The sequence below is a fragment of the Peribacillus sp. Hz7 genome (assembly GCF_042136355.1).
Lineage (GTDB): Bacteria > Bacillota > Bacilli > Bacillales > DSM-1321 > Peribacillus > Peribacillus asahii_A.
Genome location: NZ_JBHHJV010000002.1, coordinates 288,358 through 346,028, shown reverse-complemented (window position 1 = coordinate 346,028; position 57,671 = coordinate 288,358). Strand labels below are relative to the sequence as shown.

The window sequence follows — 57,671 nt, the reverse complement described above, 5'->3', positions numbered from 1 at the left end:
AGAAGCGAGCTTTTCAGAATTGAAAAAAGCGTTGCAAGAAGTAGAGGAGCGAGCTATTGTTGCGAATTATGGCTTGAATCCGCTGCTTGGCAAATATCATGAAACGGTTTGTGGAGAATGCCATCAAAAGGTAAATGCCGGAGAAACATCTTGCCCAGCATGTCACAGTAAACAGATTATCAAGGGAGTTTCAACGAGAATTAAAGAGCTATCTAGTAAAATCGAACATCACCGACCACGCCCGCCTTATATTCATCAAGTACCACTCGATTTTATCCCAGGCCTGGGACCGAAATCATTGGAGCGGTTGCTTCAGGCGTTTGGGACAGAAATGAATATTTTACACCGAGTAGCGATAGAGGAATTAGCCGAGGTTGTTCCCGACAAGCTAGCTCATTATATTGATTTAGCTAGAAATGGGAATTTGTCTTTTGAAGTAGGTGGAGGCGGCAAATACGGGAAAGTTAAAATGTAACGCATAAATCCAAACAACTCACATAGATTCTAGTAAGTGGAGTTGGGAGGATGAAAAATGAAAAAACGATCTGCCGTACAAAATGCCGTAATCCATCATATTACTGAACATTCCTCACTATACGTATTTATTACTGTCCTCTTTTTAATGGGGGTTATTTTTGGAGCCGTGCTTGTGAATAGTTTAAGCTTTACACAAAAAGAAGATTTGTTCTATTATTTATCGCAATTTTTTGGACAAGTTTCAGATGGGCAAATCGCAGCTACACATGAAATGTTTCAACAAAGTGTGCTTCATAACTTGAGATATATTAGTTTCATTTGGATTTTAGGTATTTCGATTATTGGTTTACCAGTCATTTTAATTTTATTATTTTTAAAAGGCATGGTCGTGGGCTTTACAGTTGGTTTTCTAGTCAATCAAATGGGATGGAGTGGATTTTTATTATCCTTTGTTTCCATTTTGCCGCAAAATATTTTTCTTGTACCTGTTTTTATTATTATTAGTGTGTTAGCTGTGTCGTTATCGATGAAAATGATTAGTCGTATTTTTTTAAAACAAATTCGCACACCGTTAAAGCCGGTGATTATGCGTTACATATTTTCTCTTGTTTTTTCACTAGTATTTATAGTAGTGGCAGGAGGAATTGAAGCATATATATCACCCTCTATTATGAAAAGTGTCGTAAGCTTACTTGCTGAGTAATGTAGAAATTGACGTATTTCTACTATAAAAGCTTATCCGTACTATCGTTTAAAAAGTTATTTGGAAAATTTCTTTTTATTTCAGAGGAAATGTATTTTGACAGTTTTCCCTCATTTGATATAATGGAACAGATATAGCGGCGCGGGAGGGAATTACGTATGGAAGAAAGAATAGATAGAATCAAAAAACAGTTGCACTCGTCCAGCTACAAATTGACACCTCAACGAGAAGCGACCGTCCGCGTTTTACTTGAACATGAAGAGGATCATTTAAGTGCTGAAGATGTTTACCTCCTTGTCAAAGAAAAGTCGCCGGAAATTGGCTTAGCAACCGTTTACCGTACATTGGAGTTATTAACGGAATTAAAAATCGTAGATAAAATCAATTTCGGAGATGGAGTATCCCGTTATGATTTAAGACAAGAAGGCGCTGCACATTTTCATCATCATCTTGTTTGTGTTGAATGTGGTGCAGTGGATGAAATTCAAGAAGATTTGCTTGAAGACGTCGAAGCGATTGTAGAGCGTAACTGGAATTTCAAAATAAAAGATCATAGACTAACCTTTCATGGTATTTGTCATCGCTGCCATGATAAAGAAAATGACGATAAAGATGAATAATAGAAAACCTTTTCCTGTACCCGGAAAAGGTTTTCTATTTTTTTACATCTAACAATGGTAACCTGCTTCAAGGCTCTATGAGAAAGGAGTACTGTAGGGAATGAAAATGAAGTTTCAATCTATCTTTCATCTATATGTATAAAACTTGTCTTACTGGGCATAGATTGGACATATAGAGATTGGTTGAGAGGAGAGAGTGAATGAAAGCTTCATTAGCCCTTATACTGCATACTTGTAAAGTTTTAATTCTTTTTGTGGGCTTCACTGTTCTTTTTTATATTGGAATGGTATGGTTAAATCAAGAATATCAAAGTTATCATCGTTACGATGAACCAGAAGGAGCAGCCATTAAAGTAACAAAAGCTGTTGACTCTGATAGCAATACATGGCTTGACCGTTTATTGTTGTTTTATTTAGATGGGGAGTAATGCAAATGGAAGATCAAATACGAGATTTTATTCATTTTTTAACAATTGAAAAAGGACTAGCTAAAAATACGATTGTCTCTTATGAACGTGATTTGAAATCGTATTGGCATTATCTTAAAAATATAGAACAAATTAATGAGTGGAATGATTCTAGGCGAGTCAATATTATGCATTTTTTAGCTCAGTTAAAGGATCAGGGAAAATCGTCGAAAACAGTAGCGCGTCATATTGCTTCCATTCGCTCGTTTCATCAGTTTCTACTTCGTGAAAAAGTAACGAATCAAGATCCAACCGTACATATTGAAACACCGCAGCCTGAGAGAAGTTTGCCAAAGGTACTGAGTATGGAAGAAGTAGAGGCCTTGTTAGAGGCACCGAAAGTGATGGATCATTTCGGACTTCGCGATAAAGCGATGCTTGAGCTTTTATATGCAACTGGGATGAGGGTGAGTGAAATCATTCAACTAGATATAAGTGATGTCCATGCGGCGATGGGGTTTGTTCGCTGTGTCGGGAAAGGGAACAAGGAACGAATTATCCCGATTGGCCAGACGGCATTAACCGCGATTGAAGCCTATTTGCAAAAAGGGAGAGGAAAACTAGCTTCTCATAATCGCACCAATTCGCTCTTTTTAAATCATCATGGCAATCGACTGACGCGCCAAGGTTTTTGGAAAATCCTTAAAAAGTTGACGAAGGAAGCGAATATTGAAAAAGAGATTACACCGCATACACTACGCCATTCGTTTGCAACGCATTTATTAATGAATGGAGCAGATTTGCGTGCTGTTCAAGAAATGCTTGGGCATGCTGATATTTCTACCACTCAAATTTATACGCATATTACGAATGTCCGTATTAAAGATGTGTATTCAAAGTTTCATCCACGTGCTTAGTAGGTACATAGATTAATAGAGAAAGGTCTCTTAGCTGCGGTTGAGAGGCCTAGTTTGTTTTTATCCTGTATTTAACGGACTTTGCTATGAAGCTTCACTATATGATGTGGTCGTAAATTGCTTATTGGTCCTTATGAATGATACTATGATGGGTACAGGTTAGCAGTTAGGATATATCCGATTGATTTACTTTTGTAGGAGGAATCGTAATGGGAAAATTTAAACGTATATTTGTCATTGTAATGGACTCTGTTGGGATTGGTGAGGCACCCGATGCCGAGAAGTTTGGGGATAAGGGGGCCGATACGTTAGGCCATATTGCAGAGCGGATGAATGGCTTACATATGCCAAATTTGGCTAAGTTAGGATTAAGTAATATTCGGGAGATAAAAGGTGTGGAAAAAGCGGAACATCCGCTTGCTTACTATACGAAAATGCAGGAAGCATCAACAGGAAAGGATACGATGACAGGGCATTGGGAAATTATGGGTCTCAATATTACACAGCCTTTTCAGGTGTTTCCAAATGGTTTTCCCGACTCTTTAATCAAAGCTTTGGAAGAGAAAACAGGGCGCAAAATAATTGCGAATAAGCCAGCGAGCGGCACTGCTATTCTTGAAGAGCTTGGGGAAGAACATATGAAGACAGGAGCTCTTATTGTTTATACATCTGCTGATTCTGTACTCCAAATTGCTGCACATGAAGAGATTGTTCCACTTGACGAACTGTATAATATTTGTAGAATAGCCCGGGAAATGACGTTAGCGGATGAATACAAAGTCGGCCGTGTCATTGCTCGTCCGTTTATAGGAGAGCCAGGTCACTTCAAAAGAACGTCCAACCGTCATGATTATGCGCTAAAACCTTTTGATCGAACAGTGATGGATGAATTGAAAGATGCAGGCTTAGATGTACTAGCTATCGGGAAAATTTCCGATATCTTCGACGGAGAAGGAGTAACGGAATCTTTGCGAACTGTGTCCAATATGGATGGTATGGATAAACTTGTGTATACCGTTGAAAAAGATTTTACGGGTTTAAGCTTCTTGAATCTTGTTGATTTTGATGCCTTGTTTGGACATCGCCGCGATCCATTAGGCTATGGGAAAGCATTAGAGGAATTTGATGCACGATTGCCAGAAGTATTAGATAAACTAACGGAGAATGATTTATTAATGATTACGGCTGACCACGGAAATGATCCTATTCATCATGGAACAGACCATACACGTGAATATGTGCCTTTATTGATTTATTCAAAACGTTTTCAATCCGGCGGTCGACAACTGCCTATTCGTCCAACATTTGCAGATATCGGTGCGACGGTAGCAGATAATTTTAAGGTGAAGATGCCTTCGTATGGAAAAAGTATGTTAGCTGAATTAAATGAAGGAGGGGCTTGATGATGTACGAGCAATTAGAAAAGGCAGCTGCTTTTATTAAAAGCAAGATAACAGACGTTCCTTCAGTTGGTTTAATTCTTGGTTCAGGCTTAGGTGTTTTAGCAACTGAAATTGAACAGCCTATCGTATTACCTTATCAAGAAATTCCTAATTTTCCTGTGTCTACTGTGGAAGGACATGCAGGGCAATTGGTAATTGGAAAGCTGAGTGGTAAAACAGTAGTGGCTATGCAGGGGCGTTTCCACTTTTATGAAGGATATTCTATGAGTCAAGTGACATTTCCGGTCCGGGTTATGAAATTATTAGGTGTGGAAACAATAATTGTGACCAATGCTGCGGGAAGTGTAAATGAAAGCTTTACTCCTGGAGATTTAATGCTCATTACTGATCACATTAATTGTATGGGAACCAATCCTTTAATCGGTTCCAATGATGCACGTTTTGGCCCGCGTTTTCCAGATATGTCAGAAGCATATAATAAAGAACTGCGAAGTTTAGCTAAACAAATTGCTGCAACGCAAGGGTTAGATCTTAAAGAAGGTGTGTATGTCGGTAATACTGGTCCCGCTTATGAAACACCAGCAGAAGTAAGAATGGCAAGGATAATCGGCGGGGATGCAGTTGGAATGTCGACTGTTCCTGAAGTGATAGTGGCAAGACATTGCGGCTTAAAAGTACTTGGTATTTCTTGCATGACTAATATGGCTGCCGGTATTTTGGATCAGCCACTATCTCATGAAGAGGTTATTGAAACGACAGAAAAGGTGAAAAGTCGTTTTTTACGCTTTGTTAAAGAAATTGTAAAAGAGTTGTAAGCCATTTACGAAAGTGAGGAACTTCAGATGAGAATGGTAGATTTGATTGAAAAAAAGCGGGATGGACACGAGTTAACAACGGAAGAAATGACGTTTATTATTCAAGGTTTTACCGATGGTTCGCTGCCTGATTATCAAATGAGCGCCTGGGCGATGGCTGTATATTTTCAAGGACTAACGGAAAGAGAATGTGCGGATTTAACGATGGCAATGGTTCAATCAGGTGATCAAATTGACTTATCTAAGATTGAAGGGGTTAAGGTTGATAAACACTCTACAGGCGGGGTGGGCGATACGACAACGCTTGTATTAGGACCATTGGTTGCTTCTGTCGGAGTGCCTGTAGCGAAAATGTCAGGACGTGGTTTAGGTCATACAGGTGGAACTGTAGATAAGTTAGAAGCAGTTGCTGGTTTTCATGTTGAAATAGAAAATGAACAATTTATTGAACTTGTAAACAAAAATAAATTGGCTGTCATCGGTCAAAGTGGAAATTTAACACCAGCTGATAAAAAGCTTTATGCGCTTCGTGATGTCACTGCAACGGTTAATAGTATGGGGTTGATTGCGAGCTCGATTATGAGTAAGAAAATTGCAGCGGGTGCCGATGCCATTGTTCTCGATGTGAAAACAGGTGCAGGGGCTTTTATGAAAACCCTCGAAGACTCGGAGGCATTGGCTCATGCGATGGTTCAGATTGGGAATAATGTCGGTCGCCAGACAATGGCTGTTATTTCTGATATGAGCCAGCCGCTTGGTTTTGCGATTGGGAATGCACTTGAGGTGAAAGAAGCCATCGATACACTGAAAGGTGAAGGCCCTGAGGATTTAACAGAGCTTTCTTTAACACTTGGAAGTTATATGGTTTATTTAGCGAAAAAAGCAAGCTCTTTAGATGAAGCAAGAGCGCGATTGACACAAGCTATTCAAGACGGTTCTGCACTTGAAACGTTTAGAAAATTTTTAATTGCTCAAGGTGGCGATGGTTCTGTCGTTGATCGTCCTGAAAAGCTTCCACAAGCATCCTTTGTTTATGAACTTCAAGCAAAAGAGTCCGGTTATGTTTCTGAAATTGTAGCGGATGAGATAGGTACAGCGGCTATGCTGCTAGGTGCAGGAAGGGCGACAAAAGAGTCCGAAATTGACTTAGCGGTTGGTTTAGTGCTTCGTAAGAAAATTGGTGATTATGTTGAGCAAGGCGAATCACTCGTTACCATTTACAGCAATGTTGAAGATGTAAACGCTGTTAAGGAAAAGTTATATAATCACATCTCTATTTCTAAAGAACAAGTATCGCAACCGACACTTATTTATAAAGAGATTTTATATTGACCACTCCCATGGCTAAAGCCGCTGGGGTTCTTTCTCACAAATATCCCGCTTATCATCTTCCATAAGAAGAGGCAGAGGCGAGACTTGGGTGAGCAACACTTGAAAGAAAAACGGTCTTTCAAGAGGGCAAGGTCGGTGCCAACTACGCCGTTCAACCGGCGATACTTGTCTAGGATGATGATACCGCACTCTTTCTATGAAGAGTGTTGGTCGGCAGAACGTTGAACATTTTACGTGACAGACGTTTTTCCTGTCACAACCACCTATGTTCAGTTTTCAAAGAACATCCTATGCACCAAATAATACCATTTCAAATACACGGTGTACAGAACATATTTTCGATAATTTATCTGCACACCGCATTTGAGCGCACATTCACCCCATCCCTAAAGAGGGTGCGAGCGCACCGTAATGGGATTTCTTTTCGCAGAAATCTGTAAATATAGTGACAAAAGGACATCTCAATAGTTGAGGTGTCCTTTTTATTCATTTCTTCATAACTTTGGCTTGGCTGAATCCAATAATACCCAAATCGTTCAATCAACAATATTGTTTAATATAGCGTAACTTTTAAAATAGCTTCTGTATAAATTTGGATTTAGTGGTAAAAATAAATGCTATACAGAATGGAGGGTATGGAGATGAAGCGGATTCTTTCTCTATGTTTAACGATGTTATTAACAACAGGCTTGACAATTCCTTATGCACAAGCCGTAGAAAAAAAAGAAGTAGAGCTAGCCGAAAATGCAAAATCAGCCATATTGATTGAACGAGATACGGGAACGGTTTTATACGATAAAAATTCGAATGAAAAGCTTTCCCCTGCTAGCATGACAAAAATTATGACGTTGTTATTAATTATGGAAGCGATTGAAAAAGGAGAGCTTTCTTTAAAAGAAAAAGTCCGAACGAGTGAATATGCGGCTTCCATGGGTGGTTCACAAATTTTCCTTGAGCCAGGAGAAGAAATGACAACCGAAGAAATGCTCAAAGGGATTACGATTGGTTCAGCTAATGATGCATCGGTAGCGATGGCAGAGAGATTAGCAGGATCAGAAGAAGCGTTTGTGAAGAAGATGAATGAAAAGGCCGCACAGCTAGGCTTGAAAAACACAAAATTTCAAAATGCAACAGGTCTTCCAGTAGCTGATCACTATAGCTCAGCCCACGATATGTCTGTTATGGCAAAAGAATTATTGAAATATTCATTAATTACGAAGTTTACGAGTACGTATGAAGATTATCTTCGTGAAGATACAGATAAGAAGTTTTGGCTGGTCAACACCAATCGACTAGTAAAGTTTTATCCAGGTGTAGATGGATTAAAAACAGGATATACAGCAGAAGCAAAGTATTGTTTAACAGCTACTGCTAAAAAAGGAGATATGCGTGTAATTGCCGTTGTATTTGGGGCCTCTACTCCAAAAGAACGTAATGCTCAAGTGACTAAAATGTTAGATTATGCTTTTGCACAATATACAACTCATCCGATTTACAAAAAGGATGAAAAACTAGCTGAGGCTAAAGTGAGCAAAGGAGAGTCGAAGCTGGTTACAGGCGTAACAAGTGAACCTATTTCGATTTTGACGAAAAAAGGAAGTACAGCTAAAGACTTTACAAAGAAAATTACGATGAATCAAGACTTAAAGGCACCGATTAAAAAAGGAGATCAAATTGGTACACTTCAATTGAAGAAAGACGGAAAAGTATATGTAGAATCACCAATTATTGCTAAAGAATCAGTGGAGGAAGCTAGCTGGTGGCAGTTATATAAGCGTGCATTCGGCATGTTTTCACAAACAAAATAGCATAAAATGTCATATCCACACATAAATGTACTAGTTTAGGCGAATGAACACTACTTTTGCCTATAAGAAGGAAAATAGTAAAGAAAACGAGAATTTGACTCATATAGAAACGAGAGAAGGGAGCTGTTTCGTGTGAGTCTTGCTATTCAACTGGAAGCAAAGAATGGCGTATTATTAATTCGCCTCAATGGAGAATTAGATCATCATACAGCGGAGGAGTTACGTACACAAGTAGAAAATGCAATTCAAAAACATCAGATAAAGCATATTGTATTGAATTTGGAAGAGCTTCATTTTATGGATAGCTCAGGACTTGGTGTGATATTAGGACGCTATAAGCAAATTCAGAAGAATAAAGGGGAAATGGTTATTTGTGCAATTTCTCCAGCTGTAAAGCGGTTATTTGAAATGTCCGGGTTGTTTAAAATTGTGAAAGTAGAACGATCAGAAAAGAACGCTTTGCAAAGACTGGGGGTAGCGTAAATGATGAAAAATAAAATGGAAATTCAATTTTCGGCATTAAGTCAAAATGAATCCTTTGCCAGAATTACCGTTGCAGCATTTATTGCCCAGCTGGATCCAACAATGGATGAGTTAACAGAGATTAAAACGGTTGTATCGGAAGCCGTTACGAATTCGATTATTCATGGGTATGAAAATGACCCAAATGGTGTGATTTATATTGCAGTCATCTTAGATGGAGACACTATTGAACTGACAATTCGTGATGAGGGTATCGGTATTGATGATGTAGAGGAAGCGAAGCAACCGCTTTTTACGACAAAACCCGAGCTTGAACGTTCCGGCATGGGCTTTACGATTATGGAAAACTTTATGGATGAAATTCATGTGATTTCTCATCAAGGCGAAGGCACCATTATACGATTAAAAAAGCACTTAGCGAGAAATAAAGCGTTGTGCAATTAAGGAGACTTGCCTATGGATGTGGAGGTTAAGAACGGGAAAACAAAAAAAGACCAGGTCCATTTAAAAGACGAAGAATTGCGGAGACTAATCCGAAGCAGCCAGAGCGGGGACCAAGAAGCGCGCGATTTAATCGTTCAAAGTAATTTAAGGCTAGTATGGTCCGTTGTTCAACGTTTCTTAAATAGAGGGTACGAGCCGGATGATTTATATCAAATTGGTTGTATCGGTCTATTAAAGTCTGTTGACAAATTCGATTTATCGTTTGAAGTCAAGTTTTCAACATATGCTGTACCAATGATTATTGGTGAAATTCAACGTTTCATTCGAGATGATGGTACAGTTAAAGTAAGTCGCTCTTTAAAGGAAATGGCTAATAAAATTCGCCGTGCTAAAGAAGAGCTTTCAAAGACGTATGGACGTGTTCCGACTGTGAACGAGATAGCTGAACATTTGGAGCTTTCTCCAGAAGACATTATTTTAGCGCAAGAAGCTAATCGTAATCCGTCCTCTATCCATGAAACCGTATATGAAAATGACGGTGACCCCATTACGCTGCTGGATCAAATTGCGGACCAAAGCGATACAAAATGGTTTGATCAGATTGCTTTAAAAGAAGCGATTCATGAATTGGATGAACGAGAGCGGTTAATTGTATTTCTAAGATACTATAAAGATCAAACACAGTCTGAAGTAGCCTCGAGACTTGGGATTTCTCAAGTTCAAGTATCTAGGCTGGAAAAGAAAATTTTACAACAAATGAAAGACCACATGAATCATTGATTCATGTGGTCTTTCATTTGTTGTGTTTATTCAATACTATTTAACACAATTAAGAAGTGGAATTTGTTTGTTAATTATTGGTTATCTTTTTCTTTCTGTATTTTCATTTAGTTTCCAATCCATACTACATATAGGAGAAAATTAACGGTCTGGATGTGAAAGCAATGGATTTGATTTATCTTAGAATGCGAAATCGAGTACACGTACAGAAAAATCAACAAGTGAGGTTGAAAGATGTTGCGAAATTTATTGGAGATGATAAGCAGGTAAAAAAAATTGAAGAAGAGGTTCTACTTACTGTAACACACGAAGATAAAAATATTATTATTATCGATTTGGTTCAGGTTATTGAAGCTATTCAAGCGATTGATCAGTCTATAGAAATTCAAACATTTGGTCCATCTCAGACAATTATTGAAGTAATCTATGAAAAACAAAAAGTTTCTTTTTTAGCTTTTACCGCTGTTTGGTTGTTGTTATTCCTTGGGGCTGGCATGACGATTATGAACTTTCATGTAGATGTCAGTATGGGGGAAGTGCATCAAAAGCTCTTCACGCTAATTACTGGAAGAGAGGATAGAAAGCCGTTGCTTATTCAAATTCCGTACAGTTTCGGTCTTGGAATTGGGATGATTCTCTTTTTTAATCACTTCTTTAAAAAGCGCTTTAATGAAGAGCCGAGTCCGCTCGAAGTGGAGATGTTTAACTATCAACAAGATTTAGATCAATACGTCATCATGAATGAAAATAAGGAAAGTAATCGTCATCTTGATAACCGGTAAAGTTGTACTCGGTCTCTTTATTGGTCTTGCGAGCGGTTTTGCGGTTGGAGCGGGCTTTGTAGCATTTGTAACCGTGTTAGGAGTTATTCCGAGACTAACTCAGCTTACAAAAACGATGCAGTTTATTCATTATTATGAAGCGGCTATTATTGCAGGCGTTGTGATTGGAGGTTGGCTTGGGTTACAAGAAATTAAGCTTTTTTGGACGAAGTGGCTGTTGGTGCCGATTGGTCTTGCAGATGGCATTTTTAACGGTATGCTGGCGGCTGCATTAACAGAAGTGTTAAATGTGTTTCCGGTTCTTGCTAAACGAATGGGCATTCAAGAAAAAGTCATTTATTTAATGATGGCGCTTGTGTTGGGGAAAATCATTGGCTCCTTATTTCAGTGGATTTATTATGTAGATTTATAAAGGAACTTGGTAGCGAAAGGAAGACCTGGATGGGACAGAAGAGAAAAGTGATTTTGATAACGGACGGCGATATTTATGCAAAAAGGGCTGTAGAATTTGTTGCTCATGAAATTGGAGGTCGCTGTATTTCGATGTCACAAGGAAATCCAACTGCTTGTTCTGGAGCAGAACTTGTTCGCCTTATTCACCAAGCAAAGAATGATCCTGTATTAGTGATGTTTGATGACAGCGGCTATGTAGGAGAAGGCGCTGGTGAACGAGCCATGCGTTATGTGGCTAATGATCCCACGATTGAAGTGCTTGGCATTATTGCTGTTGCTTCAAAAACGAGAAGGGAAGAATGGACGAAGGTAGATGTATGTATTGACCGTGATGGCAACTTAACACCGAATGGAGTCGATAAGTATGGAGTAGAGGAATTTGAATTAGGGAAAATTACAGGGGACACTGTTTATATAATAGATGAATTGAAAGCACCTATTGTCGTTGGGATTGGGGATATTGGGAAAATGTCACATCGAGATGATTATAAAAAGGGTGCACCGATTACGAGAATGGCCGTGGAAATCATATTAGAAAGGAGCGGTAACTATGAGTTCAGAAAGCAAAAAGAACATGACACCGATCTCTAGTAAAGTATCAGAAGTAGAAGCCTATATGAAAGAAAGAGTAGGGCTGGGTAAAAGTTATGATATAGGCGTAAGAAAGATAAAGATTTTAAAGAAAGATGTTCATATGTATTATGTAACGGGTCTCGTCGATTCGGCTTTGATTGTTGAGATTCTAGAAGAACTGGTTGATTGTAATGATACAGAACGTGCAACATCGAAAGTAGCAGAAATCGTAGAAAACAGAATTACTCACCAACAGGTTACACCGATTGAGACGATGGATGAACTTGTTGATCAAGTTCTCTCAGGTTTAATTGTCATCGTGGTTGACGGGACACCAATAGGATATGTGGTAGATGTCAGAACTTATCCGGGACGTCAGCCGGATGAGCCAGATACAGAAAAAGTAGTTCGTGGATCGCGTGATGGCTTTATTGAAAATATTGTGATTAATACCGCACTAACAAGAAGAAGAATTCGAGATGAAAGACTGCGTTTTGAAATGTTAAAAGTAGGCGAACGTTCTAAAACAGATGTCGCACTTGCTTATATAGATGGCCTTGCAGATGCTGATTTAATAGATGTCATTCGTAAGGAATTGAATAGAATTAAACTGGATGGTTTGCCAATGGCTGATAAAACCGTAGAGGAATTTATCGTGAGGCAGGGCTACAATCCTTATCCGCTTATTCGCTATACAGAACGAGCAGATATAGCAGCTGCCCATCTTCTAGAAGGTCATGTTATAGTCTATGTTGATACTTCACCGAGTGTTATCTTAGTACCGACAACGATTTTTCATCATATGCAACATGTTGAAGAATTTAGGCAGTCCCCAGCGGTAGGGACATTCGTTCGATGGATGCGTTTCATAGGAATTGCAGCCTCATTATTTTTACTGCCGGTTTGGTTTTTATTCATTCTTGACCCAGGACTATTACCAGAGAAACTGGAATTTATCGGACCGAATGATAAAACGAAAATTCCGATTGTTGTACAAATCTTTATAGCTGAAGTAGGGATTGAATTTTTACGATTGGCCGCCATACATACTCCGACCTCGCTTGCAACCGCAATGGGCTTAATTGCGGCTGTATTAATCGGGCAAATTGCGATAGACGTTGGATTATTTGTTCCTGAAGTGATTCTATATGCCGCTGTAGCAACGATAGGTACATTTGTGACACCAAGTTATGAACTAGGGATCGCCAATAAAATAGCCCGATTGGCCATACTTGCTCTAGTCGCCATATTTGAGGTGCCGGGTTTAATGATAGGTTTCACTTTGTACTTTATTTTGTTAGCGGGTATAAAGGCATTTAATACACCATATTTATGGCCATTGTTACCTTTTAATCCAAAAGCTTTTTCTCATATTTTACTTAGAAGACCAGTTCCGGGCTCCATCCTAAGACCGAGCGTTGTTCATCCGCGTGATAAGTATCGCCAGCCACCTGAATCTAATGGTTGATGTTGTCGAAAAGTTATGGTAATTTAATTTTATTCGAAAAGCGCGAAAGCTGAAATAACATGAGGCTGACTATAGGATGCGAGCTAAACTCCGATTTGACCATCTTATAAGTCTGCCTCATTTATATACGATATCGCTTTTTAAAGGGAGAAAGGTGGAACAAAGATGCATTTGTACGGAACTGGGCGCGTCAATGACTTAGGACATCTTGAAATTGGCGGGCTCGATACGATTGAACTTACGAAACAATATGGAACACCGTTATACGTGTATGATATAGCGCTAGTTCGCGAACGAGCAAGAGGGTTTAAAAAGACGTTTGAGGAATTAGGAATTGCAGCACAAGTTGCCTATGCAAGTAAAGCGTTCTCCTCAATTGCTATGATTCAAGTGGCAGAGCAAGAAGGGTTATCGTTAGATGTTGTATCTGGAGGAGAGCTATATACAGCGATTAAAGCGAATTTTCCAACAAATCGCATTCATTTCCATGGGAATAACAAGAGTGAAGAAGAGCTGCATATGGCGTTAGATTATCAAATTGGTTGTATCGTCGTAGATAATCTTTCAGAACTAGAGTTGCTAGAAGAAATTTGTGCAAAGCGCGAACAAAAGATGAGTATCTTACTTCGTGTAACTCCAGGGATTGAAGCACATACGCATGATTACATTTTAACAGGTCAGGAAGACTCTAAGTTTGGTTTTGATTTAATGAATGGACAGGCGGAAATGGCGTTACGACAAGCATTAAAAAGCGATTGGATTGAAGTGTTAGGCTTACATTGTCATATCGGTTCGCAAATTTTTCAAACAACAGGCTTTTTATTAGCTGCCCAAAAAATTATTGGGCAATTAAGAAATTGGCAAGCCGCTTTTGACTATCAGCCAACGGTGTTAAACTTAGGCGGTGGTTTTGGTATTCGTTATACTGCGGAAGATGAGCCACTACCAGCTTCACAATATGTAGAAGAAATTGTGCGTGAAGTGCAAGCGCAAATTGCAGATTCAGACTTAACAATGCCGGAAATCTGGATTGAGCCAGGCCGCTCATTAGTCGGTGATGCTGGTGTAACCTTATATCAAGTCGGTTCAGAAAAAGAAGTGCCAGAAGTGAGAAAGTATTTAGCCGTCGATGGAGGAATGAGCGATAATATTCGACCAGCTCTATACGAAGCAAAATACGATGCAGTTTTAGCCAATCGTCCACTTGACCCTGTGGAGGAAACGGTAGCCATTGCGGGGAAATGCTGTGAAAGCGGCGATATGCTAATTTGGGATTTACCTTTACCGAAATCAGGCCGCGGTGATGTGTTAGCTGTTTTCTGTACAGGAGCTTATGGCTATAGTATGGCGAATAACTATAATCGGATTCCAAGACCAGCTGTTGTGTTTGTAGAGAATGGGGAAGCCCGTTTAGTTATTAAACGTGAAACATATGAAGATCTTGTTCGTCTTGATTTGGCTCTTCATGAAGTGGTCGATTGTAAATAATATAGTCTATCAAAAAAAGGAACGTACTCGAACACCTACATTTCAATAATAATTTAGTACATCACTAATAGTGGTGTGCTTTTTTTATGTATAAATTTAATATTAAATCTAAATCTGGAAAATAACCATTGTCCGGCTTGATTTATGTATTTTACAATATATGAACCTTTCCTTAACAAGCCCTTAATACTATTAAAATATGATAAAAATTGTAGACAATATGGGGAGGGGAAAAAATGTTTAATAAAAATTTCAAAAAGAAACTATTACCTTTTGCAGTCGTTTCATCATTAGCTCTTACAAGTTTTACGGGATCTGTCTCAACTGCTGAAGCAAAAGGGGAAAATCAAAATAATGCTAAAGTGAAAAACGTCATTTTCCTTATTGGGGATGGAATGGGTGTATCTTATACATCGGCACATCGTTACCTTAAAGATGATCCTGCTACAAAATTTGCAGAAAAAACGACTTTTGATCAGTATTTAGTAGGTCAGCAAATGACATACCCAGAAGATCCAGCTCAAAATGTAACAGATTCAGCTTCGGCAGCAACTGCTATGTCGGCTGGTATTAAAACGTACAACAATGCAATTGCGGTTGATAATGACAAAACGGAAGTGAAAACGGTTTTAGAAGCAGCAAAAGAAAAAGGAAAAGCAACGGGACTTGTTGCAACATCAGAAATTACTCATGCTACGCCTGCTTCATTTGGTTCACATGATATTAGCCGTAAAAATATGAATGCAATTGCTGATGATTATTATGACGAGCTAATCAACGGAAAACATAAAGTAGATGTTCTTTTAGGTGGAGGAACAGACCTTTTTATACGTCAAGATCGAAATCTTGTAAATGAGTTTAAAAAAGACGGATATAGCTATGTGACAAATCGTGACGATTTATTAAAGAATAAGGATGAACAAGTTCTTGGTTTATTCGCTCCAACCGGTCTGCCTAAAATGATTGACCGTGAAAAAGATACACCATCATTAGAGGACATGACACAATCAGCAATTGATCGTTTAAAGCAAGATAAAGACGGTTTCTTCTTAATGGTTGAGGGCAGCCAAATTGACTGGGCTGGACATGACAACGATATCGTTGGCGCAATGAGTGAGATGGAAGATTTCGAAAAAGCATTTAAAGCAGCTATCGAATTTGCTAAAAAGGATAAGCATACACTAGTTGTTGCAACTGCCGACCACTCTACAGGCGGATATTCAATTGGTGCTGACGGAATCTATAACTGGTTTGGCGAACCAATCAAAGCAGCAAAACGCACCCCTGATTTCATGGCTCAACAAATTGTAGATGGGGCAAGCGTTGAGGAGACATTAAAACAATATATTGATCTTGATTTAACGGACAAAGAAATTCAATCTGTTAAAACTGCAGCTGAAACTAAAAACTATACAAACATCGACAATGCCATTGAAAACATTTTTAATGAGCGTTCGCACACTGGGTGGACAACAGGTGGACATACCGGTGAGGACGTACCAGTCTATGCTTTCGGACCATCAAGTGAAAGATTTGCAGGACAAGTCGATAATACGGATCATGCCAAAATTATCTTTGACTTGCTTAAATCTAAAGTTGTTATTAATGATAAATAATAACAACCGTACAAATGTCTTAATCAGCCTTGGGTTATAAAACTCTTCAAATTGTTACTTTTAATTTTGGAGGGGCTAGACTCTGCACTAAAAAAGTTCCCATTGTTACATTTTGAACAATGGGAACTTTTAGTAAAAAACGGATGGGAGTTCTATTATGAAAAAAGCAATTTTTCTATTTATATCATTATCTCTTCTACTAATAGGTTGTTCAAATAACAATACTGAACAATCTGTCGCTGCAGAAAATCAATCCGATACAACAAATTCCTCCAATACAATTCCTAGCTACTATAATGATTATATTCTTAATCCTCAAGTATCGGATGACAGATCCATACAAGATGTAGGGGAATCCTCTCGAGATAAAAGAGGTGAATTAACATTACAGGCAATAAAAAATGACAGCCAAACATACAAAATAGATTCAATTGAATTGACAATAAGAGAAGCGAAAATTCTTCATTTTAAACCAGATTACAGTTTGATTGATTTCTTTCATTCTTACACACACGATGAAGAGTTTGATTTTGTGAAAATGTTCGTAGAAATAAAGAATACATCAGATAAACCTCTTAAATTTGCACCGGCAGCAATCATTAGTACAAGTGCAGGTGAAAAAAAGACATGGGAAGATGATATTTACCTTGAAGAGTTAAATGGAGAAATTGAAGCAAATGAAACAAAAAAGGGTAATGTAGGCTTTATCATTAAAAAGTCTAAAATTGACTTCATTGAGATTACGACGAGTGATGTTTTTAATGAAAAAGAAGAAAAACTAAGTGACGCTGAAAAGATCAAGCTTGAATTCTAAAATATTAAGAGGAAACTGGAGTGATGCTTACATATAGGCATCGCTCTTTTTATTCAACAAATTGAACAAAAGTAGTATAAAAAAGGATAGATAAGGCAAGTGCTTTCCTTATCTATCCTTATGTGCAATATTTTATACAATTTCACTGTTATTTAAGTAAGTGATTGTTAAAATATATAGACTTTTACTAAAAATTTTTCGCTTTTTCGATAAAGTGAAACTTCTATCAGTGGGGGGCTTCATCCCACACCTATCTTCTTTGTATTCTCCTAAGCTTTAGGCAGGAGTCTTCCTGCCCGTTAAGTGTAGGAGATAAACTTATTGGAATAGCGCTTTAATTGCTTCGATTAAGTTGGCAAAGCCTTCTTTAATTTTGTCAATAAAAGATTGGCCTTCTTCCGATTCAAGGAAGGCATCTAGTTTTTCTTTTGCTTTTGTTAATTGATCGCCTACAGCGTTCCAATCAATATTTAATTCTTTTAATTTATTAAATAAATCTTGTAAATTTTGAATTTGTTCTTCTGTTAAGGTGATATTAAGGTCCTGAGCAGCGGAATCAATAATTGTCCGAAGCTCCTCTGGTGTTTCCGGTTTATTGGCTGCCATTTCTTCTTTGATTTTTGTCATTAAAGCAGCGGCTTGTTCTGTACCAATCTCATCGCCAAGTTTTGCTGTTGTAACCATTTCCTCATTTGCGGCCTGTTTGACATCTTCAGGAATCACTTTATCAGAAGAAACTTCATATGCTTTAATAATTCCTGTTAAAGCAGCGGTTCCAGATACCGGAATCGGGGCTGTAACATAAATTGTAGCGTCTTTTACCCCAGCTGTCGCTAAAGCATTAATATACATTTCCTCGGTTACCCAGTTAATATTCTTCGATTCGACCTTTAATCCTGTCCCGGCTTGTTCGAATGTTACAGCAGAAGATGAGATAGCCTTTGTACCGATTAAGGCTTTTGAAATATAGCTTCCTAAATATTCATGTTCTTCGGCATTGCTAACTGTAATCGTTTGTACATCTTGTGGAGCTTTCATTTCTGCTAATAATGTATTTTTTTGTTCAGGTGTTAGATTTTCACCAAGCGTTACAATCATTTCTCCAACGGCTACATCAGCGAACGCTTTATATGGAACAAGCATACAAAGCATAATCGTTAAAATGAACCATTTTTTCATTAGTTTTCGATTCATTGTTTTTCCTCCTTCGTCTATATAGACGAATGTAATTATACAAAAGCAACATTCTGTGTATCATTTAAATTCACTCCTCAAATGTAGTAAAAGACAAGGAGAATTGCAAGTGAAATTTATCGATAATAGTATTGATCAAATGATTTTTAGAGGATGAACCCCTCGTTTTATATGTAATTAGCTAAAGATGAGTAAGGAAAGAATTACTATTTAGATAAACCTGTTTGAGCAGTAGATAAAGGACATTTTGGGGATATTGAAACGGATTGAGTTTTTATGTATGATAGTAATGTCATAGATGAGCTCTTGAATGTGAAACGGAATCGCTGAAATCATTAAGTGAATAACAAAACGTTATTTAGTAACGAGGGATAATATGTTAATTAAGTATAAAAAGATGTATGAGAAGTTTGCTATGGGTTTATTGTCTTTTATGCCGGATGAAAGAGATATTAAACAGCTTCAGCAAACAATGAAGAATTATGAAACGAACGAAAACTTTCAATTATTTCTTTGGAAAGATGAAGACATTATCGGTTTAGTAGGAGCTGAAATTTTTACGAATTCAATTGAGATTCATCATATATCTGTTAACCCTGCATTTCGTCAACAAGGTGTCGGAAAATCAATGATTCAAGCTTTAAAAGAGGTTTATTCTGATAAAGAATTAAAAGCAAATGAGTATACGGGTGCTTTTCTAGGGAAGTGTGAAAACAGAGGGTGACGATTTCGTCAGCCTCTGTTTTCACGTATACGAATGATTCGCTGTCGTTCCCGCTCTTGGATAACTTCTGAACGATCACGCATAAGATGCTTATGGATAATGTGAGGATTATGAGGGTCACTGTCATTACACCAAGTGAACCCTGCTTTGCGGCATTCTTTGATACATTGTTGAATGAGTTGTTTATCGCGTAATGGGAGATGGATGCTTTCATACGGCTGGTGATTCATCATTCGCTTGCGAGTATATTCAAGCAAGCGTAAAAGCTCGTCTACCTCTAAGCCGAGTTGCTGTAATTCTATCGTATGAGAAGCTAAATTGTTAATGGCTTTTGAGATTGTTCGAATTGCACCAGGCATATTGCCTCTTCGTTGATGATACAAGGCGACAGCGATCTGGATTAGCCCGACCCAATGCGAGTCTTTTTCTCTTGGAGCTACTTTTTTCCAGTATTCTTCAAGGATTTCATGACACTCGAAGTAATCTCGATCACCATGGAAGTGAACTAAGAACAATATATATTCATTAGGATAGTTCAATATAATCCTCCTTTGTAGGTATAATATTTCATTTTATCATAAGCGATTTCTTAGATTATGGTAAACAATATTATTGATTGACAGAGTCATATAATGTGGCGATTTTTTATCAGCGTGTGTTCTTATTGAGTTTATCCCACTCTTAACGGGCAGTAAGACCCCCACCTCAAGATTCAAAGTGAACAAGGAAGATAGGTGGGGGACAACTGCCCGTAAAGGTCCGATTGGTAACCATCAGTGGGGGATCAAGAAAAACCCCCACTGATGGAAGTTTCACTTTATGTACCATCATTCAAAATAGTAAAGGCTGATTGCATAACAATCAGCCAAGTTTACGACGGTTGATTAAAACCAAGATGCACCAACGATTATTAATAAAATGAACAATACTACGATTAACGCGAAACCGCCACCGTGAAATCCTACATTACCCATATAAGTACCTCCTTTGAATGCTTACTTGTTATTACATTTCTAGGTTATGTAAATTTGAAGAATATGATTGGGCAAGGGCCTAGTATTATAAAAACTACGAAAGAAAGATTTCAGTTTCATAGTTAGGATGGGACTTGGACAAACTTCTGGAATCCTCTATACTGAGACTAATAACAATAGCACAATAATGGGCTAAATTGATTTAAATGCGGGGTTTGAAAATGAGTTATAATATAAAAATTGATGCTTTTGAAGGTCCGATGGATTTACTCCTTCATTTAATCAATCGCCTTGAAATAGATATTTATGATATTCCAATGGCTGAAATTACGGATCAATATCTTGGTTACATTCATACGATGCAGCATCTTGAACTGGATATTGCTAGTGAGTACTTAGTAATGGCGGCTACGCTTCTTGCGATTAAAAGCAAAATGCTGCTGCCAAAGCACGAAGAAGAGCCTATTTTTGATGATGAGGATGAAGGATTTGAAGCTGATCCACGTGATGAACTTGTTGAAAAGCTGTTAGAGTATAAGAAGTATAAACAGGCTGCTCTTGAATTTAAAACATTGGAAGAAGAGCGAAGTTTAATGTTTACACGGCCGCCAAGCGACCTGTCGCAGTATGCAAAGGATGCATTAAGTGGACCGCAAGATTTAAATATTAGTCTTTATGACATGCTTGGGGCGCTGCAAAAGCTACTTCGAAGACAAAAGCTACAAAAGCCTATATACACAAAAGTAACCAAACAAGAGCTTTCTATTGACAAAAGAATGGCTGAAATTTTATCTGACTTAAGAACGATAAAGGGCAGCAAGCGTTTTTATGATTTGTTTTCAGAGCCTGTGAAAGAACATATTGTCATTACGTTTCTTGCCTTGCTTGAATTGATGAAACAAAATGACATTGTCGTCAAACAAGATGACAACTTTTCGGATATAGTAATTACAGCTAAGGAAGGTGTAGAGTAAGTTGGAGAGTAGTAAATGGAAGGGAATTGTAGAAGCTTTGCTTTTTGCCTCAGGAGACGTTGGATTGTCGATTGCACAACTGGCTTCTGTCCTCGAAATCACGGAGTATCAAGCAACGGATCTTATTGAAAGTTTAAAAGAGGATTATGAAAAAACAGAACGAGGCATTCAGCTTGTCGAAATGGCCGGTGTGTTTCAGTTCGTTACCAAACAAGAGCATTCTGAGTATTTAAAAAAGCTCGTGGAATCTACTAGTTCACATAGCTTATCACAAGCAGCGTTAGAAACATTAGCCATTATTGCTTATAAGCAGCCCATTACAAGAACGGAGATTGAAGATATTCGCGGAGTGAAGACGGAGAGACCCATTCAGACACTTGTTTCGAAAGTACTGATTAAAGAGGTTGGGCGAGTAGAAGGAACAGGCAGAGCCTATTTATATGGAACAACGAAGGAATTTTTAGATTATTTTGGTTTAAATTCTTTAGAAGAATTACCGCCAATCGCTGACCCGATAGATGAAGGCTATGAAAATGAAGAAGCGGATTTATTTTTTGAAAAATTTCAGCAAACAATTGAATAACCTTTTTATATGTAATTGTGATAATATGGAAAAAACGAATAAATACTGAAGCGATTTGAGGAGGGTTCTCGAATGGGGAATACTATTGTAAAATCTCAGCTTAAAGATGTACAAATTTTTTTAGAAACAACGGTAGCCAAGCTCGAAGATTTTTTAAATGAAATAACGTATTCTAAGCTTCAAGAAGAACGAAGCGGTGGAGAAAGTTATTATAAAGGAATTCTTTCAACTCTTCGTAGATTGCTTGTTGGTTGTGAAGAAGGTTTAGAAGTGTGTCAAATTATTCTTCATAACGAAATCTTTAATAAAGCAGCAGCCGAAAAAACACTATATAAAATTTATCATCAATGTATTGAAGAGTATTTTTCCCCTAAATCTGACTGTTGGTATGAAGATAGTCGTGCTGCTTACACAGGAAGAAATTCGATTAAGTTTCATGAAGCTGTACCTGATTCCATTCCAGCGATTTTAAAAGAGTTAGAGAGTGGATTTCAGGCGATGCGTGAGGAATTAGAGTTTTATGAAACGGATTATCGAACGAAAATGATGCAATCCAAATAAGGCAAAAAAACAGCGAGGAGCGTAGCCCTCGCTGTTTTTTTGTACGAAGTTGTATAGGTGCAGCTTAAGCCTCTAGCTAAAAGAGAAGTTAGAGGCATTCAAAAATCTTTGCATAAGTTACTGTTTTTTTCATATCTACAAATGAGAGAGAATTTGATTAGAAAAGGAGCGATTGAGATGTCACAAATTCAGGACTATGCGAAAGAGGTACAAGCTTGGGTTACGGAAATGACAGGTTTTTTAGAAAAAAATCGTCTGACAGAACAACATGTTTTGGAGCAGCTTAACAGATTGTCTCAGTTATCACATCAATTACAAAAGGATGATGCCACAAAGGAAGAGATGACAAAGGTGGAGAAGGAAGTAACCCTCGCTTTTCGGGAAATCAATGATTTAATGAACAGAAATACTAGAAGCCGTATCGATCAATCTGTTCCGATAGGGAAACATACACTGCCGCCGCTTCCTTATCCTTATAATGCTTTAGAGCCTGCTATCTCCGAGGAAATTATGCGCCTGCATCACGACAAGCATCATCAATCCTATGTAGACGGACTAAATAAAGCGGAACTGATGATGAAGCGTGCAAGAGAGACAAATGATTATTCACTATTAAAGCATTGGGAAAGGGAAGCTGCTTTTCATGGGTCAGGACATTATTTACATACGTTATTTTGGGAGGGGATGAGTCCGAAGGGAGGCGGCCAGCCAAAGGGAGCGTTACTGAAACAAATAGAGAAGGATTTTAGTAACTTCGCAAGCTTTAAGAAGCAATTTAGCGAGGCTGCTAAGCAAGTGGAAGGTGTGGGGTGGGCATTATTAGTGTGGGTGCCGCGTACTCGGAGACTTGAGGTTCTTCAGTCGGAACGGCATATGAATTTAACGCAATGGGATACCATTCCGATTCTTGTCCTAGATGTATGGGAGCATGCGTACTATTTACAATATAAAAATAACCGGGCAGCTTATGTGGATCAATGGTGGAATATCGTAAATTGGCCGCAAACAGAAAATCGCTTTATGGAGGCAAAGAAATTAGTTTGGAAACCGTATTAACGGTTTAATTCCATAACATAGCTTAAAGAAAAGGCTATGGTGAAAGATGTATGGAATCGAGTTTTTATACAGCAGGCTCAAAAATTGTATGAGCAACAATAATATTCACTAAAGCCTGACGAAAAAGAAGAAAAGAGGTGCGTTTTCTAATCATAACCCTTGTCCTTCTGCATAGACTTGTACAAAGACATGAGAAGGAACGAGGGGAATTCATGCAGGCTAAAGTGAGAGGTTTAGCGATCATTTGTATCGTAATCCTATTATTGATAGCTTACTTTCCAACAAAAGCAACGACTCAAGGGATAGATGTTAGTGCTCGCAGTGCGATTTTGATGGATGAAACGAGCGGTCGAGTCATCTATGAAGTGAATGCACATAAAAAAAGCCGGATTGCGAGTATTACAAAAATTATGACGGCAATTCTTGCGATTGAATCAGGAGAGTTAGATGAAATTGTAACGGTAAGTGGGAATGCAGCGGGTACAGAAGGGTCGTCTTTATATTTAAAAGAAGGAGAAAAGATTAAACTGGAAGACCTTGTATATGGGTTAATGCTTCGATCGGGTAATGATGCAGCTATAGCAATCGCAGAGAAAGTTGGAGGGAGCTTTGATGGATTTGTTTGGATGATGAATCAAAAGGCAGAGGAGATTGGGATGAAGAACACCAATTTTTCCAATCCGCATGGACTAGATACGACAGAAAATCATTATTCCACAGCCTATGATATGGCGTTGCTTACCCGTTATGCCATGCAAAATGAAATATATGCAAAAATCGCGGGAACAAAAGAGCATCGTGCTCCAAACTCTACAGAAGGCTGGGACTATGTCTGGAAAAATAAAAATCGATTGCTTACACAATTATATGAATATACTACGGGGGGGAAAACAGGGTACACAAAGCTTGCGAAAAGAACGCTTGTAACGACAGCAACAAAAAAAGAACATGACTTGATTGCTGTTACAATCAATGCCCCAGATGATTGGAATGACCATATCCATATGTATGAGTCTGCTTTTAAAGCGTATAAACCGACTACGGTGTTAGAGGAAGGGGTTTTATCTGATCTTAATGTAAAGTTCTATAACAAACATGTATATATTCAAAATGAATTCACGTACCCATTAACAAAAAAGGAGCAAGAACAAGTTGAAGTCAAAATTAAATTATTAAAGCCGAAAAAAGAATGGGATGAGCGAGAGAGGATTCCTGAAATTGTGGGGAAAGCTCATATTTACTTAAATGGCGAAAAAATCGGTACACGTACGATTTTTTATGGACAATCACAGGAGACATTTAAGCAGGAATCATTCGGGTCATCCTGGTTGAATTTGTTTCAAACCGTGTTAGGAATGAAGCGTTATGGTTAATTATATTTGGGTTGGTATGACGGTGATTGGTGTTTTATTTGCTATCGTTAATGGGACGATGGATGAGGTAAATAAAGCGTTATTTGTTAGTGCAAAGGAAGCAGTTACCCTAAGTATAGGACTTATGAGCATTCTTGTTTTTTGGCTCGGTTTAATGAAAATTGCCGAGAGTGCAGGATTGCTTGAAAAATTATCTTTCTTATTTCGTCCGCTGATGAGATGGCTGTTTCCTGATATACCGATAAATCATCCAGCAATGGGCTATATCTTATCGAATATGATGGCGAATACATTTGGTTTAGGCAATGCAGCGACACCGCTTGGAATTAAAGCCATGGAACAAATGAAAGAGTTAAATGGCGGCAAAGCTAAAGTAAGTCGTTCGATGGTTACTTTTTTAGCGATTAATACGTCAAGTATTACGCTTATTCCGACGACCGTCATTGCGATTCGAATGAATTATGACTCAAGTAATCCAACTGATATTGTGTTCCCAACTATTTTGGCGACGGCGATATCCGCGGTAGGTGCGATTATGATTGACCGATATTTTTATTATAGGAGAAAGCGGAACGGGAGGGAGTAGCATGGCTTGGATCACAACGATTTCAGTTTGGCTCATTCCACTTCTGATTTGTACAATTTTACTGTACGGAACGTTTAAGAAGGTTCCGACGTATGAAACATTTGTTGAAGGCGGAAAAGAAGGTATTACAATGGCTTTTTCCATTATCCCCTTTTTAGTAGGGATGCTTGTTGCTATCTCCGTCTTCCGCGCTTCCGGGGCATTAGATTATATGATAGGCTTTGTGAAGCCTGTACTTGCTTTATTGCATGTTCCGGCAGAAATTGTACCGCTTGCTATTATTCGACCGATTTCCGGAACAGCTGCCCTTGGGATGACGAGTGACTTGATTTCCGTATATGGACCTGATTCTTTTATTGGACGACTTGCAGCGACGATTCAAGGAAGTACAGATACAACGTTTTATGTGCTAACCGTTTATTTTGGTGCTGTTGGGATTAAGAAAATGGGGGATGCTTTAAAAGTTGGGCTGCTAGCGGACTTGATAGGAATTATAGCTGCTATTCTAGTTGTTAGTTTTGTATTTGGAATGCAGTAAGTGACAAACAGAGCGACTCTTACGCTCTGTTTTATTTTGTTTTTATAACATTTTACATAAAATACATAATTTTGGAATAAAAAGTAGAGCTATGCTACACTCAGAGTAATCACGATTATAAAAAACCTTTTGTTTTTGCATCACACTATGTAATAATTGTATGATTGTGTTGAAATATACAATGAAAACAGAATTATTATGAGGTGAGAATAGATGGAAAGACTGCAAAAGGTGATTGCTCATGCTGGATTAGCTTCACGTCGTAAAGCAGAAGAGTTAATTAAAGAAGGAAGAGTAAAGGTGAATGGAACGGTTGTGAAAGAGCTTGGGGTTAAAGTAGGGCCGAATGATCGAATAGAGGTAAATGAAGTACCCCTGCAAAAGGAAGTACCTGTTTATTTCTTATTTTACAAGCCGCGCGGTGTTATTTCGGCAGTAGCAGATGATAAAAATCGCAAAGTAGTGACGGATTACTTCCCGCATGTTGAGGAAAGAATTTATCCAGTTGGTCGTCTTGATTATGATACATCTGGTTTATTGCTAGTAACGAACGATGGAGAATTTGCAAATGTACTCATGCATCCAAAGCACGAGGTAGACAAAGTATATGTAGCAAAAGTAAAGGGCATTCCACTTCGAGAACAGTTAAGAAAATTAGAAAAAGGAATTATGCTTGAAGACGGAAAAACAGCTCCGGCAAAAACAAAAGTGCTTTCGGCTGATAAGCGAAAACAGACGGCGATTATAGAAATTACGATTCATGAAGGTCGAAATCGTCAAGTTCGTCGAATGTTTGATGCTATTGGTCACCCTGTGCTGAAACTAAAGCGAGAGCGCTATGGCTTTTTGACACTACATGGCTTATCTGCGGGCGATGCGAGAGAATTAACGCCGCATGAAGTGAAACAAATGAGAGCTCTTGCTTTAAATGAAGGAAAGAAAAGATAATGAAGAGCTTTAGTTAAATAGGACATGTTTGTCATCTACCCTTTAAACATAAAAAACGTTATTGTCGTATTGGTCGATGATGTAATGTTAAGAAAGAATTTTGCGTGGCTTTAGGGGGATTTGTATGGATAAAAAGAAGCGACGCCTAATGATGAGAACAGTCATTCTTGTACTTTTAGGTGCAGCTTTAGTGTATGCGCTTTATACGAATTTTACAAAAGATACAGCTAATCAAATACAAATGGGCTCAGAAGCCCCTAACTTTGTGTTAACGGATATGGATGGCAACGAACATAAATTATCTGATTATAGAGGTCAAGGCGTGTTGTTGAATTTTTGGGGTACGTGGTGTAAGCCATGCGAATATGAGATGCCTTATATGGAAAATCAATATCACGCTTATAAAGATCAAGGGGTGCAAATACTGGCCGTTAATGTTGGCGAATCAAACTATGCTGTAAATAATTTTGTCTCAAGACATAATCTCTCTTTTCCGGTTATGATTGATAAAGGGCAAGAAGTTCAAGTAGCTTATCGTGTCGATCCACTTCCTGTCACATTTTTAATAGATAAAGAAGGGAAAGTGATTGATAGGATTACCGGAAGTTTAACAGAAGCAAAAATTCAACAGCATATGGAGAGAATTAAACCATAATAATGGGGAGTTTTTGGTATGGATGAATTGAAATGTGAATGCGGTCATGCGAACCCGGTTGGCACAATTTTATGTGAGGCATGCGGTAAATCATTGGGGAATCGTCAAAATGAAAATAAGCTTTTGGATATGCGGTATGAAGGCAGTGCAAGGCGATCACAAACGTATAATAAATCAATCATTGATAAGATTTGGAACTTTTTTTCCTCCGTAAAGGTTGGTGTATCACTTATTGTCATTGCGCTCGTCGCATCGTCAATTGGTACTATTTTTCCGCAAGAAACCTACATACCAAGTACCATCCCAGCTTCAGAATACTATGAACAAGAATACGGCTTTTTCGGGAAATTGTATTATCTTTTAGGTTTTCATAATTTATATAGCTCTTGGTGGTATTTGGTGATTATTGGGATGCTGGGGATGTCAATCCTAATCGCTAGTATTGACCGCTTTTTTCCCCTTTATCGTTCATTAAAAAATCAAAAAGTAGTTCGTCATGATAGTTTTATGCAACGACAGCGTATATTCGGGATAACGAATGTATCGGATCAAGAAGTGAATCTTGAACAAATTACAGAACGTTTAAAGAAGCAGCGTTATCGGATTCGTGAGGAAAATGGGAATATATTAGCTGAAAAAGGTCGCTTTTCCCGGTGGGGTCCTTATGTAAATCATATTGGATTAATTATCTTCTTAATAGGTGGCCTGCTTCGATCAGTTCCAGGCATGTACGTGGATAAAGTAGTATGGCTGCGCGAGGGGGAAATGAAAGAAATTCCGGGAACAGACGGAGAATATTACTTGAAAAACAACGCTTTTATTTTTGAAGTATACGATAAAGAGAATAAAGAAGACGAAGCATTTGTGAAAGCAATTGAGAAAACAGGAACGGCGATTGCTAAAAACTATCAATCGAATGTGACTTTGTATAAGCAGGAAGGAGAAGTACTTCCTGGTGAAAAGCCGCAGCTCCAAAAAGTAAACGACTTTGAAATTAAGGTGAATGAGCCGTTAAAACATGATCATTATGCCTTATATCAAGTAGATTACAAGCTTAGCGAGTTTAGTAAAATGTCTTTTCACTTAATGAATAAGAAGACCGAAGAGAAGTTTGGTACATTAACGATTGATTTAAATGATCCGCAACCTTCTTATCAGCTCAAAAAGGGGTACGCTGTGGAATTAATGAGTTATTTCCCAGATTTTGAGTTTAAGGAAAATGGCGAACCAACAACGAAAACAAGACTACCGAATAATCCTGCTTTTATTTTTAAAATGATTACACCGGATAAGCCTGAAGGTGAAGTGAGCTTTGTCGCTATTAGAGAAAATATCGAGCCGGCAGGAGAAAACGTATACAAAATGGCATTTGCCGGCGTTGAAACGAGAAATGCAACAGCACTTACAGTTCGTAAAGATTTAACATTAGGTATTTTGTTTGCGGGTGGAATCATCTTTATGATTGGTGTCGTTCAAGGGGCTTATTGGAATCATCGCCGAATTTGGGTGAAACGAAAAGGGGAAGAAATTTGGATAGCCGGTCATACAAATAAAAACTGGCACGGTTTGAAGCGGGATATTGCACTAGTCGTGCAGACAACACCTCTTTTTGAACCGACAGATCAACTGAATGAGGAGAAATCCTCTAATAAGGGGGAGGAAATAAGTGGCTGAGTTAAGTGGAAATCTTCTATATGCCTCGTTCTTTTTATATTTAATTGCTACTTTTCTGTTCGGAGGATCTATTCAAGATAAAAAAGGGGCAGAAGAGAAGAAACAAAATAAATGGGCGAAACTAGGCATTATGATCACGATTATAGGATTTGTTGCTCAAATTGGCTACTTTATTATGAGATGGGTGGCAGCTGGGCACGCTCCAGTTAGTAACTTATTCGAATTTACGACCTTTTTTGGAATGATGTTGGTAGGAGCGTTTATATGGATTTATTTCATTTATAAAACGCCTGCACTCGGTTTGTTTGCTTTACCAGTTGCTATTGTTATTATTGCTTATGCAAGTATGTTTCCAAGAGAGATTTCGCCATTGATTCCAGCACTTCAAAGCGACTGGCTGCATATTCATGTCACAACAGCCGCATTAGGACAAGCTGTACTAGCCATTAGTTTTGTAGCGGCTATTATCTATTTAGTAAAGGCTGTCGACCAAACACGCTCTAATAAGCGTACGTTTTGGTTAGAAGTTGTGATGTTTGCTTTAATGTGTACCATTGGCTTTGTTATTGTGAGCTCTACCTTTGCGATGACGGGTTATAAGGAAAGTATAACTTGGGTCGATAAAAAAGGAGCTGAAGCGGAGTTAGAGTATCATATTCCATCGCTAATCGGGCCGAATGAATGGACACTAGCTGATGAAAATCAGATGAAACCACTTATTGAAGTACCTGCCATTATTAATGCTAAAAAGCTTAACACGGTTGTTTGGTCTGTTGGAGCAGGTTTTATTTTATATGGTCTATTCCGATTAATTGTACGAAAACGGGTGGCGGCTTTTATTCAGCCCATTGTGAAAAATGTAAATTTAGATTTAATTGATGAAATTAGTTATCGCTCCGTTCTTATTGGATTTCCAATCTTTACGCTTGGCGCCTTAATCTTTGCGATGATTTGGGCGCAAATAGCCTGGACACGTTTTTGGGGATGGGATCCAAAAGAAGTATGGGCACTCATTACTTGGCTATTTTATGCAGCGTTCTTGCATTTGCGTTTATCACGAGGGTGGCAAGGAGAGAGATCTGCTTGGTTAGCTTTGATTGGCTTTGGAATTATTATGTTTAATTTAATCGCTGTTAATCTTGTACTTGCAGGCTTACATTCTTATGCTTAAATGAAGAAAGATAGATTATTAAAAATAGAGGGCTTTCGATAGAAAAGGAAATTTCTATGAAAGCCTTTTTTATTTTCTTGGCTCTGTTATACGATGCTGTTGATTTTGTTTCATTTATGTAAGACAAAACTAACAAGATTATTTAACAAAGCTATTTTCTTAGCAGTTGTGGCAAAATGGTGAAATATTTACCGGAATCTTATGATTTACCTGTTTTTAGGTGGTTTCTTTTGAAAAAAAATTAGAAATAATAGTATTGATTTTGTAGAATAAAGAGTAAGGAGGTTGGTTAATAAATGGATAATTCTGTTAAAATTCTTGTGGTGGATGATGAAGAAAGAATCCGCCGCTTATTGAAAATGTATTTAGAAAGAGAAGAATACATAATTGATGAAGCTGAGAATGGCGATACTGCCTTAACAAAAGCACTAGAAAATGACTATAATTTAATCTTATTAGATATAATGATGCCTGGGAAAGATGGAATAGAGGTTTGTCGTGAATTAAGGGAGAAGAAGGCAACGCCTATTATTATGTTGACCGCTAAAGGAGAAGAGGTTAACCGAGTACAAGGCTTTGAGGTGGGGACGGATGATTATATCGTGAAGCCATTTAGCCCTCGTGAGGTTGTTCTTCGTGTGAAAGCGCTGTTACGTCGTTCAGCAAGTACGAATTATATTCAGGCAGAAACGACAGCAAAGGACGTGATTGTTTTTTCTCATTTAACAATCGACAATGATGCACATCGTGTGTTAGCTGATGAAAAAGAAGTTTCGTTAACACCGAAGGAATATGAATTGCTGTATTTTCTAGCGAAATCCCCTGATAAAGTGTTTGATCGCGAACAATTGCTAAAAGAAGTTTGGCATTATGAATTTTTTGGAGATCTTCGAACTGTGGATACACATGTAAAACGGTTGCGTGAAAAATTAAACCGTATTTCCGAAAATGCCGCCAAAATGATTGTTACCGTTTGGGGTGTCGGCTACAAGTTTGAAGTTATTAATGATTAATGTTATGGCGTAGTGTAGTCGGGAAACTATGGGGAACGATTTTATTATTAGTATGTTTTGTTTTATTGGTGTTAACGGTTTTATTGGTAGAATTTTTTGAGAACTTCCAAATTGAAACCGTAGAGAATGATTTAACAAAGGTAGCAAAACAAATTGTCTCTGTTACGAATGATCATTCTAATACTATTGATGTATTACAAATTTCCTCAGAATTAATAGGTGATGAAACAAAAATGCTTGTTTTACATGATGAGGAAATTGTTTTTTCATCATTAAGTGATGTGAATAATCAAATTACACCTCAGTTTCTTAAAGAAGATAAGGATTTATTAAAAGTTTTTACCGATGAAAAGATTGTCAAAAAGGAAATGATGCTGCCTGCTAGTAGTAAGGATGAAGAAAAAGTTTCGGCCATTGTCGTTGGAATTCCTCTTGAGTTAAATGGTGAAAGAGATGAAGTCTTTTTAGTTCAATCTCTTGAGTCGATGGAAGAGGCGATTCAGTCAACGACTCGTTTTATTTTATTAGCAGCTGGTGTTGCCATTATTTTGACAACGATTTTTGCTTTCTTTTTATCTACAAGAATCAATGCTCCACTTAGAAAAATGAGAGAAGCAGCACTTGCTGTTGCTCGCGGAAAGTTTGATACAAAGATACCTGTTCTTACACAAGATGAAATTGGCGAACTAGCGATTGCTTTTAGCCAAATGGCAAAGCAGCTGAAGTACAATATGACTGCTCTGAGCGAAGAAAAGGAGCATTTAGCGAGCATTTTAAGCAGTATGGCGGATGGAGTCATCACCTTTAGTAAAGATGGTACCATTTTAGAGGTGAATCCTCCGGCTGAACGTTTTTTACAAGGAGTATATTTTGAAAAAGGTTTTTCTTCTGAAGGAAGCAAGAACGTACCGCAAGTTTTGATGAATTTATTTGATGAATCAGAGCGTCAAGGAAAAGAGCAGATTGGTGAAATTACACTACAGGGGCATCATTGGGGGCTGATTGTGAGCCCTTTATATAGTAATGATGGAACGATTCGAGGGGCTGTTGCTGTGATTCGGGATATAACCAATGAGAGACGTATGGATAAACTGCGTACAGATTTCATTGCGAACGTATCTCATGAATTAAGAACTCCGATTTCGATGCTGCAAGGCTATAGTGAAGCGCTTGTAGATGATATTGCTGGAAATGAAGAGGATAAAAAAGAAATGTCCCGTATTATTTATGATGAATCGTTAAGAATGGGACGGCTAGTGAATGATTTACTAGACCTAGCAAGGTTAGAATCGGGAAATATGCGCTTAACATATGAGCAAGTGGAATTAATGTCGTATTTAACGAGAATTACAAGCAAGTTTCAAGTTATTGCTAAAGAAAAAGACATTAAGCTATCAGTTGATTTAGAAGATACTAAAATAGAATGGGATTTCGATCCAGATCGCATCGAGCAAGTTTTAACGAATTTAATCGATAATGCGATTCGTCATACTTCGAAAGGCGGAAGCGTTGAAGTCGGTCAAAGAAAGAGTGATCGAGGCGGTTTGATTATTTATGTAAAGGACACAGGTTCTGGTATTCCTGAAGAGGATTTGCCATTTGTGTTTGAACGCTTTTATAAAGCCGATAAAGCACGAACAAGAGGACGTTCTGGAACAGGACTAGGCCTTTCAATTGCTAAAAATATTATTGATGCACATGAAGGGTATATGTCGGTTAATAGTCGGTTAAATGAAGGAACGATGTTTAGTTTTGTGTTACCAATGCGTAAAAAAAGTAAGTAATAGAAAGACAAGGAGTGCAAGCTGGTTTCGTGCACTCCTTGTCTTTTTTTGTAGCAGTTTATGATAGAGAGGGTAGGAGAGCTATTTTTTCGTTAAGGCTATGTTCAAGAATCTTGTTACTTTATCCCACACTTAAAGGGCAGTAGGGACCCGTCAACGGGAGTTTTACTTTATATGATTTTTGGCTTACATGGGCTCAAAATCAAAAACGTTATGTAACAGAACCTCTGCTACAAGGTACGTTTGCTAAATAGTATTCATTTAATCATAAGAAAATGTTCTAAAGGGGCGATTATTGTCATACTTTAAGCAAGTAGAATGCTTAGGAGGAATGATGGATGCTGCGGGAGTATAGTATACGTTTTTTAATTGTTATGATTATTGGGGCTTGTGTAATGCTGCTATTTATTACAGGCAAATTAGGACAGGCATCAAGTAATGAATTGAATCGGTTGTGGGAGAAGGAGGGTGGAACGACGATTGTATATATTGATTGTACATACGATATCGAAAAGCATATAGGATAAGTTTTTAGTGGAAAGGCTATGTGAATCATAGTATTAAGTCATACGTTTTTGGCTCATTTGTGTGAGGCTGCGCTCTCTCTAAATGAGCCAAAAATCGTATGGTAACAATATTGATTAACCAATTCATTAAAATAGAGACATATTTTCTACAAGTGTAATACCTGCAATCTTTTCTACCACTTTTTTTGTTTCTGAATCTAATGATTTGTCGAATGTAAGAACCATAATTGCATCGCCGCCGGCTTGTTTACGACCGACTTGCATCGTTGCGATATTGACACCTTGATCTCCGAGAACTTTTCCGACATTCCCGATAACACCTGGTTTATCTGTGTGTTGAATATAAAGCATATTCCCTTCAGGTTCAAAGTCAATTTTAAAGCCGTTTAGGCTGACGATACGAGAGCCGTAATTTTCAATATAGGTTCCGCTAATTGTTAATTCGCGTTTTTCGCTTTTTACTTTGAGGCTAATTAGGTTTGCGTAGCCTAACGTATCTGCAGCGATTTTTTCACCTATTGTGATACCGCGTTCTTTTGCAACTAATAGTGCATTTACTTCGTTGACGGGTAAATCAATTCTTGTTTTGAAGAATCCAGAAAGTAAGCTCTTAGTTAAGATAGAGGTATCGAAATCTAAAGATTCACCAGCATATGTTACTGAAATTTCCTGAATGCCTTCTTTGATGAGTTGAGAAGCAATCATACCTATATGTTGTACAAGTTGATAGAACGGTTGAACTTTATCAAATACTTCTTTTGAAATAGCGGGCAAGTTAATAGAATTAGAAACAGGATTTCCATTCAGATAAGTCAGAACTTCTTGAGCGACTTGAACAGCTACATTTAATTGAGCTTCTTTTGTTGAAGCACCTAAATGAGGTGTTGCAATCACTTGATCAAGCTCTAATAATTTGTGGCCATGCGGCGGCTCTTCAACGAAGACGTCAAGTGCTGCTCCGGCTACTTGTCCTTCGATAATTGCTTCATATAAATCATCTTCATCGATGATTCCACCACGAGCACAATTTAAGAAATATACGCCTTTTTTACAAGTTTTTAAGTTTTCCTTATTGATTAAACCTCTTGTTTCATTTGTTAAGGGGGTATGCACCGTAATAATATCGGCTTTGGGTAATAGTTCTGCTAACGGTAGGACTGTAACGGCCATCTTCTTAGCACGGTCAGTTGTTAAGAATGGATCAAATACAACAACTTCCATTCCGAATGCTTTTGCACGCTTTGCGAGTTCTCCACCGATACGACCGAATCCAACAATACCCAGTGTTTTTCCGCGGAGTTCAATACCTGTGAAAGAAGAACGTTTCCATTCTCCAGCCTTTAAAGAAGTAAATGCTTGTGGGATGTGACGGACAAGAGAAGACATCATTGCAAATGTATGCTCACATGTAGAAATGGTATTTCCATCAGGAGCATTTACAACAACAATTCCACGTTTGGTTGCGGCTGGAATGTCAATGTTATCGACACCAACCCCTGCACGTGCAATAATCTTTAATTGCGGCATGCGTTCCATTAATTCTTCGGTTACTTTTGTTGCACTTCGAACTAGAATTGCATCAATTTGGTCAAGCTGCTTCTCTGCTTCGCCGACGTTTTTTTGAATAAGTTCAATGTGGGTTGCTTCTAATAGGGGGCCTAATCCTTCAGGTTTGATGGCATCTGCTACTAAAATGCGATACACGTCATGAACACCTTCCTAGAAAAAATTATCTTAAATTTCAGTTAATTTTACAATCGGAACGGATAACTGTCAATGTTATGGAGATTAGGCAGGGAGTATAAAAAGCGAATAAATATAATATGAGATATATAATTATACGTATTTCCTGACGTTTTTATTCAAAAAACATTTTTTGTTTGCGTTATCATTTCCCATAAACGAATAATGTGCGATTGTTAAATATTGTATTTTTATTATAATGAAGAGAGAAGGCTCATTCTTTTTTGATTATGTAAGGGGAATTTTTAAACCTGGTTAATTTTAGAAAAAAAGCTATTCAAATAAAGAAAAAGCAGATATAATAAATGCATAGTAGTATAATAATTTTATAGGTCTATCTTCGGGGCGGGGTGTGATTCCCCACCGGCGGTGATGAAGGAGATTCCTTCTCAGCCCGCGAGCCTTGGTTAAGGCAGGATTTGGTGAGATTCCAAAGCCGACAGTATAGTCTGGATGGGAGAAGATGGAGGTTCTTGTAGACGTTCAAAAAGATGATATATTGAGCGTGTGTTTGTCGAATCCTTTAATTTCTCCCTTTAATTTCATCGGAATTAAAGGGTTTTTTATTGGACACAAACCGTTTAACAGAACTTGTCCTCTTTTTCGGAGTAGATTAGAAAAAGAAGGAGAGAGAATGATGAAGGTACAAAAGTTAGTGACTTTAGCAATGCTTACGAGCGTCTCTTATGTTTTGATGCTCCTGAACTTTCCGTTTCCGGGGTTTCCAGTTTTTTTGAATGTGGATTTTAGTGATATTCCCGCTTTAATTGCTGCGATAATCTTTGGTCCTGGAGCAGGAATACTAGTAGAATTTGTTAAAAACTTGTTAGATGCGATTATGACAGGAAGTTTAACAGCGATTCCAGTCGGACATATTGCGAACTTTACAGCAGGGATTTTGTTTGTTTTACCAACCTACTATGTATATAAAAAAATTCGTTCTGTAAGAGGAATGACTTTTGGGTTATTTGCTGGAACGATTTCAATGGCTGTGTTGATGAGTGTTTTAAATTATTATATCTTCTTACCTGCCTATACATTTTTCTTAGGAGCAGAGGCGATGTCTGATCCAGAGGCTCGAACATTTGTCACGACTGCTATTTTGCCATTTAACCTTATAAAAGGTATATTGATTACAGTTGTGTTTATGTTGATTTTTGCTAAAATGCAAACGTGGCTTAATAAACAAGCCTTATATAAAAATATATGAAGAAAAAAATCGAACGTTTACCGTTCGATTTTTTTTGCCTAATTTGACTAAATAGTATGGGGTAAGGATATGCTAAAAGATGGATGGGAACGATAGTTTTGCATGAAGTGAATCTCGAATCGTTCGATTAGCAAAGTTAAAAAAAAGCCATTTCTGTGTAGGGAAATGGCCTGTTCTTTTATTCGAATTTTAGTGCATCGCCGTCAAATGCTTCATCGGCCACTTTAATAGAATCTGTTGGGCAGCCTTCAAATGCATCCATCATATCATCTAGTAAAACATCTGGAACTTCAACTGTTCCTTGGTTATCATCTAAAGTTACGAAAGCAATGCCTTCATCATCGTAATCATAAATATCTGGGGCAGCTGCGCCGCATGCGCCACATGCGATGCATGTATCTTTATCGACGATTGTAAATTTTGCCATATATAAAACTCCTCCTAATTGGATAATAACATGAGTTATTTATTCACATAGTTTCACCTTATTCCTATTGTACGGCTGAATTCCGTATTTTTCAATAGGAAATCTAGCTAAAAAATTCCTCATGGTATACGAATAACCAACAAATGAAATATCATGTATTTTTTATTTGCTAAAAAAGAACAAAATTTGTCTTATTTTGAGGATTAGAAATACACTTTATCTCCATCTTTGTTACAATGAAAGCATCATTAGGGAAAACAAAGGGTGTGAGTGTACATTTGGCAAATTATTTGCAAGTTATCATCCTCCATACAATCAAAAAATTTCAAGGTGAGCGATCCATTTATGCCATTTATCATATGTTGCAAGGAAAAAAATCTTCACAAACTATTCAAGATGCTCATTTATTTCGTTTGACTAATGTTTTTGGAACAATTCCTCACTTCACTCGAAAACAGCTGGTTGATACCATCCAAAATCTTGTTGAACATGGTTGGATCACAGCTAAGGAAAACTCAGATGTTTTTATTATTACACAAAGTGGAGAGGAAGAGCTTGCTCAATGTGAACCAATCCCAACTCGATTAAATGGATGGAAATATCAAAATGTGGCTCCTGTTTTTTGGGGCAGATTGAATTTGTTAATTCAAACGCTCTCCCATATTGTTCACAATGAAACCAAGTTTTATCCGATTCAACGGCATACTAAAATTCAACAATCCGTAAAACAATTTTTACAAAAGAATCGTCAAAATCGAGAGTTGATGGCTCAGCATTTGTATGAAGAGTTAACCGATTTATTGGAGAGACAAAGTGATAGGCATCAAACAATCTTTGTTAGAAAATTAACAGGTATAAATCGGGTAGGACAGACTTTTGACCAAATTTCAAAAACGATGCAGCTTGATGAGTGGTATGTGCGTTATGTATTTCTAGAATCGCTGCACTGGATGCTTTATGAAATAGAAAAAACATTTACGCAATATCGCTTTTTATCTTCTCTTATAGGGGATTTACAGCAGTCCCGTTTAACGCAGTCTACACAAACGACGCTACAGTTTATTCAAGCAGGTCGAACCCTAACTGAAATTGCGAACATTCGTCGCTTGAAGGTTAATACAATTGAAGACCATCTCGTTGAAATTGTATTAGTGGATAAACAATTTCCGATTCATGAATATGTGACGAGTGCTGTGGAAGAGAAAATACTGCAGGTAATGAAGAAGCTTCAAACAAAACAGCTAAAGACTATTAGGCAATCGTTAGCAGATGAAGCTATTAGCTTTTTTCAAATTCGGCTTGTATTAGCGAAAGCGGGTGACGAATCGTGAATTCTTTGGAAGAAATGCTGGAACACTACTTTGGATTTACTGAATTTCGGCCAGGGCAGAAGGAAGTGATTTCTTCCTTATTAGCAGGACAACATCTATTGGCCATGCTGCCAACGGGTACAGGTAAATCTTTATGCTATCAATTGCCTACTTATGCCTTAAAGAAACCGACATTAATTGTCTCGCCATTATTATCTTTAATGCAAGATCAAGCGGAACAGCTCAAAGTGAGAGGCGAGAAAAGGGTATTAACATTTAACTCTTTTTTAACCCTTCAGCAAAAGAAGGAGGCACTTAGTCAATTATCTTCGTTTCGATTTATTTTTATATCACCTGAAATGCTGGCGTTAGATTATGTAATCGGGGCGATTCAACAAATTGAAATCGGGTTATTTGTTATTGATGAGGCACATTGTATTTCGCAATGGGGCTATGATTTTAGACCGGATTATTTAAACTTAGGAGAAGCTCGACAAAAGCTGGGGGAACCGTTAACGCTCGCTTTGACAGCTACAGCAACAGAAGAAGTTCGAAAGGATATTATTGAAAAGCTTGAGATAAAGGATATGAAACAAATCGTTTCGACTGTTGATCGACATAATATTGCACTGTTTGTGGAGAAGTTGTCTCGTTATGAGGAGAAGTTAGAACGGTTGGTACAGCTTGTTCAACAGTTTTCAGGCAGTGGCATTATTTATTTTTCTTCTAAGAAGGCAGCGGAGTCCGTAAGTGAATATTTGCACAATCAAGGAGTCAATCGAATTGCTTATTATCACGGAGGAATGGAACCAGATCAAAGAATGCTCATACAGCAACAATTTATTACGGGTCAATTGCAGATAATTTGTGCAACAAGTGCTTTTGGAATGGGAGTTAATAAACCAGATATACGGTTTGTCATCCATTTTCATTTGCCGGCGACAATGGAATCGTATGTACAAGAAATTGGAAGGGCAGGTCGTGATGGAGAACAAAGTGCTGCTGTTTTATTATATAGTGATGGAGATGAGGGACTGCCATTACATTTGATGGAGCAACAGCTGCCAACAGATTCTCAAATAGAAGGTGTACATGCAGAGCTTTTGAAGAGTGGCGAGGGCATGATGGACATATTAAAGCCTATGCAGGAGCAACTGTGTCACCAATTTTCTTTAAATGAAGTTCAGTTTCGAATGATTGCTCAGTTTTTGGCAACAAAGCAGGATGTAGCGAAGCCGATTGAGTTGTTTAAACAGTATTGTTATACGCGAAAAAGCAGGCATGCGCAGAAGCTGGAGCAGTTATTGCAATGGGTTAAAGACTCAACTTGTCGACGCCTAGGGATTGTGCAGTATTTCAAAGAGAATCAGGCTGTTGACAATCCGGTTTGCTGCGATTGCTGCGGCATGTCGATTGAGCAAGTCATGGAACGATGGCCTCCTATTGTTGAACGACAACAAGCGAACTCTTTTTATTGGAAAAGGGAGTTAGCTTCTATTTTATCCATTAAAGGAACAAAGGAATGAAAAATAAACAAGCTGAACTTATTAACCAACTTTCTGATAAGGAATTACTTTATAATTTGCTTTTGACGCAAATTATTCTCTTAACGATTTCGTTTTTTTTAGGTATTATTTTATTTAGAGATTATTCTGCTTTTTTCGACTTGTTTCATCTCGGTGATATTCGTATTATAACCATTGGTCTACCTATAGGAATTCTCGTCGTCCTGTATGATTTGTTTATGATGAAAGTCACACCAGCTCGCTTTCATGATGATGGGGGGATTAATGAAAGAATCTTTTCTAGTCTCTCCTCACCAATGATTATTGTGGTCACGTTTCTAATCGCTTTTTGTGAAGAAGTGCTGTTTCGCGGAGTTTTACAAACACATATTGGGCTAGTTTGGACAAGTATCATTTTTGCTGTTGTCCATTATCGATATTTATTTAATTGGTATCTATTTGTGAATGTTATGATGCTGAGCTTTGGTCTCGGTTGGTTATATGAGGAGACCAGGAATTTGTGGATAGTTATTGTGGCTCATTTTGTTATTGATATGCTTCTCGGCTTAATTATTAGAAAAAAGAATAGAAAGGGGTGCCTTACATGAGTGCAGAAAGAAAACCAAAGGAACTAGATATACATACTGAACCTGCTCAGAGATTGACACCTCTTCCGACTCGAAAATCGGTACACCAGAAGAAAAAGAAAAGAAGTAAAATGAAAGTTAAAATCCCTGTTATTCAGCTATTAGCTTTATTTTTTATTTTACTTCCAATTGGATTTCTTACTGCATACTATTATCTTCAAAACTCGGACCAAAAGGCGGCTCAAAATGAACCGAAGGAACCAACAAGTACTACCGAGGTTGTGGAACAGGCGGATGATGATGAGCTGAAACAAAATATTCCGACGATGGCAACGGCTGAAACAAAAGAGGATCAAGAGGAGAAAACGCAAGAATCGAAAAAACAAGAGAACAAAAGTAATGATGAAGTAGAGAAACAGGCTTCGGTAAAAAAAGAGAATGACAAACAAGCGGGAACAGACACAGAAAAAGAAGAAAAAAAATCAACAACTGTAAAAGAGAAAGAGCAGGGAGCAAAAGAAAAGTCAACAAATGCTAAAGAAGAACAGCCGAAAAAAGAAGAATCGTATAATGTTGTGTATCATACAGTTCAACCGCAGGAAACGGTATTCAGTATTTCAATGACCTATTATAAATCGAAAGAAGGGATTCCGTTAATTCAAAAATGGAACAACTTAAACGGAAATAATATATGGGTTGGACAAAAATTAAAAATTCCGCTAAAGAAATAAGCAGTAAACATTCTGAAAGTTATTTCAGGATGTTTTTTGCGTTGGTATCATAGGATGTCGTACTTGTACATATAATGGGGTGAGTGTTTTTTATGCCGTTCTAAATTCATCCCACACTTAACGGGCAGTAAGACCCCCACCTCAAGCTTATGAGGAGTCAAAGAAGATAGATGGGGGGATAACTGCCCGTAAAGGTCCGATTGGTAAGTTTCACCAATCAGGTTCGTACGGTCACTTGATTGAAGCGAAACGAAAATCTTAGTGATCGTAGAACGTGGCTAACCATCAGTGGGGGATGAAGAAAAACCCCTACTGATGGAAGTTTCACTTTATTGAACAAGGAGGCGCTTATGAATGGAGCCAGCTATTATTATGTTAGATGAACATACAGATCAAGCGACGAAACAAATGCTGCAACATGTAGTTGAGCGAAAGAAGAAGTTTGAAGCGTTACAACAAAAACATCAAATGATTTTATGGATCACGATTAGTGTCACCGTTGTTTTTATCTTATATTTGTATGTCTATGTAATGGCACCTTACTCTTATTCTTTTTTCGACATGTTCTCAGCTTTTGTTAATCAATCTAATCACGTTTTCTTTCTCCTAGTTACAATGGGGTTATTCGGATATTTAACGATGGTAAAAAATAAAATGGAGAAAGCAGAGAAAGAATATCAACTATTACGTTGTGAAATTATTAATAAAAGTAAAATGTTATGGGAAAAAGAATCTGAATGGAAAAATCGTCATAAGGTATTTGAAATGATGAAGAAAAATTATGATATTAATCTTTATCATGAGAATAAATAAGTCTGAACATTTCGCATTCTGCTTACAAATATGGTTAGATAGATACAGGCAGTTTTTGTAGAAGAAAGAAGGGTAAAACATGCAGTATATTGTGGTGTTTATCATCATTGTTTTGATTGTGCTTATAATTGCGCTAACAGTGCTTTCGTTTTATATGTACCGAACAGCTCAGTTAGAGCGGATTGTATATCAAGATTTATATTTCTCTAACTTGCCTAAACATTTTGGAGATGTACGGATTTTTTTTATTTCAGATGTACATAAACGAATTATTTCAGATCAAATTATTGCTAAAGTGCAACAGCAGGTGGATCTTGTGATTATTGGAGGAGACTTAACAGAGCGTACTGTACCTTTTGCTCATGTTGAACAAAACTTAGCGAAATTAAAAAATATAGGGGCCCCTCTTTATTTTGTATGGGGAAATAATGATTATGAAGTCGATGTTCATGAACTGGATGCGCGACTATTACAATACGGAGTTACAATTTTGGCGAATACGGCTGTACATTTGGAAGCAAAACAAGGAGAGAAAATGACGTTGCTCGGCATTGAGGATATAACGGTGGAACGAGATCGTTTAGATATGGCGTTAGCAGATGCATGCAATGTCAAAGACGCCTTTCGAATTTTAGTGAGCCATAATCCGAAAGTGAAAGTTCAGGTGCAGGAGGAACATAGGATTAGTCTTGTTCTTTCTGGTCATACGCATGGGGGGCAAGTTCGTTTCTTTGGATATGGACCTTATAAGCTAGGCGATACGGAAATGTTTAATAACTGTGTATATGTAACGAGCAATGGGTATGGGACAAGCACTATTCCGATGCGACTTACGGCAAAGCCTGAAACTCATTTGTTTACGTTAAAAAGGGGAAATCATACGAGCATTGGTGAAAAGAAGGAAGTGCAATTTTAGAGCGATGTTTTAACGATTCAGGCATGAAGAATCGTTTTTGATAAGGTTTTGTTATAAAACGCTGTTTATGCACCTTGATTATCGATCTTCATATGATGTATGAAGATGGTAACCAGGGGGCATTTTTTATGAAGTCGGAGAGGCTTACAAATAATAAAATTAAAATCTTTTTAACTCTCGATGATTTAATGGATCGGGGCATAACAAAAGAAGAAATTGTAGGAAATTCCCTTAAGGTGCATAAGCTTTTTCAAGCTATGGTAGAAGAAGCGTGTGAAAGTTTAAATTTTATAATGAGCGGATCGATTGCTATTGAAATATTTTCACTGCCTGCACAAGGATTAATTATTATTGTAACAAAAGAGGAGGAAGAAGACTTTGCAGAGGAAGAAGACTTTGTCAACCTACAAGTGAAGTTCGATGAGTCTCCCCATATTTTATATGCTTTTGATGAGTTTGAAGACGTTATCCAGTTAAGCCATCAACTGCTAAATCAAGGTGTATTCTTGAGTACGCTATATGTTTATAATGAACGTTATTATTTACTAATCGAAAATGTGTCAGAGGAAATCTATCATAAAGTGATTTCATTGGCTGCAGAGTACGGATATGCGTCTACATTGACACTATATAGAATAGGGGAATATGGAGCGTGTATTCTGGAAAAAGAAGCGATTGAAGTGCTCACTTCTTATTTTCACTTATAGAAAAAAGAGTTCCCTTGCATAAATTTGTGTAATCTAATTACTATATAGTATAAGATTACAATTTCATCACAAAGTAACGGCAAGTTAAGTCTTCGGCTTCAGAATCGAAAAAACAAACGAAGGATTAGTGAGCCGCGACTTGTAGAATGGGATGAACACTCAGTGCAGGAAATAAGGGGAAATCCTCACTGAGTGACGTTTTATTTTATCACTCTTTTAGTGATTGTAGAATAGAGTTACCCATCTGTGAGTCTTTTGCGGTTAGAAGGAATTTTAGTTGGAAAGTTTTCGTTATTTTTTTTAAATTATGAAACATTTTGATTCTGTTTTTTAACCTTTGCATAAATATATGGAAGGTGTATACTATCACATGAGTGCCGTATTATATGATGAAGTAGGAGGTACATAAATGGTGTCTACAAAAGGGAATGACCCTCAACATGATGAAGAAAAAAATGACGTGTTAAGATCAACTCAAACCATTATACATAAAGCGTTAGAAAAGCTCGGATATCCTGAAGAGGTGTATGAGTTATTAAAAGAACCATTGCGTTTATTAACGGTGAAAATACCTGTGCGTATGGATGATGGTTCTGTAAAAGTGTTTACAGGTTATCGTGCGCAACACAATGATGCTGTTGGACCAACAAAAGGTGGAATTCGTTTTCACCCAAACGTAACAGAGCGTGAAGTAAAAGCGCTGTCGATTTGGATGAGCTTGAAATGTGGCATTGTGGATCTTCCTTACGGAGGCGGGAAAGGCGGAATTGTGTGTGATCCGCGCAATATGTCATTCCGTGAGTTAGAAAAATTGAGTCGAGGATATGTGCGGGCGATTAGTCAAATCGTTGGTCCTACAAAGGATATTCCAGCTCCAGATGTGTTTACAAATTCGCAAATTATGGCATGGATGATGGATGAATATAGTCGAATGGATGAGTTTAATTCTCCGGGCTTTATTACAGGGAAACCGCTTGTACTTGGTGGTTCTCACGGGCGTGAATCGGCAACAGCCAAAGGTGTGACCATTTGTATTAACGAGGCGGCTAAAAAATGTAATATCGATATCAAAGGGGCTCGTGTCGTTATTCAAGGTTTTGGAAACGCGGGCAGTTTTTTAGCCAAATTCATGCACGATGCGGGGGCAAAAGTAGTTGGAATTTCAGATGCTTACGGTGCTTTGTACGACCCGGAAGGTTTAGATATCGATTACTTATTAGATCGTAGAGATAGCTTTGGAACGGTAACAAAGCTGTTTAAAAATACAATTACAAATCAAGAACTGCTTGAATTGGATTGTGATATTTTAGTACCAGCAGCGATTGAAAATCAAATCACAGAAGAAAATGCAAACAATATTAAAGCCAAAATTGTTGTAGAGGCAGCAAATGGTCCGACAACGATTGAAGCTACACAAATTTTAACAAATCGTAACATCCTTCTTGTACCAGATGTACTAGCTTCCGCTGGTGGGGTAACCGTTTCTTATTTTGAGTGGGTTCAAAATAATCAAGGTTACTACTGGAGCGAAGAGGAAGTCGATGAAAAGCTGGAAAAAATTCTTGTGAAATCGTTCGATAATATTTATAATTTAGCACAATCTCGTCGCGTAGATATGCGTTTAGCTGCGTATATGATTGGTGTGAGGAAAATGGCAGAAGCATCTCGCTTCCGCGGCTGGATTTAACATTGAAAAGAAGAGAAAAAACTTCTATCATTAGCTTGATAGAAGTTTTTTTATGCACTTAAAATATATGGCAAGTGAATGTATGGAACGTTTTAGTGTTAAGACGGTGTGGAATCACTCAGGATTCATATAATATTCATAGAACGCGTGTCATATGAGATAAGGTGGTTATATAGAGGCAATGTCAATATAGAGCCTGATTGTAAATGGATGTACATATGTTTTAGGTAGAACGGATGTAGTGCAGAGGAGCGAGTAAACGTGCAGAAGGAAGATGTAATCATTATTGGCGGAGGTCCTTGTGGGCTTGCTGCGGCTATTGCTTTAAAAGATGTGGGGAGAAGCGCTTTAATTATCGAAAAAGGAAATGTAGTAGAATCCATTTATCGTTATCCAACACATCAAACATTTTTCAGTTCGAGTGAGAAATTAGAAATTGGTGACGTGGCATTTATCACAGAAAATCGGAAGCCAGTACGAAATCAAGCATTATCTTATTATCGCGAAGTGGTGAAACGTAAACAACTTCGAGTAAATGCATTTGAACGAGTGCAACAAGTTCAAAAACTTGCAAACGGTACTTTTCATGTGGTGACTTCGAAAGCGGAATACGAAGCATCCTTCGTTGTTGTGGCAACTGGTTATTATGATAATCCAAATTATATGAATATTCCCGGCGAAGATCTTCCGAAAGTGTTTCATTACTTTAAAGAAGGTCATGAATACTTTGATTGTGATGTAGCGGTTATTGGAGGTAAAAATTCGAGCATTGATGCAGCACTTGAACTTGTGAAAGCAGGGGCTCGAGTGACCGTGCTATACCGGGGAGCAGCCTATTCTCCAAGTATTAAACCTTGGATTTTACCAGAATTCGAAGCGTTAGTACGCCATGGTATGATTAAAATGGAGTTTCATGCTGAGCTGTTGGAAATACAGGAGGAACAAATTATTTATCGAGTGAAGGATGAAGTCAAAACGATGCGCAATGATTTTGTGTTTGCTATGACGGGATATCATCCTGATCATCATTTCTTACAAACAATGGGTGTTAAAATTGATCAAGAAACAGGACGTCCGCTCCATCACCCTGAGACGATGGAGACAAATGTAAGTGGTATTTATATTGCAGGTGTTATTGCAGCCGGGAATAATGCTAATGAAATTTTTATTGAAAATGGCCGCTTCCATGGGGCTTTGATTACAGCGCATCTTATAAATCCGCATATGGATGATAGTAAGTGAGGACAACTATAATAATTCATGGTGTGGTATGATGATATTGGAGGATGTAAGAAATGAAACAAAAAATCTCTTTAATTACAACAGGCGGTACAATTGCTAGCCAAGAAACGAAGAATGGGATGCTTGCCTCTGGTGCTTTAAGCGGAGAGGAACTCGCTTCATTTTGTCAATTACCAGAAGAAATTGATGTGAAGATTGTAAACCTTTTACAGATTCCAAGTATGTTTATGGACTTTACTACAATGGTACAGTTGAAACAAGCAATAGAAGAAGAATTAAAAGATCCAACTGTGACAGGTATTGTTGTGACGCATGGCACGGATTCATTAGAAGAAACAGCGTATTTCTTAGATATTACACTTGCAGATAATCGGCCGATTATCGTAACAGGCTCACAGCGTTCCTTACAACAAGCAGGTACAGATGTATCTTCTAATTTAAGGAATTCTATTCTAGCAGCGGCTAGTCATTCATTACAAAACATCGGAGCTGCTGTTGTTTTTAATGAACGAATTTACTCGGCTAAGTATGTAAAGAAGGTGCATGCCTCTAATTTACAAGGATTTGCAACGTTTGGATATGGATATTTAGGTATTATTGATAATGATACCGTTAGTGTATATCAAAAACCGGTACATCGAGACTATTTTCAAATAAAAGAAGCTATTCCGAGAGTGGACATTATAAAATGTTATACTGGAGCGGATGGAATCTTTATTGAAGCGGCAGTAGCCCAGGGGGCACAAGGGATTGTATTAGAAGGTGCTGGAAGAGGACAAGTCACTCCAAGCATGGTAGAAGCTATTCAAAAGGCTCTTAATCAAGGTGTTATGGTTGTTATAACAACAAGTACCGAAGAGGGTCAGGTGTATCCTGCTTATGATTATGAAGGAAGCGCTTATGATTTACAGCAAAGAGGTGTCATTCTTGGGGCGGATTATGATAGCAAGAAAGCGAGAATTAAACTTGCTGTTGCGTTATCTAGTGGTATTAAATTAAAGGATAAGGAGCTATTTTAAAGGTTACTTTGAAAATAAACAAATAGTATACAAATAATGTTTATATTTCAGGTTGCCTGTAATATAGCCAAACCAAAAAGAAGAGAGGTCAGTAAATGCTGATCATATTGTCAGCTGCCATTGCCCCTGGCTTGGCTCTGCTCAGTTATTTTTATTTAAAAGATCAGTATGATACGGAGCCTATTTCAGTTGTATTAAAGACGTTTTTATATGGTGTCTTTCTTGTATTTCCAATTATGTTTTTACAATATGTGTTGGAAACAGAAGGTGTTTTTAAGACAGATTTTGGTACAGCTTTTTTCTGGGCATCCCTTTTAGAAGAGTTTTTTAAATGGTTTATTTTAATGTTCGTAATCTATCAACATGTTGCTTTCGATGAACCATATGATGGTATTGTTTATGGAGCAGCTGTTTCATTAGGGTTTGCGACGATGGAAAATATTTTGTATCTATTAGCTAATGGTGTGGAGCATGCTTTCGTAAGGGCGATGCTGCCTGTATCGAGTCATGCTCTGTTCGGTGTGATTATGGGGTATTATTTAGGAAAAGCCAAATTTGCAGTCGTAAAAAATCGCTATTATGTATTGGCTGCTTTAGTTGTGCCGTTTCTTCTTCACGGTGTATATGATTATATTTTGATTACCCAGAAAATGTGGGTGTACTGGATGATGCCGTTTATGATTTACTTATGGTGGTTTGGTTTGAAGAAGGTGAAACGAGCACGAATTTTATCAGATTTTCATGCAACTAAAATGGCTTCTAGATATTAATAGAAAATAAAGTGAAACTTCCAGCAGTGAGGGGCTTACTGCCCGTTAAGTTTGGGATGAATTTCGGAGTGTTGGCATTATTTGCCCGCTCCGTTTTTTATTGACTTGGAATAAAAATGTCGCCACAGCAGAAAATAGGGTTACGTTAATTTATGAAAAGAGGAGTGTTTTTGATGAAAGGAATTTCGTCAAAATGGAAATGGCTCATAGTCTTTGTATGTATCATGATGAATTGTGTGTGGATTCCTGATGCAAGGATACAAGCCTTTTCAAGTCAAGTAATCCAGCGTGGTTCAATAGGTGATGACGTAATTGAGCTTCAAGCAAGGCTGCAAAACATTGGATATTATCATGGAAAGATTGATGGGGTATATGGCTGGGGAACGTATTGGGCACTTAGAAATTTCCAACAGGACTTCGGCTTACCGGTAGATGGTTTAGCTGGTACTACAACGAAAAACAAGTTAACAAAGGCATCTAATTTTAATCGGGAATTTGTTCATGGCCAAATCAATAAAGGAAATGAATTTACTTATTATGGTGGAGTGGATATTGACAAGCAGGTAAAGCAGAAAACAACAACGCCTCCCTCAAATGGGACTTCAAACGCGAATAAGGGTACTGCAGGCTCGCAAAATGCACCAGCACAAACTGCAACAACGTCTGCTAGTTTACCGGAAGGATTTTCGCAAAATGATATTCAATTGATGGCAAATGCGGTATATGGTGAATCACGCGGTGAGCCGTATGTTGGTCAGGTTGCGGTTGCTGCTGTCATTTTAAATCGAGTGCAAAGCCCTTCGTTTCCGAATACGGTTTCGGGAGTTATTTTTGAACCTGGAGCTTTTACTGCTGTAGCAGACGGTCAAATTTGGTTAACACCGAATGAAACGGCGAAGGAAGCAGTCGTTGATGCTATTAATGGGTGGGATCCAACTGGAAATGCCGACTATTACTTTAATCCTGACACGGCAACAAGCGGATGGATTTGGTCAAGGCCTCAAATTAAAAAAATCGGCAAACATATTTTCTGTAAGTAAAGAGGTGAGATAGATTGATTAGGAATATATTGATTGGTTTATTAGCAGTTGCTGTTGTTGGAACAGGGTTTTGGGGGTATCAAGAGCATAAAGAAAAAAATGCCGTGCTTGTTCATGCTGAAAACAATTATCAACGTGCGTTTCATGATTTGAATTATCAATTGGATTTATTGCATGATAAAATTGGTACAACACTTGCGATGAATTCTCGTAAATCATTAAGTCCAGCCTTAATAGACGTATGGAGAATCACGTCGGAAGCTCAAAACGACGTCGGCCAACTCCCGCTTGCATTGATGCCGTTTAATAAAACAGAAGAGTTCTTATATGATATCGGTGATTTTAGTTATCGGACGGCCGTCAGAGATTTAGAGAAAGAACCGTTAACCGACCAAGAATATAAAAACCTTAAATCACTTTATAGTCAGTCAAGTGAGATACAAGATGAGCTAAGAAAGGTTCAATATGCCGTAATCAAAAATAATCTTCGTTGGATGGATGTGGAACTAGCTCTAGCCTCAAATGACGAAACGGTAGACAATACGATTATCGATGGATTTAAGACGGTTGAGAAGAAAGTGTCAGGCTATACGGAGACAAATGCCCAAAATCCAACCTTTTTATCAACAAACGAAAAAGATGATATCTATCAGCATGTAGAAGGGAAAAGAATCTCCAAAAAAGAAGCTATTGCAATTGCGAAAAAGTATGCGAATTTTGAAGGAGATTTAGAAGTAAGGGTTGAAGAAAACGGAAAAGGGTCGGACTATGGCTTTTATAGTGTCAGCTTGTTAGAGAAAGCGACAGATGTTGAAGTCAATATGGATATCACGAAAAAAGGTGGTTATCCAATCTGGTATTTAAACAATCGAGCGGTCAAACAAGCGAAACTAGATTTAAATCAAGCCTATACAAAAGCGAGCAATTTTTTAAAGAATCATCAGTTTGATTCACTCGATTTATTTGAGAGTTCACAGTACGATCAAATTGGTTTATTTACTTTTGTGGCATCTGTGGATGGGGTGCGAGTGTATCCGGATTCGGTAAAAGTGAAGGTTGCTTTGGACGATGGTTCTATTATTGGTTTTTCAGCTGATGAGTATTTGCAAGCTCATAAGTTACGAAGTATTGATGATGCTAAAATTTCTGCGGATAAAGCAAAAGAGCACATTAATTCACAAGTTAAGATTATGGAGCAAAGAAAAGCAATTATTATTAATGATATTGGTGAAGAAGTGCTTTGCTATGAATTTCTTGGAGTCATTGATAATGACACATATCGTATTTTCATTAATGCAAAGGATGGTCAAGAAGAAAAGGTAGAAAAATTGAAAAATTCAGAGCCTGTGTATGAAAATATGTTGTAAATGAAGAAAAGGAGAGGTGCTGAGGTGCCTCTTCTTTTCTATTGGTTAAACGGTGAATGAAACATAGCAGTTCTTTCCATACTGGTAGTAAACCAGTGAAGGAGATGTTTCCGATGAAAGCAGTGGAAAGAATTATTGTAAAGTTAATTATTATTCAAGCTCTATTTTTAGGCTTCGTTCAAGTATTGCTAAGCTTAGAAGATCATATGATTCCATTAACTAAGCTCTCTCAATATGAAGGGGTAAATAGTAATAATTACACAAAAATTATTGAAACATTTGAAGGTGTTTCAGAGTAGTAAATGGGCTATGTGAAACACTAATGTTAATCACATGATTTTGGAATCGTATTAAGCCTGATTCATGAAATGCTCGGGAGTTTTATATGCAATGAATTCAAAATCAACGGTGTCATATACCAAGGCTGATAAATGAAATATATTAATTTTTTTTCGTGATTTTGCTGAGCAGATAACAGCTGCTTAAGTCGCATACAAACAAATACCATGATAGGTTCTCGTGGTTATAATAGTTCGTTTGCGAGGATAAATCATGTGTTTTAATTAAGAATGCAGCGGCTTTTATTAATGATTTTTCCGCTTTTTGTGATAAAATGAAAAGGTAATAAATGAATCAGCAGGATTGTCAGGATTACAGGAGGCATTAATGAACAAGAAAATATCAATTGCAATTGATGGACCAGCAGCTGCTGGAAAAAGTACAATTGCAAAAATTGTTGCAGAAGCGTGTCATTACATATATGTAGATACAGGTGCGATGTATCGAGCTCTAACGTACAAAGCATTACAACAAGCGGTATCGATTATGAACGAAGAGGATTTGTTTACGCTATTAATGGAAACGGAAATCGAATTGCAGCCAAGCGAACAGGGACAACTCGTTTTTGTTGATGGCCAAAATGTCACATCAGACATTCGAACGCATGACGTAACAAATTCTGTTTCAGAAGTAGCGAAGCATCGACTTATTCGTGAAGAAATGGTCCGCAGACAGCAGTTGTTTGCAGAAAGTGGCGGCGTTGTAATGGATGGTCGAGATATTGGTACACATGTCTTGCCGAACGCAGAAGTCAAAATTTTTATGATAGCTTCCGTAGAAGAGCGTGCTGAGCGTCGACATCAAGAAAATATTAAAAAAGGGTTTCAGTCAGATATTGAACAATTAAAAAAAGAAATTGCTATGCGAGACAAATTAGATTCCGAACGTGAAGTATCACCATTAAGAAAAGCAGAAGATGCCATTGAAATTGATACAACTTCGCTCAGCATTCAACAAGTAGTGGATCGAATCATGTCTTTAGTTCAAGAAAGGACACGATGAGCGTGAATTTGTACAGATTTGGGAAAACTGTTGTAACAATAATATTAAAGCCGTTATTTCGAATTCAAACGATTGGAACAGAAAGCTTTCCGAAGGATGACGGCGTGCTTATTTGTGCTAATCATATTGATAATTTAGATCCACCAGTTGTTGGGCTCACCTCTCCCCGGGTCATTCATTTTATGGCAAAGGAAGAATTATTTCATGTTCCCATTTTGAAGCAAATTTTACCAACCATTAATGTCTTTCCTGTCAAAAGAGGGATGAGTGATAAAGGGGCGCTTAAAAAAGGCTTAAAGCTTTTAAAAGAGGGTGAAGTGCTAGGACTGTTTCCTGAGGGAACGAGAAGTAAAACGGGAGAGCTTGGGAAAGGCCTTGCGGGAGCTGGATTCTTTGCTTTGCGTACCAATGCTGCCGTTGTACCTTGTGCGATTATTGGGCCATATAAACCGTTCCGAAAGTTAAAGGTTGTTTACGGAAAACCGATTGATTTTAGTCAGTATCGTGAACAAAAAATATCACCTGAAGAAGCAACAGAGGTTATTATGGATGAAATCAGAAAATTAATTTCTGCACATAAATAATTCTTCTTACTTGACAATTTTCTGGTTTTGTTGGAATTTATAAAAAAAGGATATTTTTTCCTTGGTTAATAGATTATAAAGATTGTATATAGTTGTTTACTTTTTTTAGAAACAATGAAAGAACAATATAACCAATAAATAATAGAAAATCTGCTGAGCAGTCATGGGTTAAGGAGGAGTTAGTAATGACAGAAGAGATGAATCAAGTTAAGTACCAAGTAGGGGATCAAGTAAAAGCGATTGTTACAAAAGTCGAAGAGAAACAAGTGCTTGTTAATGTTGAAGATGGTCAAACGCAAGGAATTATACCGATTAGTGAGCTTTCTAGTCTTCATATTGAAAAGGCGTCTGACGCTGTTTCCGTAGGAGATAAGCTTGAACTTGAAGTGACTAAAGTAGAAGAAGAAGCTCTTATTCTTTCAAAAAGAAAAGTCGATGCGCTAAAGGCCTGGGATGATCTTGAAAAGAAATTTGAAAGCGGCGAAGTGTTTGAAGCCGAAGTAAAAGATGTTGTGAAGGGCGGCCTTGTTGTTGATTTAGGCGTTAGAGGGTTTGTTCCTGCATCGCTTGTAGAAGATTATTTCGTTGAAGATTTCACGGATTATAAAAACAAAACATTAACATTTAAAATTGTTGAACTGGAAAAAGAAAAAAATCGTTTAATTCTTTCTCATCGTGCTGTTGTTCAAGAAGAAAAGGCAAAGCAAAAGCTGACAATCTTAGATACGATTCATAGCGGGCAAGTATTAGAAGGAACAGTTCAACGTATCACAAACTTTGGTGCATTTGTGGATATTGGTGGTGTAGACGGCTTAGTTCATATTTCGCAGCTTTCGCATCAGCATGTTGATAAGGCAACAGATGTTGTTACTGAAGGAGATAAAGTACAAGTTAAAGTTCTTTCAGTAGACCGTGATAATGAAAGAATTTCCCTATCTATTAAAGAAACGCTTCCAGGGCCATGGCAAGGTGTTGCTGAGAAAGCACCGAAAGATTCTATTCATTCTGGTGTTGTAAAGCGTTTAGTTTCATTCGGAGCTTTTGTCGAAATTTTCCCTGGAGTAGAAGGACTTGTTCATATCTCTCAAATCTCCTTTAAACATATTGCTACACCTCAAGAAGTATTAAAAGAAGGGCAAACAGTTCAAGTGAAAGTTCTTGATGTGAATGAAGCAGAACAACGTTTATCGTTAAGTATTAAAGAATTAGAAACACCAAAAACGCAACATATTTCCGATTATGAATTACCTGAGGAATCAAAAGGATTTCAACTAGGAGAGATGATTGGAGATCAACTGAAGAAATTAAAATAAGTAGATGGTGATAGCCTTGGAAAGAGCTAAACGAAAATTAGATCATATCCAGTACGCATTACAAACAGGTCAACTAGGCTTAACAGGATTTGATGATATTTCGTTTGTTCACCAAAGTTTACCAGGCATTGCACTTGAGCAGGTGAATCTTGCTACGAAAATGGGCGAACTTCAATTAAGTTCGCCCATTTTTATCAATGCAATGACTGGAGGCGGAGGGAAAACAACGGAAGATATTAATCGAGATTTAGCGATAGTGGCAAAAGAAACGAATATCGCTATGGCAGTTGGCTCACAAATGTCTGCGATTCGTGATGCTAGTCAATTGGCATCTTATGCTATTGTTAGAAAAGAAAATCCGAAGGGGATTATTATTGGAAACGTTGGGGTTGAGGCGACAGTTGAACAGGCTTTACGAGCTTGTGATATGTTAGAAGCGGATGCTCTGCAACTTCACCTTAATGTGATTCAAGAGTTAACGATGCCTGAAGGAGATCGAGATTTCTCCAAGTCACTTGCAAATATTGAAGAGATTAGTAAAAGGCTTCATGTCCCTGTTATTGTGAAAGAAGTTGGCTTTGGAATGAGTAAAGAAACGATTGCACAACTTGCCTCAGTTGGAGTGTCGATTATTGATGTTGGAGGTTTTGGAGGCACAAATTTTGCTAAAATTGAGAATGAACGACGAACGAAAATGCTAAACTATTTTAATGATTGGGGAATTCCTACTGCAGCATCGATTGTAGAAGCTGTCTCTTTATCAAAAGATCTCTTTGTTATTGCTTCTGGAGGGGTGCAAACTTCATTAGAAATAGTTAAAAGTATGGCGCTCGGAGCAAACAGTGTAGGATTAGCGGGTTATTTTTTGAAAATGTATAAAGAACAAGGGGTTTGTGGCTTAATTACAGAGATTATGAATCTACAAGAAGAGCTAACATATATGATGACTGCTCTTGGAGCCGCTACAATTGAAGAATTGCAACAAGTGAAATTAGTGATTTCAGGGAAAACGTATCATTGGTTAACTCAAAGAGGAGTTGACTGCTCAATATATGCAAAGTGATAAAGAAGCAAAGAGCTTAATCTTTGCTTCTTTACTTTGTCTAGCCTCTCAAGCTGCTTTGATTCAGCCCGATAAAGTGAAACTTGCATCAGTACTTCACTTTCTAGCTTTTCAACGATTGATGGAATGACTAAGGAGCTCTACATTCTATTAATGTTCATTTCTTTTCCTGGATTCCTCTGGACTTTCTAAACTAGTTGAACCGGAATAGTGCAGCGATTGATCACGGTCGGATTCAACGCGGCGGCTTTGTTTTAATTTTTTCTCTTGGCGATCTTTACCCACGTAAAACACCTCCTCTTTGTAAGATAACTAAATCTTGTTTTTTTATTCCTTAAAGATAACGGATAGAATTTAGCTTGATTTAAGGTTTATCCGATTGGAAAACGAGCCATAATGGTATGCAGGGAGGTGCTCGCCGTTGGATGGTTTATTTTTTTATTGGATTATGTGGATGGTTTGGGTATGTGTGATGTTTTTTGTTCCAAAAGCGGTGCCTTTTCGATTTGCTTTATTATTTCACCTTTTAGCCGTCCTTTTGTTAACTCGCTATCATTTAACCGTATACACGTTCACTGTTCAATTAAGTGGACTGTATATGTTTATTGTTCTATGTATAGCGATACGCAGGCTTTATTTGTGGAAAACCATCGAGATCATAATCAGTTGCTTTATTATGGCGTTAGCTTATGCAAGTTTTCATTTATTTGTTCTGCTTGATCCAATTTGGGTCATTATAAAACCGATATATTTACAAGGTATTTTCCTCAATTACTTAGTGTTATTAGTCATAAAAGAGTGGGAATTACGTATCGCTGTTCTAGTATTAGGCATGTTATTTGGTGATTGTCTTTTTGCGGGTTTACTGCAGTACCAGTCCTTTCCTTACGCTGCTCTTTCCTTTGCTTGGCATGACGGTGTTGCTTTCGTATTAGTTATCCAATTAGCTTGGGTATGCTTAGAGTATATAACTACATGGTTATATACACATTCTCAAAATAGATTTTTATTAAAAGAAAAGCAAGGATAAGGTACGAAAAACCGTTCATCTTCGCCTTTTAGATAGACAATCATTGTTGATTATTGAAAAATTTGATACTATAGGATAGTTAGTGGATAAAAGGCTTAAATTAGATGATATAGAACAAACTTAAATATAGTTATTCTTTAGCTTCTGCTTGTAGGCTTGTCAATTGGCAAGCTGTCTTCGTTTTGAGTCGTTTTTTCATTGGATATAGTCCATGGAAGTTAAGGATGTTATGTAAAGAAGTTATTTGCAAGACATATATGAATTTCATCGTTTGATTGTCCATTAATAAGCAGTCAGTCCCTAGTTAAGACGAAGAGGGATTGAGGAACAACTGCTTGTAAAGGTCTGATTGATTCAACTAACACTTAATGGGCGTTTCCTAATGAATACAGTTTCGCTTTATACAGAGATACAGATGAGAAAGGGTGAAAAGCAATGCCGAAACCGGTTGTTGCAATTGTTGGTCGTCCAAATGTAGGAAAATCAACAATTTTCAATAGAATTGTTGGCGAGCGCGTCTCGATTGTAGAAGATATTCCAGGTGTTACAAGGGATCGAATCTACAGTTCAGGTGAGTGGCTGACATATGATTTTAACATTATTGATACAGGAGGAATTGATATTGGCGACGAGCCTTTCCTCGAACAAATTCGTCAGCAGGCTGAAATTGCTATTGATGAAGCTGATGTAATTATTTTTATGACGAATGGGCGTGAAGGTGTTACAGCTGCTGATGAAGAAGTAGCGAAGATTTTATATAAATCAAAAAAACCTGTCGTGCTGGCAGTGAATAAAGTCGATAATCCAGAGATGCGAGAGCAAATTTGGGATTTCTATTCATTAGGTTTTGGCGATCCTTATCCGATTTCTGGATCACACGGCTTAGGTTTAGGGGATTTACTTGATAAAGTAGCGGAATATTTCCCGAAATATACTGGAGAAGAATACGGAGAAGACGTAATTAAATTCAGTTTAATTGGTCGTCCAAATGTCGGGAAATCTTCTCTTGTAAATGCTTTGTTAGGAGAAGAGCGTGTTATTGTTAGTGATATTGAAGGAACGACACGGGATGCGATTGATTCTCCTTATACATATAATGGGAAAGAATATGTCATTATTGATACAGCAGGGATGCGAAAAAAAGGGAAAGTGTACGAAAGCACGGAGAAATATAGCGTTTTGCGTGCATTAAGAGCGATTGAACGCTCCGATGTTGTTCTTGTTGTATTAAATGCAGAGGAAGGGATTCGTGAGCAAGATAAGAAAATCGCTGGTTATGCGCATGAGTCTGGAAGAGCTGTCATTATTGTTGTGAACAAATGGGATGCGATTGAAAAAGATGAGAAGACGATGAAGGAGTTTGAAGAAAATATTCGTGCTCATTTCTTATTCTTGGATTATGCTCCGATTGTTTATTTATCAGCATTAACGAAAAAAAGAACCCATACATTAGTGCCAATTATTGATCGAGCAAGTGAAAATCATGCTCTCCGTGTTCAAACGAATGTGTTAAATGAAGTAATTATGGACGCGGTGGCTATGAATCCA

Annotated in this window: 62 protein-coding genes and 1 riboswitch (2 of these 63 only partly in view); of the genes, 56 read left to right on the top strand and 6 right to left on the bottom strand. The window is 37.7% G+C overall.

Translation table 11 applies throughout. The features are described 5' to 3' along the window. The 19 genes from ACE199_RS05295 to ACE199_RS05205 form a co-directional block, all read left to right on the top strand. Nucleotides 1–475 carry the final stretch of an endonuclease Q family protein gene (locus ACE199_RS05295; protein WP_375348869.1) on the top strand. The gene continues 689 nt to the left of window position 1, outside the view, so only the last 475 of its 1,164 coding nucleotides appear in the window; its start codon lies off the left edge, out of view; its stop codon occupies nt 473–475. Between the two features lie 57 nt (nt 476–532). After that, the gene (spoIIM, locus tag ACE199_RS05290) at nt 533–1,180 is read left to right on the top strand and encodes a stage II sporulation protein M (protein WP_127761236.1); all 648 of its coding nucleotides are present in this window, start codon (nt 533–535) and stop codon (nt 1,178–1,180) included. A 158-nt stretch (nt 1,181–1,338) separates the two neighbouring features. Next, the gene (fur, locus tag ACE199_RS05285) at nt 1,339–1,800 is read left to right on the top strand and encodes a ferric iron uptake transcriptional regulator (protein WP_127761235.1); all 462 of its coding nucleotides are present in this window, start codon (nt 1,339–1,341) and stop codon (nt 1,798–1,800) included. A gap of 200 nt (nt 1,801–2,000) precedes the next feature. After that, nucleotides 2,001–2,228 (top strand): YqzK family protein, encoded by a 228-nt coding sequence (locus tag ACE199_RS05280; protein ID WP_127761234.1) that lies wholly within the window; start codon nt 2,001–2,003, stop codon nt 2,226–2,228. A 5-nt stretch (nt 2,229–2,233) separates the two neighbouring features. Beyond that, nucleotides 2,234–3,124 (top strand): site-specific tyrosine recombinase XerD, encoded by an 891-nt coding sequence (gene xerD / locus ACE199_RS05275; protein WP_127761233.1) that lies wholly within the window; start codon nt 2,234–2,236, stop codon nt 3,122–3,124. Between the two features lie 209 nt (nt 3,125–3,333). Then, nucleotides 3,334–4,527 carry a phosphopentomutase gene (gene deoB / locus ACE199_RS05270; RefSeq protein WP_375348868.1) on the top strand — a complete coding sequence of 398 codons (1,194 nt, stop codon included), beginning with the start codon at nt 3,334–3,336 and terminating at the stop codon, nt 4,525–4,527. After that, a complete protein-coding gene (locus ACE199_RS05265) occupies nt 4,527–5,342 on the top strand; it encodes a purine-nucleoside phosphorylase (RefSeq protein WP_375348867.1) in 816 nt (271 codons plus the stop codon). The genes deoB and ACE199_RS05265 overlap by 1 nt, the downstream gene beginning before the upstream one ends. A 27-nt stretch (nt 5,343–5,369) precedes the next feature. Continuing rightward, the gene (locus ACE199_RS05260) at nt 5,370–6,674 is read left to right on the top strand and encodes a pyrimidine-nucleoside phosphorylase (RefSeq protein WP_375348866.1); all 1,305 of its coding nucleotides are present in this window, start codon (nt 5,370–5,372) and stop codon (nt 6,672–6,674) included. 641 nt (nt 6,675–7,315) lie between these two features. Next, a complete protein-coding gene (locus ACE199_RS05255; RefSeq protein WP_375348865.1) occupies nt 7,316–8,482 on the top strand; it encodes a D-alanyl-D-alanine carboxypeptidase family protein in 1,167 nt (388 codons plus the stop codon). A 132-nt stretch (nt 8,483–8,614) separates the two neighbouring features. Beyond that, a complete protein-coding gene (gene spoIIAA, locus ACE199_RS05250) occupies nt 8,615–8,965 on the top strand; it encodes an anti-sigma F factor antagonist (RefSeq protein WP_375348864.1) in 351 nt (116 codons plus the stop codon). A 3-nt stretch (nt 8,966–8,968) separates the two neighbouring features. Next, entirely contained in the window at nt 8,969–9,409 is a 441-nt protein-coding gene (gene spoIIAB / locus ACE199_RS05245; protein WP_119115632.1) for an anti-sigma F factor, read from the top strand. A 12-nt stretch (nt 9,410–9,421) separates the two neighbouring features. Beyond that, entirely contained in the window at nt 9,422–10,189 is a 768-nt protein-coding gene (gene sigF, locus ACE199_RS05240) for an RNA polymerase sporulation sigma factor SigF (RefSeq protein ID WP_127761227.1), read from the top strand. A gap of 164 nt (nt 10,190–10,353) precedes the next feature. Beyond that, nucleotides 10,354–10,971: a stage V sporulation protein AA gene (locus tag ACE199_RS05235; protein ID WP_127761226.1), complete on the top strand. Its 618-nt coding sequence runs from the start codon at nt 10,354–10,356 to the stop codon at nt 10,969–10,971. Further along, a complete protein-coding gene (locus tag ACE199_RS05230) occupies nt 10,961–11,383 on the top strand; it encodes a stage V sporulation protein AB (protein ID WP_252295499.1) in 423 nt (140 codons plus the stop codon). The genes ACE199_RS05235 and ACE199_RS05230 overlap by 11 nt, the downstream gene beginning before the upstream one ends. A gap of 29 nt (nt 11,384–11,412) precedes the next feature. Continuing rightward, entirely contained in the window at nt 11,413–12,015 is a 603-nt protein-coding gene (gene spoVAEA / locus ACE199_RS05225; protein ID WP_375348863.1) for a stage V sporulation protein SpoVABEA, read from the top strand. After that, nucleotides 11,975–13,465, top strand: a complete 1,491-nt coding sequence (locus tag ACE199_RS05220) for a spore germination protein (RefSeq protein ID WP_375348862.1) — start codon at nt 11,975–11,977, stop codon at nt 13,463–13,465. The genes spoVAEA and ACE199_RS05220 overlap by 41 nt, the downstream gene beginning before the upstream one ends. A gap of 165 nt (nt 13,466–13,630) precedes the next feature. After that, nucleotides 13,631–14,953 carry a diaminopimelate decarboxylase gene (gene lysA / locus ACE199_RS05215; RefSeq protein ID WP_375348861.1) on the top strand — a complete coding sequence of 441 codons (1,323 nt, stop codon included), beginning with the start codon at nt 13,631–13,633 and terminating at the stop codon, nt 14,951–14,953. A 236-nt stretch (nt 14,954–15,189) separates the two neighbouring features. Next, on the top strand, nt 15,190–16,569 hold the full coding sequence (locus ACE199_RS05210; RefSeq protein ID WP_375348860.1) for an alkaline phosphatase: 1,380 nt from the start codon (nt 15,190–15,192) through the stop codon (nt 16,567–16,569). 157 nt (nt 16,570–16,726) lie between these two features. Next, the gene (locus tag ACE199_RS05205) at nt 16,727–17,383 is read left to right on the top strand and encodes a DUF4352 domain-containing protein (protein ID WP_375348859.1); all 657 of its coding nucleotides are present in this window, start codon (nt 16,727–16,729) and stop codon (nt 17,381–17,383) included. Nucleotides 17,384–17,701: 318 nt separating this feature from the next. On the opposite strand, the gene ACE199_RS05200 is transcribed toward ACE199_RS05205, so the two are convergent. Continuing rightward, on the bottom strand, nt 17,702–18,562 hold the full coding sequence (locus ACE199_RS05200; protein WP_127762611.1) for a DUF1002 domain-containing protein: 861 nt from the start codon (nt 18,560–18,562) through the stop codon (nt 17,702–17,704). A 391-nt stretch (nt 18,563–18,953) separates the two neighbouring features. Between ACE199_RS05200 and ACE199_RS05195 the strand changes: the two genes are divergently transcribed. Then, nucleotides 18,954–19,301, top strand: a complete 348-nt coding sequence (locus ACE199_RS05195; RefSeq protein ID WP_127761220.1) for a GNAT family N-acetyltransferase — start codon at nt 18,954–18,956, stop codon at nt 19,299–19,301. Nucleotides 19,302–19,309: 8 nt separating this feature from the next. Here the strand turns inward: ACE199_RS05195 and ACE199_RS05190 are convergent, their stop codons facing one another. Next, nucleotides 19,310–19,840: a DUF309 domain-containing protein gene (locus ACE199_RS05190; RefSeq protein WP_252290541.1), complete on the bottom strand. Its 531-nt coding sequence runs from the start codon at nt 19,838–19,840 to the stop codon at nt 19,310–19,312. Nucleotides 19,841–20,185: 345 nt separating this feature from the next. After that, a complete protein-coding gene (locus ACE199_RS05185) occupies nt 20,186–20,275 on the bottom strand; it encodes a YjcZ family sporulation protein (RefSeq protein WP_119115393.1) in 90 nt (29 codons plus the stop codon). 221 nt (nt 20,276–20,496) lie between these two features. Here ACE199_RS05185 and ACE199_RS05180 point away from each other — a divergent pair, with 221 nt between their 5' ends. The 14 genes from ACE199_RS05180 (at nt 20,497) to ACE199_RS05115 (ending at nt 33,718) form a co-directional block, all read left to right on the top strand. Beyond that, nucleotides 20,497–21,249, top strand: a complete 753-nt coding sequence (locus ACE199_RS05180; protein WP_252290539.1) for a segregation/condensation protein A — start codon at nt 20,497–20,499, stop codon at nt 21,247–21,249. Between the two features lies 1 nt (nt 21,250). Next, on the top strand, nt 21,251–21,832 hold the full coding sequence (scpB, locus tag ACE199_RS05175) for an SMC-Scp complex subunit ScpB (RefSeq protein ID WP_252282563.1): 582 nt from the start codon (nt 21,251–21,253) through the stop codon (nt 21,830–21,832). 72 nt (nt 21,833–21,904) lie between these two features. Continuing rightward, nucleotides 21,905–22,393, top strand: a complete 489-nt coding sequence (locus ACE199_RS05170; RefSeq protein WP_119115390.1) for a YpuI family protein — start codon at nt 21,905–21,907, stop codon at nt 22,391–22,393. 177 nt (nt 22,394–22,570) lie between these two features. Next, entirely contained in the window at nt 22,571–23,449 is an 879-nt protein-coding gene (locus ACE199_RS05165; RefSeq protein WP_375348858.1) for a superoxide dismutase, read from the top strand. Between the two features lie 212 nt (nt 23,450–23,661). Continuing rightward, a complete protein-coding gene (locus tag ACE199_RS05160) occupies nt 23,662–24,822 on the top strand; it encodes a serine hydrolase (RefSeq protein ID WP_375348857.1) in 1,161 nt (386 codons plus the stop codon). Next, nucleotides 24,815–25,408, top strand: a complete 594-nt coding sequence (locus ACE199_RS05155; protein ID WP_375348856.1) for a nucleoside recognition domain-containing protein — start codon at nt 24,815–24,817, stop codon at nt 25,406–25,408. Before ACE199_RS05160 ends, ACE199_RS05155 begins: the two co-directional genes overlap by 8 nt. Nucleotide 25,409: 1 nt before the next feature. After that, nucleotides 25,410–25,946, top strand: coding sequence for a spore maturation protein (locus ACE199_RS05150; protein WP_119115386.1), 537 nt, complete (start codon nt 25,410–25,412; stop codon nt 25,944–25,946). Nucleotides 25,947–26,159: 213 nt separating this feature from the next. Continuing rightward, the gene (gene rluB / locus ACE199_RS05145) at nt 26,160–26,894 is read left to right on the top strand and encodes a 23S rRNA pseudouridine(2605) synthase RluB (protein WP_127761213.1); all 735 of its coding nucleotides are present in this window, start codon (nt 26,160–26,162) and stop codon (nt 26,892–26,894) included. Between the two features lie 124 nt (nt 26,895–27,018). Next, nucleotides 27,019–27,549 (top strand): thiol-disulfide oxidoreductase ResA, encoded by a 531-nt coding sequence (resA, locus tag ACE199_RS05140; protein WP_127761212.1) that lies wholly within the window; start codon nt 27,019–27,021, stop codon nt 27,547–27,549. 18 nt (nt 27,550–27,567) lie between these two features. Further along, nucleotides 27,568–29,223, top strand: a complete 1,656-nt coding sequence (resB, locus tag ACE199_RS05135) for a cytochrome c biogenesis protein ResB (RefSeq protein ID WP_375348855.1) — start codon at nt 27,568–27,570, stop codon at nt 29,221–29,223. Next, nucleotides 29,216–30,394 (top strand): c-type cytochrome biogenesis protein CcsB, encoded by a 1,179-nt coding sequence (gene ccsB / locus ACE199_RS05130; RefSeq protein ID WP_375348854.1) that lies wholly within the window; start codon nt 29,216–29,218, stop codon nt 30,392–30,394. The genes resB and ccsB overlap by 8 nt, the downstream gene beginning before the upstream one ends. 296 nt (nt 30,395–30,690) lie before the next feature. Next, complete coding sequence (locus ACE199_RS05125; RefSeq protein WP_127761209.1) at nt 30,691–31,407, top strand: response regulator; 717 nt, start codon at nt 30,691–30,693, stop codon at nt 31,405–31,407. Continuing rightward, nucleotides 31,407–33,191 (top strand): ATP-binding protein, encoded by a 1,785-nt coding sequence (locus tag ACE199_RS05120; RefSeq protein ID WP_252290524.1) that lies wholly within the window; start codon nt 31,407–31,409, stop codon nt 33,189–33,191. Before ACE199_RS05125 ends, ACE199_RS05120 begins: the two co-directional genes overlap by 1 nt. Before the next feature lie 338 nt (nt 33,192–33,529). Further along, on the top strand, nt 33,530–33,718 hold the full coding sequence (locus tag ACE199_RS05115; protein ID WP_252290522.1) for a hypothetical protein: 189 nt from the start codon (nt 33,530–33,532) through the stop codon (nt 33,716–33,718). A gap of 126 nt (nt 33,719–33,844) precedes the next feature. Here the strand turns inward: ACE199_RS05115 and serA are convergent, their stop codons facing one another. Further along, nucleotides 33,845–35,422 (bottom strand): phosphoglycerate dehydrogenase, encoded by a 1,578-nt coding sequence (gene serA, locus ACE199_RS05110; protein ID WP_375348853.1) that lies wholly within the window; start codon nt 35,420–35,422, stop codon nt 33,845–33,847. A gap of 371 nt (nt 35,423–35,793) precedes the next feature. Next, a riboswitch (FMN riboswitch) is annotated at nt 35,794–35,930 on the top strand. Between the two features lie 165 nt (nt 35,931–36,095). Between serA and ACE199_RS05105 the strand changes: the two genes are divergently transcribed. Next, nucleotides 36,096–36,671: an ECF transporter S component gene (locus tag ACE199_RS05105; protein WP_375348852.1), complete on the top strand. Its 576-nt coding sequence runs from the start codon at nt 36,096–36,098 to the stop codon at nt 36,669–36,671. Nucleotides 36,672–36,849: 178 nt separating this feature from the next. Here ACE199_RS05105 and ACE199_RS05100 read toward each other — a convergent pair whose 3' ends face one another. Then, complete coding sequence (locus ACE199_RS05100) at nt 36,850–37,098, bottom strand: ferredoxin (protein WP_127761205.1); 249 nt, start codon at nt 37,096–37,098, stop codon at nt 36,850–36,852. A 266-nt stretch (nt 37,099–37,364) separates the two neighbouring features. Here ACE199_RS05100 and ACE199_RS05095 point away from each other — a divergent pair, with 266 nt between their 5' ends. The 19 genes from ACE199_RS05095 to ACE199_RS05005 all read left to right on the top strand — a co-directional run bounded on the left by ACE199_RS05095 (nt 37,365) and on the right by ACE199_RS05005 (nt 55,223). After that, complete coding sequence (locus ACE199_RS05095) at nt 37,365–38,429, top strand: YpbB family protein (protein WP_375348851.1); 1,065 nt, start codon at nt 37,365–37,367, stop codon at nt 38,427–38,429. After that, the gene (locus ACE199_RS05090) at nt 38,426–39,934 is read left to right on the top strand and encodes a RecQ family ATP-dependent DNA helicase (protein ID WP_375348850.1); all 1,509 of its coding nucleotides are present in this window, start codon (nt 38,426–38,428) and stop codon (nt 39,932–39,934) included. Before ACE199_RS05095 ends, ACE199_RS05090 begins: the two co-directional genes overlap by 4 nt. Further along, complete coding sequence (locus ACE199_RS05085) at nt 39,931–40,521, top strand: CPBP family intramembrane glutamic endopeptidase (RefSeq protein ID WP_375348849.1); 591 nt, start codon at nt 39,931–39,933, stop codon at nt 40,519–40,521. The genes ACE199_RS05090 and ACE199_RS05085 overlap by 4 nt, the downstream gene beginning before the upstream one ends. Next, the gene (locus ACE199_RS05080; protein WP_375348848.1) at nt 40,518–41,231 is read left to right on the top strand and encodes a LysM peptidoglycan-binding domain-containing protein; all 714 of its coding nucleotides are present in this window, start codon (nt 40,518–40,520) and stop codon (nt 41,229–41,231) included. The genes ACE199_RS05085 and ACE199_RS05080 overlap by 4 nt, the downstream gene beginning before the upstream one ends. A gap of 354 nt (nt 41,232–41,585) precedes the next feature. Further along, nucleotides 41,586–42,044, top strand: coding sequence for a YpbF family protein (locus ACE199_RS05075; RefSeq protein ID WP_375348847.1), 459 nt, complete (start codon nt 41,586–41,588; stop codon nt 42,042–42,044). Nucleotides 42,045–42,123: 79 nt separating this feature from the next. Then, on the top strand, nt 42,124–42,960 hold the full coding sequence (locus ACE199_RS05070) for a metallophosphoesterase (protein WP_375348846.1): 837 nt from the start codon (nt 42,124–42,126) through the stop codon (nt 42,958–42,960). Nucleotides 42,961–43,088: 128 nt separating this feature from the next. Beyond that, complete coding sequence (locus ACE199_RS05065) at nt 43,089–43,667, top strand: genetic competence negative regulator (protein WP_127761199.1); 579 nt, start codon at nt 43,089–43,091, stop codon at nt 43,665–43,667. A 409-nt stretch (nt 43,668–44,076) separates the two neighbouring features. Beyond that, nucleotides 44,077–45,354 carry a Glu/Leu/Phe/Val family dehydrogenase gene (locus tag ACE199_RS05060; protein WP_252290504.1) on the top strand — a complete coding sequence of 426 codons (1,278 nt, stop codon included), beginning with the start codon at nt 44,077–44,079 and terminating at the stop codon, nt 45,352–45,354. A 261-nt stretch (nt 45,355–45,615) separates the two neighbouring features. Continuing rightward, a complete protein-coding gene (locus ACE199_RS05055) occupies nt 45,616–46,596 on the top strand; it encodes a YpdA family putative bacillithiol disulfide reductase (protein WP_375348845.1) in 981 nt (326 codons plus the stop codon). 53 nt (nt 46,597–46,649) lie between these two features. Continuing rightward, nucleotides 46,650–47,615, top strand: a complete 966-nt coding sequence (locus ACE199_RS05050) for an asparaginase (protein ID WP_375348844.1) — start codon at nt 46,650–46,652, stop codon at nt 47,613–47,615. A gap of 95 nt (nt 47,616–47,710) precedes the next feature. Further along, on the top strand, nt 47,711–48,385 hold the full coding sequence (gene prsW / locus ACE199_RS05045; RefSeq protein WP_252290498.1) for a glutamic-type intramembrane protease PrsW: 675 nt from the start codon (nt 47,711–47,713) through the stop codon (nt 48,383–48,385). Between the two features lie 224 nt (nt 48,386–48,609). Beyond that, a complete protein-coding gene (gene sleB / locus ACE199_RS05040; RefSeq protein ID WP_375348972.1) occupies nt 48,610–49,425 on the top strand; it encodes a spore cortex-lytic enzyme in 816 nt (271 codons plus the stop codon). 14 nt (nt 49,426–49,439) lie between these two features. Next, nucleotides 49,440–50,792, top strand: coding sequence for a germination protein YpeB (gene ypeB / locus ACE199_RS05035; RefSeq protein ID WP_375348843.1), 1,353 nt, complete (start codon nt 49,440–49,442; stop codon nt 50,790–50,792). A 113-nt stretch (nt 50,793–50,905) separates the two neighbouring features. Further along, nucleotides 50,906–51,091, top strand: coding sequence for a YpfB family protein (locus tag ACE199_RS05030; protein WP_375348842.1), 186 nt, complete (start codon nt 50,906–50,908; stop codon nt 51,089–51,091). Nucleotides 51,092–51,458: 367 nt separating this feature from the next. Further along, entirely contained in the window at nt 51,459–52,133 is a 675-nt protein-coding gene (gene cmk / locus ACE199_RS05025) for a (d)CMP kinase (RefSeq protein WP_375348841.1), read from the top strand. Next, nucleotides 52,130–52,717: a lysophospholipid acyltransferase family protein gene (locus tag ACE199_RS05020; RefSeq protein WP_375348840.1), complete on the top strand. Its 588-nt coding sequence runs from the start codon at nt 52,130–52,132 to the stop codon at nt 52,715–52,717. Before cmk ends, ACE199_RS05020 begins: the two co-directional genes overlap by 4 nt. A gap of 185 nt (nt 52,718–52,902) precedes the next feature. After that, nucleotides 52,903–54,030, top strand: a complete 1,128-nt coding sequence (rpsA, locus tag ACE199_RS05015; RefSeq protein ID WP_127761189.1) for a 30S ribosomal protein S1 — start codon at nt 52,903–52,905, stop codon at nt 54,028–54,030. Nucleotides 54,031–54,046: 16 nt separating this feature from the next. Further along, nucleotides 54,047–55,093, top strand: coding sequence for a type 2 isopentenyl-diphosphate Delta-isomerase (gene fni, locus ACE199_RS05010; protein ID WP_375348839.1), 1,047 nt, complete (start codon nt 54,047–54,049; stop codon nt 55,091–55,093). Next, nucleotides 55,083–55,223, top strand: a complete 141-nt coding sequence (locus tag ACE199_RS05005) for a hypothetical protein (RefSeq protein ID WP_375348838.1) — start codon at nt 55,083–55,085, stop codon at nt 55,221–55,223. Before fni ends, ACE199_RS05005 begins: the two co-directional genes overlap by 11 nt. Before the next feature lie 20 nt (nt 55,224–55,243). On the opposite strand, the gene ACE199_RS05000 is transcribed toward ACE199_RS05005, so the two are convergent. Further along, nucleotides 55,244–55,378, bottom strand: coding sequence for a YpzI family protein (locus ACE199_RS05000; RefSeq protein ID WP_375348837.1), 135 nt, complete (start codon nt 55,376–55,378; stop codon nt 55,244–55,246). Nucleotides 55,379–55,514: 136 nt separating this feature from the next. Between ACE199_RS05000 and ACE199_RS04995 the strand changes: the two genes are divergently transcribed. Then, nucleotides 55,515–56,123, top strand: a complete 609-nt coding sequence (locus ACE199_RS04995; RefSeq protein WP_375348836.1) for a YphA family membrane protein — start codon at nt 55,515–55,517, stop codon at nt 56,121–56,123. Nucleotides 56,124–56,558: 435 nt separating this feature from the next. Next, nucleotides 56,559–57,671 carry the 5' portion of a ribosome biogenesis GTPase Der gene (gene der / locus ACE199_RS04990; RefSeq protein ID WP_252290482.1) on the top strand. 198 nt of this gene lie beyond the right edge of the window, so 1,113 of the gene's 1,311 nt are visible here — the first part of the coding sequence; its start codon is at nt 56,559–56,561; its stop codon lies off the right edge, out of view.

Excerpts from the sequence above, each read along its gene's own strand:
- spoIIM (WP_127761236.1), top strand. The coding sequence starts at position 533 with ATGAAAAAACGATCTGCCGTACAAAATGCCGTAATCCATCATATTACT.
- fur (WP_127761235.1), top strand. The coding sequence starts at position 1,339 with ATGGAAGAAAGAATAGATAGAATCAAAAAACAGTTGCACTCGTCCAGC.
- ACE199_RS05280 (WP_127761234.1), top strand. The coding sequence starts at position 2,001 with ATGAAAGCTTCATTAGCCCTTATACTGCATACTTGTAAAGTTTTAATT.
- xerD (WP_127761233.1), top strand. The coding sequence starts at position 2,234 with ATGGAAGATCAAATACGAGATTTTATTCATTTTTTAACAATTGAAAAA.
- deoB (WP_375348868.1), top strand. The coding sequence starts at position 3,334 with ATGGGAAAATTTAAACGTATATTTGTCATTGTAATGGACTCTGTTGGG.
- ACE199_RS05265 (WP_375348867.1), top strand. The coding sequence starts at position 4,527 with ATGATGTACGAGCAATTAGAAAAGGCAGCTGCTTTTATTAAAAGCAAG.
- ACE199_RS05260 (WP_375348866.1), top strand. The coding sequence starts at position 5,370 with ATGAGAATGGTAGATTTGATTGAAAAAAAGCGGGATGGACACGAGTTA.
- ACE199_RS05255 (WP_375348865.1), top strand. The coding sequence starts at position 7,316 with ATGAAGCGGATTCTTTCTCTATGTTTAACGATGTTATTAACAACAGGC.
- spoIIAB (WP_119115632.1), top strand. The coding sequence starts at position 8,969 with ATGAAAAATAAAATGGAAATTCAATTTTCGGCATTAAGTCAAAATGAA.
- sigF (WP_127761227.1), top strand. The coding sequence starts at position 9,422 with ATGGATGTGGAGGTTAAGAACGGGAAAACAAAAAAAGACCAGGTCCAT.
- ACE199_RS05235 (WP_127761226.1), top strand. The coding sequence starts at position 10,354 with ATGGATTTGATTTATCTTAGAATGCGAAATCGAGTACACGTACAGAAA.
- spoVAEA (WP_375348863.1), top strand. The coding sequence starts at position 11,413 with ATGGGACAGAAGAGAAAAGTGATTTTGATAACGGACGGCGATATTTAT.
- ACE199_RS05220 (WP_375348862.1), top strand. The coding sequence starts at position 11,975 with ATGAGTTCAGAAAGCAAAAAGAACATGACACCGATCTCTAGTAAAGTA.
- lysA (WP_375348861.1), top strand. The coding sequence starts at position 13,631 with ATGCATTTGTACGGAACTGGGCGCGTCAATGACTTAGGACATCTTGAA.
- ACE199_RS05210 (WP_375348860.1), top strand. The coding sequence starts at position 15,190 with ATGTTTAATAAAAATTTCAAAAAGAAACTATTACCTTTTGCAGTCGTT.
- ACE199_RS05205 (WP_375348859.1), top strand. The coding sequence starts at position 16,727 with ATGAAAAAAGCAATTTTTCTATTTATATCATTATCTCTTCTACTAATA.
- ACE199_RS05200 (WP_127762611.1), bottom strand. The coding sequence starts at position 18,562 with ATGAAAAAATGGTTCATTTTAACGATTATGCTTTGTATGCTTGTTCCA.
- ACE199_RS05195 (WP_127761220.1), top strand. The coding sequence starts at position 18,954 with ATGTTAATTAAGTATAAAAAGATGTATGAGAAGTTTGCTATGGGTTTA.
- ACE199_RS05185 (WP_119115393.1), bottom strand. The coding sequence starts at position 20,275 with ATGGGTAATGTAGGATTTCACGGTGGCGGTTTCGCGTTAATCGTAGTA.
- ACE199_RS05180 (WP_252290539.1), top strand. The coding sequence starts at position 20,497 with ATGAGTTATAATATAAAAATTGATGCTTTTGAAGGTCCGATGGATTTA.
- ACE199_RS05170 (WP_119115390.1), top strand. The coding sequence starts at position 21,905 with ATGGGGAATACTATTGTAAAATCTCAGCTTAAAGATGTACAAATTTTT.
- ACE199_RS05165 (WP_375348858.1), top strand. The coding sequence starts at position 22,571 with ATGTCACAAATTCAGGACTATGCGAAAGAGGTACAAGCTTGGGTTACG.
- ACE199_RS05160 (WP_375348857.1), top strand. The coding sequence starts at position 23,662 with ATGCAGGCTAAAGTGAGAGGTTTAGCGATCATTTGTATCGTAATCCTA.
- ACE199_RS05155 (WP_375348856.1), top strand. The coding sequence starts at position 24,815 with ATGGTTAATTATATTTGGGTTGGTATGACGGTGATTGGTGTTTTATTT.
- ACE199_RS05150 (WP_119115386.1), top strand. The coding sequence starts at position 25,410 with ATGGCTTGGATCACAACGATTTCAGTTTGGCTCATTCCACTTCTGATT.
- rluB (WP_127761213.1), top strand. The coding sequence starts at position 26,160 with ATGGAAAGACTGCAAAAGGTGATTGCTCATGCTGGATTAGCTTCACGT.
- resA (WP_127761212.1), top strand. The coding sequence starts at position 27,019 with ATGGATAAAAAGAAGCGACGCCTAATGATGAGAACAGTCATTCTTGTA.
- resB (WP_375348855.1), top strand. The coding sequence starts at position 27,568 with ATGGATGAATTGAAATGTGAATGCGGTCATGCGAACCCGGTTGGCACA.
- ACE199_RS05125 (WP_127761209.1), top strand. The coding sequence starts at position 30,691 with ATGGATAATTCTGTTAAAATTCTTGTGGTGGATGATGAAGAAAGAATC.
- ACE199_RS05120 (WP_252290524.1), top strand. The coding sequence starts at position 31,407 with ATGTTATGGCGTAGTGTAGTCGGGAAACTATGGGGAACGATTTTATTA.
- ACE199_RS05115 (WP_252290522.1), top strand. The coding sequence starts at position 33,530 with ATGCTGCGGGAGTATAGTATACGTTTTTTAATTGTTATGATTATTGGG.
- ACE199_RS05105 (WP_375348852.1), top strand. The coding sequence starts at position 36,096 with ATGATGAAGGTACAAAAGTTAGTGACTTTAGCAATGCTTACGAGCGTC.
- ACE199_RS05100 (WP_127761205.1), bottom strand. The coding sequence starts at position 37,098 with ATGGCAAAATTTACAATCGTCGATAAAGATACATGCATCGCATGTGGC.
- ACE199_RS05085 (WP_375348849.1), top strand. The coding sequence starts at position 39,931 with ATGAAAAATAAACAAGCTGAACTTATTAACCAACTTTCTGATAAGGAA.
- ACE199_RS05080 (WP_375348848.1), top strand. The coding sequence starts at position 40,518 with ATGAGTGCAGAAAGAAAACCAAAGGAACTAGATATACATACTGAACCT.
- ACE199_RS05075 (WP_375348847.1), top strand. The coding sequence starts at position 41,586 with ATGGAGCCAGCTATTATTATGTTAGATGAACATACAGATCAAGCGACG.
- ACE199_RS05070 (WP_375348846.1), top strand. The coding sequence starts at position 42,124 with ATGCAGTATATTGTGGTGTTTATCATCATTGTTTTGATTGTGCTTATA.
- ACE199_RS05065 (WP_127761199.1), top strand. The coding sequence starts at position 43,089 with ATGAAGTCGGAGAGGCTTACAAATAATAAAATTAAAATCTTTTTAACT.
- ACE199_RS05060 (WP_252290504.1), top strand. The coding sequence starts at position 44,077 with ATGGTGTCTACAAAAGGGAATGACCCTCAACATGATGAAGAAAAAAAT.
- ACE199_RS05050 (WP_375348844.1), top strand. The coding sequence starts at position 46,650 with ATGAAACAAAAAATCTCTTTAATTACAACAGGCGGTACAATTGCTAGC.
- prsW (WP_252290498.1), top strand. The coding sequence starts at position 47,711 with ATGCTGATCATATTGTCAGCTGCCATTGCCCCTGGCTTGGCTCTGCTC.
- sleB (WP_375348972.1), top strand. The coding sequence starts at position 48,610 with ATGATGAATTGTGTGTGGATTCCTGATGCAAGGATACAAGCCTTTTCA.
- ACE199_RS05030 (WP_375348842.1), top strand. The coding sequence starts at position 50,906 with ATGAAAGCAGTGGAAAGAATTATTGTAAAGTTAATTATTATTCAAGCT.
- cmk (WP_375348841.1), top strand. The coding sequence starts at position 51,459 with ATGAACAAGAAAATATCAATTGCAATTGATGGACCAGCAGCTGCTGGA.
- ACE199_RS05020 (WP_375348840.1), top strand. The coding sequence starts at position 52,130 with ATGAGCGTGAATTTGTACAGATTTGGGAAAACTGTTGTAACAATAATA.
- rpsA (WP_127761189.1), top strand. The coding sequence starts at position 52,903 with ATGACAGAAGAGATGAATCAAGTTAAGTACCAAGTAGGGGATCAAGTA.
- ACE199_RS05005 (WP_375348838.1), top strand. The coding sequence starts at position 55,083 with ATGCAAAGTGATAAAGAAGCAAAGAGCTTAATCTTTGCTTCTTTACTT.